Source organism: Enterobacter cloacae complex sp. IR5458 (genome assembly GCF_049238025.1).
In the GTDB taxonomy this organism is placed as follows: domain Bacteria; phylum Pseudomonadota; class Gammaproteobacteria; order Enterobacterales; family Enterobacteriaceae; genus Enterobacter; species Enterobacter kobei.
The window spans coordinates 1-57,671 of record NZ_JBMKIF010000003.1; the positions used below are offsets into that span (position 1 = coordinate 1).

The 57,671-nt window shown below is 57.2% G+C and carries 50 protein-coding genes and 5 tRNA genes (1 of these 55 running past the window's edge); 26 read left to right on the forward strand and 29 right to left on the reverse strand.

All coding sequences use genetic code 11. The features are described 5' to 3' along the window. Positions 1 to 701 precede the first annotated feature (701 nt). Together ACOTYN_RS02885 and ACOTYN_RS02890 are read left to right on the forward strand one after the other, a co-directional pair. Positions 702 to 1,058, forward strand: coding sequence for a hypothetical protein (locus ACOTYN_RS02885; protein ID WP_014884928.1), 357 nt, complete (start codon positions 702 to 704; stop codon positions 1,056 to 1,058). A 104-nt stretch (positions 1,059 to 1,162) separates the two neighbouring features. Further along, a complete protein-coding gene (locus tag ACOTYN_RS02890) occupies positions 1,163 to 1,723 on the forward strand; it encodes a YceI family protein (RefSeq protein WP_332956519.1) in 561 nt (186 codons plus the stop codon). Here ACOTYN_RS02890 and ACOTYN_RS02895 read toward each other — a convergent pair. From ACOTYN_RS02895 to ACOTYN_RS02905, 3 genes are read right to left on the reverse strand one after another with little or no spacing between them, the layout of a single operon-like run. Then, positions 1,715 to 2,506 (reverse strand): anti-sigma factor family protein, encoded by a 792-nt coding sequence (locus ACOTYN_RS02895; protein WP_023331123.1) that lies wholly within the window; start codon positions 2,504 to 2,506, stop codon positions 1,715 to 1,717. The genes ACOTYN_RS02890 and ACOTYN_RS02895 overlap by 9 nt on opposite strands. Further along, positions 2,503 to 3,033, reverse strand: coding sequence for a sigma-70 family RNA polymerase sigma factor (locus ACOTYN_RS02900; RefSeq protein WP_048996643.1), 531 nt, complete (start codon positions 3,031 to 3,033; stop codon positions 2,503 to 2,505). The genes ACOTYN_RS02895 and ACOTYN_RS02900 overlap by 4 nt, the downstream gene beginning before the upstream one ends. A 7-nt stretch (positions 3,034 to 3,040) precedes the next feature. Further along, on the reverse strand, positions 3,041 to 3,568 hold the full coding sequence (locus tag ACOTYN_RS02905) for a tetratricopeptide repeat protein (protein WP_014884932.1): 528 nt from the start codon (positions 3,566 to 3,568) through the stop codon (positions 3,041 to 3,043). A 764-nt stretch (positions 3,569 to 4,332) separates the two neighbouring features. On the opposite strand from ACOTYN_RS02905, the gene ACOTYN_RS02910 reads away from it, so the two are divergent. From ACOTYN_RS02910 to nudI, 5 genes are all read left to right on the forward strand, one after another. Beyond that, the gene (locus tag ACOTYN_RS02910; RefSeq protein WP_332956514.1) at positions 4,333 to 14,442 is read left to right on the forward strand and encodes a BapA/Bap/LapF family large adhesin; all 10,110 of its coding nucleotides are present in this window, start codon (positions 4,333 to 4,335) and stop codon (positions 14,440 to 14,442) included. A 77-nt stretch (positions 14,443 to 14,519) separates the two neighbouring features. Next, positions 14,520 to 15,923, forward strand: coding sequence for a TolC family outer membrane protein (locus ACOTYN_RS02915; protein ID WP_023331126.1), 1,404 nt, complete (start codon positions 14,520 to 14,522; stop codon positions 15,921 to 15,923). After that, on the forward strand, positions 15,920 to 18,118 hold the full coding sequence (locus ACOTYN_RS02920) for a type I secretion system permease/ATPase (protein WP_071922958.1): 2,199 nt from the start codon (positions 15,920 to 15,922) through the stop codon (positions 18,116 to 18,118). The genes ACOTYN_RS02915 and ACOTYN_RS02920 overlap by 4 nt, the downstream gene beginning before the upstream one ends. A 10-nt stretch (positions 18,119 to 18,128) precedes the next feature. Next, positions 18,129 to 19,298 carry an HlyD family type I secretion periplasmic adaptor subunit gene (locus ACOTYN_RS02925; protein ID WP_086527819.1) on the forward strand — a complete coding sequence of 390 codons (1,170 nt, stop codon included), beginning with the start codon at positions 18,129 to 18,131 and terminating at the stop codon, positions 19,296 to 19,298. A 281-nt stretch (positions 19,299 to 19,579) separates the two neighbouring features. Next, entirely contained in the window at positions 19,580 to 20,005 is a 426-nt protein-coding gene (gene nudI, locus ACOTYN_RS02930) for a nucleoside triphosphatase NudI (protein WP_071922957.1), read from the forward strand. Here the strand turns inward: nudI and ACOTYN_RS02935 are convergent. The 4 genes from ACOTYN_RS02935 to ACOTYN_RS02950 form a co-directional block, all read right to left on the reverse strand. After that, positions 19,968 to 20,174 carry a helix-turn-helix domain-containing protein gene (locus ACOTYN_RS02935; RefSeq protein ID WP_226856244.1) on the reverse strand — a complete coding sequence of 69 codons (207 nt, stop codon included), beginning with the start codon at positions 20,172 to 20,174 and terminating at the stop codon, positions 19,968 to 19,970. The two genes, nudI and ACOTYN_RS02935, sit on opposite strands and share 38 nt — an antisense overlap. Next, the gene (locus tag ACOTYN_RS02940) at positions 20,171 to 20,689 is read right to left on the reverse strand and encodes a DUF6622 family protein (protein ID WP_047624955.1); all 519 of its coding nucleotides are present in this window, start codon (positions 20,687 to 20,689) and stop codon (positions 20,171 to 20,173) included. The genes ACOTYN_RS02935 and ACOTYN_RS02940 overlap by 4 nt, the downstream gene beginning before the upstream one ends. Before the next feature lie 85 nt (positions 20,690 to 20,774). Next, a complete protein-coding gene (locus ACOTYN_RS02945) occupies positions 20,775 to 21,956 on the reverse strand; it encodes a PLP-dependent aminotransferase family protein (RefSeq protein ID WP_014884941.1) in 1,182 nt (393 codons plus the stop codon). Between the two features lie 20 nt (positions 21,957 to 21,976). After that, positions 21,977 to 22,864: a LysR family transcriptional regulator gene (locus tag ACOTYN_RS02950; RefSeq protein WP_071922956.1), complete on the reverse strand. Its 888-nt coding sequence runs from the start codon at positions 22,862 to 22,864 to the stop codon at positions 21,977 to 21,979. A gap of 96 nt (positions 22,865 to 22,960) precedes the next feature. On the opposite strand from ACOTYN_RS02950, the gene ACOTYN_RS02955 reads away from it, so the two are divergent. Continuing rightward, positions 22,961 to 23,563, forward strand: coding sequence for a short chain dehydrogenase (locus ACOTYN_RS02955; protein ID WP_332956509.1), 603 nt, complete (start codon positions 22,961 to 22,963; stop codon positions 23,561 to 23,563). On the opposite strand, the gene ACOTYN_RS02960 is transcribed toward ACOTYN_RS02955, so the two are convergent. The 7 genes from ACOTYN_RS02960 to ACOTYN_RS02990 all read right to left on the reverse strand — a co-directional run bounded on the left by ACOTYN_RS02960 (position 23,557) and on the right by ACOTYN_RS02990 (position 31,986). Next, positions 23,557 to 24,291, reverse strand: coding sequence for a class I SAM-dependent methyltransferase (locus tag ACOTYN_RS02960; protein ID WP_032635742.1), 735 nt, complete (start codon positions 24,289 to 24,291; stop codon positions 23,557 to 23,559). The two genes, ACOTYN_RS02955 and ACOTYN_RS02960, sit on opposite strands and share 7 nt — an antisense overlap. A 126-nt stretch (positions 24,292 to 24,417) precedes the next feature. Then, a complete protein-coding gene (locus tag ACOTYN_RS02965) occupies positions 24,418 to 25,797 on the reverse strand; it encodes an amidohydrolase family protein (RefSeq protein ID WP_071922954.1) in 1,380 nt (459 codons plus the stop codon). Position 25,798: 1 nt separating this feature from the next. After that, complete coding sequence (locus ACOTYN_RS02970) at positions 25,799 to 26,755, reverse strand: carbamate kinase family protein (RefSeq protein ID WP_023331135.1); 957 nt, start codon at positions 26,753 to 26,755, stop codon at positions 25,799 to 25,801. Then, complete coding sequence (locus tag ACOTYN_RS02975) at positions 26,752 to 28,305, reverse strand: hypothetical protein (RefSeq protein ID WP_014884947.1); 1,554 nt, start codon at positions 28,303 to 28,305, stop codon at positions 26,752 to 26,754. The genes ACOTYN_RS02970 and ACOTYN_RS02975 overlap by 4 nt, the downstream gene beginning before the upstream one ends. Positions 28,306 to 28,316: 11 nt before the next feature. Further along, a complete protein-coding gene (locus tag ACOTYN_RS02980; protein WP_071922953.1) occupies positions 28,317 to 29,732 on the reverse strand; it encodes a DUF1116 domain-containing protein in 1,416 nt (471 codons plus the stop codon). Beyond that, positions 29,732 to 31,273 (reverse strand): acyl-CoA synthetase FdrA, encoded by a 1,542-nt coding sequence (gene fdrA / locus ACOTYN_RS02985; RefSeq protein WP_045269192.1) that lies wholly within the window; start codon positions 31,271 to 31,273, stop codon positions 29,732 to 29,734. Before fdrA ends, ACOTYN_RS02980 begins: the two co-directional genes overlap by 1 nt. A 107-nt stretch (positions 31,274 to 31,380) precedes the next feature. After that, positions 31,381 to 31,986 carry an ankyrin repeat domain-containing protein gene (locus tag ACOTYN_RS02990; protein ID WP_014884950.1) on the reverse strand — a complete coding sequence of 202 codons (606 nt, stop codon included), beginning with the start codon at positions 31,984 to 31,986 and terminating at the stop codon, positions 31,381 to 31,383. Positions 31,987 to 32,306: 320 nt separating this feature from the next. On the opposite strand from ACOTYN_RS02990, the gene ACOTYN_RS02995 reads away from it, so the two are divergent. Beyond that, positions 32,307 to 33,236, forward strand: a complete 930-nt coding sequence (locus tag ACOTYN_RS02995) for a LysR substrate-binding domain-containing protein (protein ID WP_014884951.1) — start codon at positions 32,307 to 32,309, stop codon at positions 33,234 to 33,236. On the opposite strand, the gene ACOTYN_RS03000 is transcribed toward ACOTYN_RS02995, so the two are convergent. Continuing rightward, the gene (locus tag ACOTYN_RS03000) at positions 33,233 to 33,391 is read right to left on the reverse strand and encodes a YqaE/Pmp3 family membrane protein (RefSeq protein ID WP_014884952.1); all 159 of its coding nucleotides are present in this window, start codon (positions 33,389 to 33,391) and stop codon (positions 33,233 to 33,235) included. The two genes, ACOTYN_RS02995 and ACOTYN_RS03000, sit on opposite strands and share 4 nt — an antisense overlap. Positions 33,392 to 33,569: 178 nt before the next feature. Between ACOTYN_RS03000 and ACOTYN_RS03005 the strand changes: the two genes are divergently transcribed. From ACOTYN_RS03005 to ACOTYN_RS03015, 3 genes are all read left to right on the forward strand, one after another. Next, on the forward strand, positions 33,570 to 33,869 hold the full coding sequence (locus ACOTYN_RS03005; RefSeq protein ID WP_014884953.1) for an ArsR/SmtB family transcription factor: 300 nt from the start codon (positions 33,570 to 33,572) through the stop codon (positions 33,867 to 33,869). Positions 33,870 to 33,878: 9 nt separating this feature from the next. After that, complete coding sequence (locus ACOTYN_RS03010; protein WP_014884954.1) at positions 33,879 to 34,400, forward strand: rhodanese family protein; 522 nt, start codon at positions 33,879 to 33,881, stop codon at positions 34,398 to 34,400. Positions 34,401 to 34,479: 79 nt separating this feature from the next. Continuing rightward, positions 34,480 to 34,659: a hypothetical protein gene (locus ACOTYN_RS03015; protein WP_014884955.1), complete on the forward strand. Its 180-nt coding sequence runs from the start codon at positions 34,480 to 34,482 to the stop codon at positions 34,657 to 34,659. A 38-nt stretch (positions 34,660 to 34,697) separates the two neighbouring features. Here the strand turns inward: ACOTYN_RS03015 and stpA are convergent, their stop codons facing one another. Then, positions 34,698 to 35,102: a DNA-binding protein StpA gene (gene stpA / locus ACOTYN_RS03020; RefSeq protein WP_023337683.1), complete on the reverse strand. Its 405-nt coding sequence runs from the start codon at positions 35,100 to 35,102 to the stop codon at positions 34,698 to 34,700. A gap of 495 nt (positions 35,103 to 35,597) precedes the next feature. Between stpA and alaE the strand changes: the two genes are divergently transcribed. Further along, entirely contained in the window at positions 35,598 to 36,047 is a 450-nt protein-coding gene (alaE, locus tag ACOTYN_RS03025; RefSeq protein WP_023331140.1) for an L-alanine exporter AlaE, read from the forward strand. Positions 36,048 to 36,079: 32 nt separating this feature from the next. Here alaE and ACOTYN_RS03030 read toward each other — a convergent pair whose 3' ends face one another. Continuing rightward, positions 36,080 to 36,424, reverse strand: a complete 345-nt coding sequence (locus tag ACOTYN_RS03030; RefSeq protein ID WP_006811693.1) for a DUF2002 family protein — start codon at positions 36,422 to 36,424, stop codon at positions 36,080 to 36,082. A gap of 160 nt (positions 36,425 to 36,584) precedes the next feature. Here ACOTYN_RS03030 and ACOTYN_RS03035 point away from each other — a divergent pair, with 160 nt between their 5' ends. The 13 genes from ACOTYN_RS03035 (at position 36,585) to leuA (ending at position 51,379) form a co-directional block, all read left to right on the forward strand. Next, positions 36,585 to 36,911, forward strand: a complete 327-nt coding sequence (locus tag ACOTYN_RS03035; RefSeq protein ID WP_023308924.1) for a DUF883 domain-containing protein — start codon at positions 36,585 to 36,587, stop codon at positions 36,909 to 36,911. 246 nt (positions 36,912 to 37,157) lie between these two features. Continuing rightward, positions 37,158 to 37,397, forward strand: coding sequence for a glutaredoxin-like protein NrdH (nrdH, locus tag ACOTYN_RS03040; RefSeq protein ID WP_014884959.1), 240 nt, complete (start codon positions 37,158 to 37,160; stop codon positions 37,395 to 37,397). After that, positions 37,394 to 37,804: a class Ib ribonucleoside-diphosphate reductase assembly flavoprotein NrdI gene (nrdI, locus tag ACOTYN_RS03045; protein ID WP_014884960.1), complete on the forward strand. Its 411-nt coding sequence runs from the start codon at positions 37,394 to 37,396 to the stop codon at positions 37,802 to 37,804. Before nrdH ends, nrdI begins: the two co-directional genes overlap by 4 nt. Then, a complete protein-coding gene (gene nrdE / locus ACOTYN_RS03050) occupies positions 37,777 to 39,921 on the forward strand; it encodes a class 1b ribonucleoside-diphosphate reductase subunit alpha (protein ID WP_071922952.1) in 2,145 nt (714 codons plus the stop codon). The genes nrdI and nrdE overlap by 28 nt, the downstream gene beginning before the upstream one ends. A 9-nt stretch (positions 39,922 to 39,930) precedes the next feature. Continuing rightward, positions 39,931 to 40,890 (forward strand): class 1b ribonucleoside-diphosphate reductase subunit beta, encoded by a 960-nt coding sequence (nrdF, locus tag ACOTYN_RS03055; RefSeq protein WP_014884962.1) that lies wholly within the window; start codon positions 39,931 to 39,933, stop codon positions 40,888 to 40,890. Positions 40,891 to 41,223: 333 nt separating this feature from the next. Beyond that, positions 41,224 to 42,435, forward strand: a complete 1,212-nt coding sequence (gene proV / locus ACOTYN_RS03060) for a glycine betaine/L-proline ABC transporter ATP-binding protein ProV (RefSeq protein ID WP_014884963.1) — start codon at positions 41,224 to 41,226, stop codon at positions 42,433 to 42,435. Next, positions 42,419 to 43,489, forward strand: coding sequence for a glycine betaine/L-proline ABC transporter permease ProW (proW, locus tag ACOTYN_RS03065; RefSeq protein ID WP_014884964.1), 1,071 nt, complete (start codon positions 42,419 to 42,421; stop codon positions 43,487 to 43,489). The genes proV and proW overlap by 17 nt, the downstream gene beginning before the upstream one ends. Positions 43,490 to 43,498: 9 nt before the next feature. Then, on the forward strand, positions 43,499 to 44,494 hold the full coding sequence (gene proX, locus ACOTYN_RS03070; RefSeq protein ID WP_332956499.1) for a glycine betaine/L-proline ABC transporter substrate-binding protein ProX: 996 nt from the start codon (positions 43,499 to 43,501) through the stop codon (positions 44,492 to 44,494). A 186-nt stretch (positions 44,495 to 44,680) separates the two neighbouring features. Then, positions 44,681 to 45,865, forward strand: coding sequence for an MFS transporter (locus ACOTYN_RS03075; RefSeq protein WP_014884966.1), 1,185 nt, complete (start codon positions 44,681 to 44,683; stop codon positions 45,863 to 45,865). A gap of 314 nt (positions 45,866 to 46,179) precedes the next feature. Then, positions 46,180 to 46,710 carry a transcriptional repressor MprA gene (mprA, locus tag ACOTYN_RS03080; protein WP_014884967.1) on the forward strand — a complete coding sequence of 177 codons (531 nt, stop codon included), beginning with the start codon at positions 46,180 to 46,182 and terminating at the stop codon, positions 46,708 to 46,710. Positions 46,711 to 46,836: 126 nt separating this feature from the next. Beyond that, positions 46,837 to 48,009 (forward strand): multidrug efflux MFS transporter periplasmic adaptor subunit EmrA, encoded by a 1,173-nt coding sequence (gene emrA, locus ACOTYN_RS03085; RefSeq protein WP_014884968.1) that lies wholly within the window; start codon positions 46,837 to 46,839, stop codon positions 48,007 to 48,009. 16 nt (positions 48,010 to 48,025) lie between these two features. Beyond that, the gene (emrB, locus tag ACOTYN_RS03090) at positions 48,026 to 49,573 is read left to right on the forward strand and encodes a multidrug efflux MFS transporter permease subunit EmrB (protein WP_014884969.1); all 1,548 of its coding nucleotides are present in this window, start codon (positions 48,026 to 48,028) and stop codon (positions 49,571 to 49,573) included. 150 nt (positions 49,574 to 49,723) lie between these two features. After that, on the forward strand, positions 49,724 to 51,379 hold the full coding sequence (gene leuA / locus ACOTYN_RS03095; protein ID WP_014884970.1) for a 2-isopropylmalate synthase: 1,656 nt from the start codon (positions 49,724 to 49,726) through the stop codon (positions 51,377 to 51,379). Here the strand turns inward: leuA and ACOTYN_RS03100 are convergent. From ACOTYN_RS03100 to alaS, 12 genes are all read right to left on the reverse strand, one after another. Continuing rightward, entirely contained in the window at positions 51,366 to 52,130 is a 765-nt protein-coding gene (locus ACOTYN_RS03100; RefSeq protein WP_014884971.1) for an AraC family transcriptional regulator, read from the reverse strand. The genes leuA and ACOTYN_RS03100 overlap by 14 nt on opposite strands. A 53-nt stretch (positions 52,131 to 52,183) precedes the next feature. After that, complete coding sequence (gene luxS / locus ACOTYN_RS03105) at positions 52,184 to 52,699, reverse strand: S-ribosylhomocysteine lyase (RefSeq protein ID WP_014884972.1); 516 nt, start codon at positions 52,697 to 52,699, stop codon at positions 52,184 to 52,186. Between the two features lie 152 nt (positions 52,700 to 52,851). Continuing rightward, positions 52,852 to 54,396: a glutamate--cysteine ligase gene (gene gshA / locus ACOTYN_RS03110; protein WP_014884973.1), complete on the reverse strand. Its 1,545-nt coding sequence runs from the start codon at positions 54,394 to 54,396 to the stop codon at positions 52,852 to 52,854. An 83-nt stretch (positions 54,397 to 54,479) separates the two neighbouring features. Next, positions 54,480 to 54,908, reverse strand: a complete 429-nt coding sequence (locus tag ACOTYN_RS03115; protein ID WP_014884974.1) for a YqaA family protein — start codon at positions 54,906 to 54,908, stop codon at positions 54,480 to 54,482. Further along, a complete protein-coding gene (yqaB, locus tag ACOTYN_RS03120) occupies positions 54,905 to 55,471 on the reverse strand; it encodes a fructose-1-phosphate/6-phosphogluconate phosphatase (protein WP_071922950.1) in 567 nt (188 codons plus the stop codon). Before yqaB ends, ACOTYN_RS03115 begins: the two co-directional genes overlap by 4 nt. Positions 55,472 to 55,728: 257 nt before the next feature. Further along, positions 55,729 to 55,805, reverse strand: a tRNA-Arg gene (locus tag ACOTYN_RS03125). Between the two features lie 29 nt (positions 55,806 to 55,834). Further along, positions 55,835 to 55,911 (reverse strand) — tRNA-Arg (locus ACOTYN_RS03130). A 29-nt stretch (positions 55,912 to 55,940) separates the two neighbouring features. Then, positions 55,941 to 56,017: transfer RNA gene (locus ACOTYN_RS03135), tRNA-Arg, on the reverse strand. Positions 56,018 to 56,081: 64 nt separating this feature from the next. Next, a tRNA-Arg gene (locus ACOTYN_RS03140) sits at positions 56,082 to 56,158 on the reverse strand. A gap of 4 nt (positions 56,159 to 56,162) precedes the next feature. Further along, positions 56,163 to 56,255 (reverse strand) — tRNA-Ser (locus tag ACOTYN_RS03145). A 342-nt stretch (positions 56,256 to 56,597) separates the two neighbouring features. After that, positions 56,598 to 56,783, reverse strand: a complete 186-nt coding sequence (csrA, locus tag ACOTYN_RS03150) for a carbon storage regulator CsrA (protein WP_000906486.1) — start codon at positions 56,781 to 56,783, stop codon at positions 56,598 to 56,600. 241 nt (positions 56,784 to 57,024) lie between these two features. Further along, positions 57,025 to 57,671, reverse strand: the end of a protein-coding gene (gene alaS, locus ACOTYN_RS03155) for an alanine--tRNA ligase (protein WP_023331147.1). 1,981 nt of this gene lie beyond the right edge of the window; the window shows 647 of its 2,628 coding nt (coding positions 1,982-2,628); its start codon lies beyond the right edge, outside the window; the stop codon is at positions 57,025 to 57,027.

A 57,671-nucleotide genomic window follows, 5' to 3' on the forward strand; every position in this document is an offset into this window, starting at 1 on the left:
TGGCTTATGAAGACATTACTAACATCGGGGTGTACTAATCAACGGGGAGCAGGTCAGGTGATACCGTTGAGGCAACCTTTACTCTGACATTCTCACACGGTCTCAGTAGGACGGCATTAGTCCTTCAAAGGGTACGTGAAAGATACAAGACACTAAGAAAGAAATTTAAATAGTTATATTTCAACTAGATATAGAATTACGGGCGCGGGTTCAACTCCCGCCAGCTCCACCAAAATTCTCCATCGGTGATTACCAGAGTCATCCGATGAAGTCCTGAAAGCCCGCACGGCGCAAGCCCTGCGGGCTTTTTTGTACCTGTTTATTGTCTTCACTGCTGTATAGATTGAATCCACACAGTATCCACCGGCCAGTAGTTTATGTTGTACTCCTCTGGCATTGACAAGCATCAACACTCTCCCCTATCTCCTGTGGAAAATAACCTACACCACCCAGCGCTACGGATTAGCAACTCAGCCCGGAAGGAACCCCACCATGTACAGACCCATGACCGTCATACTTTTCATTCTCCTGACCCTCGCCGCCCTCGCAGAAATAGGCGTTTTATCCTTTGGATAATCCTCAGGCAAAATCCCCCGCGTCAGGATGCATTGATCTCATTACAGTTTTTTCCTAAAGCCATCCCGCTTCGCCTGTGCCAGGCTGAATCACGCTCATAACCGAAAACGTTAAATGAGGATATTATGAAAAAAACAATTATCGCATTATCTGCCGTTCTGCTGGCTTCCCCAGTATTTGCTGCGACCACACATGCAACTGATGATACCGTCGCGGCAGCGAACGCAAACGCCAATGAGGCGAAGCAAAAACTGCACGAAGAGCAGAACAAAGGTGAAGAGCTGAAGCTGAAACAGCAGCATGCTGCGGAAGGTAAAAGCGAGAGCCTGGGCAGTAAAGTCAGCGAAGATTCCCAGAAAGCCTGGCATAAAACCAAAGAAGGCACCGAGAAAGGGTGGGATGCCACCAAAGAAGGCGCTGAGAAAGGCTGGAATAAAACCAAAGAAGGTGCCAGCGAACTGGAAAAGAAAGTCACTGAGTAATCTTTACGCTCAAAAAAAGGCCGCGCTTGCGGCCTTTTTTATTTCTTCGAATACAATTAGCCCCTCAGGCGTTTACGCAGTGCGCGTTTATCGGAGAAACCACTATGTATCGCCTTTTTGCCATTCTAACCGCCCTGCTGTTATGCCCGTCCCTGTACGCCGCCCCAAAAAGCTATCTTATCGACAGCGATAACACCGCCATTCGGCTATCGTGGCATGCCTTCGGCGGCATTCTCTCCTGGGCGACGTTCAGCGGCGTGACGGGTGCCGTGACGCTCAACCCGGATAACGACGTCGACGACCATATTCACGTCACCATTCCCGTATCAACTCTGATGGCTTCTAACAAATTGCTCACCTGGCAGCTGAAAAGCGACATGTTTTTTGAATCCGAGCGCTACCCGACCATCGAGTTCATTAGCTCACGCGTGGTCGCTCTGAGCGCCGGGCGGTTCAGGGTATTCGGCACGCTGATCGTACGAAACATTGCCCGGCCGGTGATCCTGGAGGCCGTGTTGAAAGACCCGCATGCGCAGGCCCCCCGGCTTGATGCCACCACGGCGATCTCGCGCGCATCCTATGGAATGGATAAGTTTGCGCTGGTCGTGGACGATCGTATAGCCATTGCCATTGCAATCAAGACGAACGATGTGCCGTCATCCTGAGATGAGGCGCTGTAGCTGCTCCGCGTTTGCCCGCAGGTGAGACGGCGGATTGCGGCCAATCAGGACAAACTGATAGCCCGCATCCTGCCACCACGCCAGGTTCATGCTGTGCCGCTGCTCCTGGCGGAGCGAGGCCGTCGCCTTCTCATCGACAGGCGAGATACAGAGCGCCATTGGGCCGTAGTCGGCGTTGAGCCAGGCAATCTGCGCGATAGAGGTCGTTTCATAGCGCAGCATGCGCACCATTTTAAGCTCAGCCCCTCGCAGAATAAGCTGCGACATAGTTAGCTTCATGCCGATATCCTGCGCCGCCCGTTCGAGCCCGCGCTGCAGGACCGGCGCTGCGCTGTCCATATCCAGCAGCGTCTCGACGCTGTACAGGGACATATATTGCGCTTCGAGGTCGCGAATATGGGCGTTCTCATCCGCTGGCGCGGAAGCGGGCCGCAACAGGTAGCCCAGCCCGGAGCCGACCATCAAAAAGCTGACCGACGCGGCAATCAGCGCCCGCCTGCTGACGCCAACCGGCGTGGAGGGCCGTGGGTCAGGAAGCGCCGTCAGACGCGCCTGCATCGTCTCAAGAGGCGCATCATCCAGCAGGGAGGCAAACGCCCCGGCGTAATCCTGGCTGCTTTTCATCAGTTCGGCGGTTCGCCCGGAGAGGCGTTCGTCACTGTTTAAATGCTCTTCAAATTGCTGTGCGTCGGCGCGGCACATCTCGCCATCTATCCATGCCACGATAGCGTCGTCGTTATAGGGCGGTGCAAAACGGTGCGCGTTCAAGAACGTTTCTCCTTTACCGGAGGCAGTGCGTCGGCGGACCTGGCAAGCCGAGCCCGTGCCGTGGCCAGCCGGCTCATCACGGTACCGATCGGCACTGCCAGCGTGTCCGCCGCCTCCTGGTAGGTAAAGCCTTCGACATAAACCAAAAATACCGCGTTACGCTGGGCTTCGGGCAAGGCGTTAACGCGCTGCATCACCTTCAGATAATGCAGGCGCGTCTCATCCTGTTCGCGGGTATCCGGCGCGAGGAGTTCGTCGCTGGCCACAAATCCCTGCCCCTGACGCACGTATCGCGCCCGAAGTTCAGAGATCCAGATGGAGTGCAGGATCGCGAACAGCCACCTGTCGATGCGTGTGCCCGGCGTATACTGGCTGCTTTTTTCAAGCGCACGCACGCAGGTGGACTGAACCAGCTCTTCGGCGATATCCCTGTTGCGCGACAACACCAGCCCATAGCGCCAGAGACGCGACAGGTGTGCGGCTAACTGTTGACGAACCTCACTGGTTGCGATGAGTTTTCCCTCCACGAGAAAATCAGGATTCCGGATGTCCGTTGATGGCGGCCTGCAGGTCGCGATACTCCTCGCAGGACTGGCCACAAATACCGGCAATCACCTTCAGTTGTTCTTTCGCGAGATCGGGTCGTCCTTTTACCATCCACGCTTCACCGAGATACTCCCGGGCTTTGGCATAATCCGGTGCGATAGCCAGCGCGCGCTGGTAGTAACCAATGCCTTCGTCCGTACGGCCAAGTTTGCGCGTGGCGAACCCGCGATAGTTCCACGCTTCAGCCGTATTGCTATTTTTCAGTGAATCAAGCAGATTCAGCGCCGCCTGGTACTCCCCTTTCTTCGCGAGATGGTACGCATAGTTGGTTTTGTCCTGATCGCTGAGGCTGCTGCTCTTGTCCGGCACGCATTTCTGGGTGGCGCTGTCATACACCTGTCCGGAAGGACAGTCGGGCGTTTTGCTCTCGGTACTATTATCGCCCATTGCCAGCGCCAGCGGAGACAGCAGGGAAAAAATCAGCACCGGGATCAGGCGAAACGAGGTCGTGTTCATATAAAGCTCCTGGGTTAGAAGGGAGTGACGTCAGTAAACGCCCGACCGGCGGTTTTTATTCATTCTTCCGCGATTTTTTACCGTCCAGAAAATCATGCCTGCGACGTAATCACATTGAAAATAAATCAGGTTATTTTATATCTATCTTCCCATTATTATTATCCTGCAACCGCTAGCAGAGTTTTACCCCCCTACAAGAATATATTTTATTACGCCGGTGATATAATATATCTTATATCAAAAACGTTACCCTAACTTAAACACACATTAAGCACGATTAAATAATCACAATTTAAATTATATTTAAAACATCTCCCACCCATAATTACACTGCATCTTCAGGATGACTAAGTCACAACACACGGAAAATAAAAAGACATTAAAAACATAACGATAGAAAAACACATCAATAAACACCATCAATACATTAATGCCCTCTTCATTGTTTACCCCTTTATTTACGCAAGCTTAATTTGCACATTCAGAGTTTTCTGGCTATATCATTTTTATCTCCTCAAAACGAATTCCTCTATTAATTACAGGGTTTTAAAAGACGCAAAACACAAATAAAACGTATTTCTTTCATATGTAATTAGATTCGCTCTGATGTTGCCACTCTGAATTCTGGCGGGCATCGTTCGCTCTAAAAAAGACGGTGAGGACTGTTTAATTAACAGTCACTCCGCCGGGGGCGCCCTTTACCTTCTACAGAGATGGCTCGTCTTGCTCGCCGTTCACGGTAACTCTGCTGGAGTCATAACGAAATGAGCCAAATCTCTGTTATATCAAAACTTACTGGCGTGGAAACTACGACGGAAGGCACACAGGTTACGCTGAGCCATTCCTCTATCGTTGAGCTTCATGTAGAGCGAGCTGATGTCTCCCATTTCGCGCGAAGTGGTAACGATCTGGTGGTGACACTGCACTCAGGGGAAGTAATATCCCTTAAAAATTTCTACGTCACGGACGCGCAGGGCGTAAGCCAGCTGGTACTCCAGGACAGCGACGGTGCGTTATGGTGGATAGAAGATCCTGCCGGGGCCGCCACGTATGAATCTATCGCGTCGACAGACGTGCTGCTTGCGGCATCCGGAAGTGATACCGGTGGCGCGGCCATCTGGCCATGGGCGCTGGGTGGTATTGTTGCCGCCGGTGGCATCGCGGCGGCGGCAAGCTCCGGTGGTGGTGGCGGGGGGGGTGACGATGACAATAACGGTAACCCTAATCCTAATCCTGATCCCGGCACGCCAGGTGAACCTTCTACCCCGGATACAACGCCGCCGAATGCACCCTCGAGTCTTACGTTCTCGTCGGACGGGAAAACCGTCACCGGTACCGCTGAACCCGGCAGCACAATCACGCTGAAAGATGCAAACGGCAACGTTATCGGCACAGGGAAAACCGGCAGCGACGGCAACTTTACTGTTTCTCTCGGCACTCCGCTGATCAACGGTGAACATGTCACCGCAACTGCGACGGATGCGGCAGGTAATACCAGCCAGAGCGCAACGGTGACCGCGCCGGATCTCACCGCCCCCGATGCCCCAACGATTGGCAGCGTAACGGACGATGTCGGCCCTCAAACGGGGGCGCTGACTAACGGCAGCAGCACCAACGATCAGCGGCCCCAGCTCAGCGGCACCGCCGAGGCGGGCTCAACCGTGACGATCTATGACGGCGGGATCGCCATCGGCACGGCAGTCGTCTCCAGCAATGGCACCTGGACATTCACCCCGTCAGTTGATCTGAGCGAAAGTACCCACCAGATTACGGTGCGGGCAACTGACGCCGCCGGTAATACCGGCCCCGCTTCACCGGTCTTCACGCTGACCGTCGATCTCACCCCGCCGGCAACGCCGACGGCGATCGTACTGACTGACGACACGGGGACTATCAGAGGAACCATCACCTCTGGCACCGCCACCGATGCATCAAAACCGATCCTGGCGGGAACGGGCGAGCCGGGTGGAACCATTACCATTTACGATAATGGTGTGGTCGTGGGTACCACAACCGTACTGCCCAACGGCACCTGGAGCATCAGGCCAGACGGTCCGCTCCCGGACGGAGCACACTCGATAACCGTCGTGGAAACCGATGCCGCCGGAAACCAGAGTGCGGCATCAGCGCCTATCACCTTCACCGTTGACACTACCCCGCCGCTGGCCCCCGGAAACCTCGTCGTGTCAAATGATGGCGGTTCCATCAGCGGTACCGCAGAGCCGGGCAGCACGGTGACCATCCGGGATGGCAATGTCATCCTTGGCACGTCGGTGGCAGACAGTGAGGGTAACTTCACCCTGACGCTGACCCCGCCTAAGCTCAACGGCGAAACGCTGACCGCAAACGCCACCGATGCCGCAGGCAATACAGGCCCCGCAACCGCGGCGGCGGCACCGGATACGACCCCACCGCAGACCCCGGTTATCGTGTCGGTGATTGATGACGTGCAGGCCACAACCGGCCCCGTGGGCCAGAATGGGCTGACCAATGACCGGGCCCCGACCCTGAACGGCACGGGCGAACCCGGTTCGACCATCACGATATCCAACGGCAGCGATATCCTCGGCACGGTGAACGTCCCCTCATCCGGCCTGTGGAGCTTTACGCCGCCTGTACCACTGTCTAACGGTACCTATGTGCTCACGGCGACAGCAACAGATGCTGCCGGTAACCCGAGCGGCCAATCGAACGCGTGGACGATTACCGTTGACGGTACTGCACCAGACGCCCCGGTGATTACGCAGGTCGTGGACGATGCTCCCGGGGGGACGCTTGGCTCGCTCAACCTGAATGACACCACCAACGACGCCACCCCGACGCTGAGCGGCACCGCCGAGGCAAACGCCACGGTCACCATTCGTGCTGACGGGGTGGTGATAGGTACCACCGTCGCTGATGGCCTCGGTGCATGGAGCTTTACCCCTTCCACACCACTGGGTGAGGGTCCGCATGCCCTGACGGCAGTTGCAACCGACGCGGCAGGCAATACAAGCGGCGTGTCCAACAGTTGGGGGCTGATAATTGACAGCGTGGCGCCCTCTACGCCGGTCATTACTCAGGTGGTGGATGATGCCCCCGAGGGCCTCGGTGCGCTTAGCCCCAACGGCAGTACCAACGACACCACGCCAACGCTCAACGGCACGGCTGAACCGGGCTCAACGGTCACCATTCGTCTTGATGGTGCCGATCTTGTCACGGTCCCGGTCGGCAGCAACGGTACGTGGACCTATACCCCCACCGCACCGCTTGGCGAGGGACCTCATACTTTCACCGTTGTTGCCACCGATGCGGCAGGTAACACCAGCCTGCCGTCAACCGGCTTCAACATTATCGTCGATACCACGCCGCCAGTGGCCGCGACTATCGCCAGCGTGACGGATGATGTCGGCGGCGTTCAGGGGCCGCTCAACAGCGGCGATACCACCGATGACACCCAGCCGCTGCTGCAGGGTACTGCACCGCCTGACGCGGTCGTCACCGTCTATGACGGCACAACGCTGCTCGGCACCGCCACCCTTGACGGAAGCGGCGGCTGGAGCTTTACGCCTGTTACCCCGCTCACCGACGGCCCGCATTCGCTGACGGTCCATACCACGGATGCCGCAGGCAATACCACTGTCTCCAGCCCGTTTGTGCTGACGGTGGATACCGTGGCGCCTGCCACGCCGGATATCCCGGCCATCACCGTCAATCCTGACGGAACAGATACGCCGCTGAACCCGGGAGAAACCACCCGCGACACCACGCCGACCCTGAGCGGCACCGGTAAACCGGGCGATACGGTGACGATCTACAACGACGGCGTCAAACTTGATGATGTCGTGGTGGACGGTACTGGGAACTGGACCTGGACGCCCGCCACACCGCTGCCTAACGGCACCTATGACATTACCCTGACCGTGACCAACATGGACGGCACGGGCAACGAAAGCGCGCCGTCACAGCCGGTAACCATCACCATTGACACCGACCCGCCAGCGACACCTGCGGCACCGGTTATTACCGACAGCGTCAGCCAGGTCACCGGCCCCGTTCCCGATGGTGGAACCACCAACGATCCGCGCCCGGTTCTGAGCGGCACCGGAACGGCGAACGACGTTATCAACATCACCGACACCGTCAATGGCATACCGACCGTTGTTGGCACCGTCACGGTAGACAGCACCGGCAACTGGAGCTGGCGGCCTGACAGTAATATTGGCGAGGGCAGCCACGTCTATACCGCCACCGCTACCGATGAAGCGGGCAACGTCTCTGCCGCGTCACCGGCGATCACCATCACCGTGGATACCGTGGCACCGGATACGCCGGTAATTAGCGCCGTTGGCGGCGAGCCGAGCGGTGGCTTCATCACAGACGCCACGCCGACAGTCGGCGGCACTGGCGTGAACGGTGAAACCGTGATCGTCTACAACAACGGCGTCGAACTGGGACGTGTCGTCGTGGCTAATGGAGAATGGAATCTTGACCTGCCAGCCCAAACGGACGGCCCGCTGAATATCACCGTTGCGGGCGTCGACGCGGCAGGTAACGTCAGCGCGCCCAGCCCGGTATTTACCGTGACACTCGATACTGTTGCGCCTGAGATCCCGCAGATCAATGCCGTCTCAGATAGCCAGCTCACCAACAATGTGCTCTATACCCGCGACGGTATTCCAACGCTCACCGGCACCGGTGAACCGGGATCGACCGTTGTCGTCTCGGTGGATGGCACGCCATCCGCCGTACCGGTAACGGTTCAGCCAAACGGCTCCTGGACCTGGACAGCCGACAGTACGCTGGCGGATGGACAACATACCTTTACCGTATCGGCCAGCGATCCAGCCGGTAACACCTCAGCCAGCTCTGCGCCGCTTAACGTCACGGTTGATACTCTCGACCCAACCGCCCCTGACAATCTGAACCTGGCTGCAGAAGGGACGCCACTGACCGGTACCGCCGAAGCGGGAAGCATCATTACCGTGACGGACGGTAGCACCGTCATTGGGACTGGGGTTGTCGACAGCACCGGCAACTTCTCCATCGCGGTCAGCCCGGCACCGCAGGACGGCGCGTCTCTGACCGTGAGCGCCACCGATGCTTCGGGGCGCACCAGCCCTGATGCGACTTACAACGTCATCGGTACGTTGCCTAATCTTCCTGATATTCCCGTCATTACGGCAATTAACGATGACGCAGCGCCGCTCACGGGCGATGTAAAAGGCAAAACCACCAATGATATCACGCCTACGCTGACCGGTACGGCCGAAGCGGGCAGCCTGGTAACCATCTATCAGGACGGTGGCCTGACGCCGGTGGCGACGGTAACGGCCGACGGTAGCGGCAACTGGAGCTATACACCAGCCGCGCTTGGCGAAGGTCTGCACTCCTTTGAGGTAACCGCGACACTCAACGGTGCGACCAGCGGCCGCTCTCCTGCCGCCAGCGTCACCGTTGACTTCACCGCACCAGGCACACCGACCATCGGCGCGGTGATTGACGACGTGGGTCCAGGCACCGGTCCGTTAACCAACGGCCAGACTACCAACGACAACCAGCCGACGCTGACCGGCACCGGCGCGGTGGGGGATACCATCTCCGTCTACAACAACGGGACGTTGCTGGGCAGCGTGGTGGTCGGCAATACCGGCACCTGGAGCTTCACGCCACCTTCTTCGCTGGCGGAGGGCACTCACGTTCTCACCATCCGCGAGACCGATCCGGCGGGGAATCAGAGCGCGCCTTCTGCGGGCTTCACCGTTGTAGTGGATACCGTTTCCACCACGCCGGTCATCACTAACGTAACGGATGATGTCGGCAATACCGCCACAACCGTGGTCAGCGGCACACCAACCAACGACGCCACGCCAACCCTTTCAGGCACGGCGGAAGCGAACAGCGTAGTGACGATTTTCGACGGCGGCACGCAGATTGGCGTGGTCACGGCGGACGGCACCGGCGCATGGACGTTTACGCCAGAGACCGCGCTCGCCGAAGGCTCGCATAGCTTCACCGCCCAGGCAACGGATCCGCAGGGTAACGTCAGCGCAGTCTCAGGCGCCTGGAGCGTGGTGGTTGACCTGACAGCACCGACGGTGCCAACGCTGGATACGGTGAATGACAACGTCCCCGGCGGCATCACGGGCAACCTCACCAGCGGGCAGGTTACCAACGACAGCACACCAACGATCGGCGGTACCGGACAGGCGGGTAGCACCATCCACATCATGAACAACGGTACGCAGATCGGTACTGCAATCGTCGACGGAAGCGGAAACTGGTCCTTCACACCGACCACGCCGCTGGTCGACGGCAGCTACGCCCTGCGCGTGTACGCAACGGATGTCGCGGGCAACGCCTCGGCTAACTCCTCCGTCTTCACCTTTACCGTCGATACCGCAGGTCCGGTCGTGCCAGTAGTGACCAGCGTGATCGACGATATCGCACCAGTCACCGGGACGCTTACGTCAGGCAACACCACCAATGACGCGCGTCCGACCTTCAACGGCACGGGTGACGTGGGTTCTACAGTGCATGTGATCGTTGATGGTAACGAAATTGGCACCGCCGTCGTGAATGCCCAGGGTAACTGGACCTTCACCCCGGGGAGTGACCTGAGCGACGGGCCGCATGCCATCACCTTCAATGCCACCGACGCGGCAGGCAACACCGGCAGTACGACAGCGCCGTTTAACCTGACGGTAGATACTGGCGTACCGTCTGCGCCGGTTATCTCAACCGCAGCAGACAACGTGGGCAGCGTTCAAACCCCGCTCTCTTCCGGGCAGAGTACCGACGACACCACGCCGACGCTGAACGGCACCGCGACGGCCAACGCCACGGTCACCGTGTATGAAAACGGGCAGCCGATCGGCACCGCGCAAGCGGACGGTACCGGCGCATGGAGCTTTACCCCATCAACGCCGCTGTCCAGCGGCAGCCATACCTGGACCGCCACCGTCACCGATGCCGCGGGGAACGTCAGCCCGGCTTCGCCAGGCTTTACCCTGGTTGTCGATACCACGGCACCGAACGCGCCGGTTATCAGCCAGGCGATAGACGACGTAGGCAGCATCACCGGCCCACTCACGTCCGGACAGACCACGGACGACACCGTACCGCGCCTTGTCGGAACCAGTGAACCGTTTGCCACGGTGAATATCTATGAGGGAACCACGCTGGTCGGGACAGGGACTGCTGACGGCACCGGTAACTGGAGTATCTTGCTCAATACCACGCTGACAACGGGCGCACACAGCTTCACCGCCCAGGCGACGGACGCGGCAGGCAACACCAGCGTGTCGTCGGCAAGCTTCAGTCTGACGATAGACACCACGCCGCCTGCGCTGCCAGTGCTCACCAGCATTCTGGACGACGTGGGCAATGCGCCAACGCCCGTTGCTAACGGCGGGTTGACCAACGATGCCCAGCCAACCCTCAGCGGGACGGCGGAAGCCGGATCGACGGTGAAAATCTTTGATAACGGCGTGCAGATTGGCAGCGTGACGGCCACCGGCGGGGCATGGAGCTTTACCCCTTCCCCGGCGCTGGGCAACGGTTCGCACAATTTAACCTTTACCGCCACCGATGCGGCGGGCAACGCCAGTGCGCCAACCGCCGGGTATGTGATTAACGTTGATACCCTTGCCCCGGCAGCGCCCGTCATCAGCTCGGTGATTGATGATGTGGGCAGCGTCACCGGACCGATAACCGGCCCGACCAACGACACGCGCCCAACGCTAAGCGGGACCGCCGAAGCCAATGCGACGGTACGGATCTACGATGGCATCACGCTGGTGGGTACCGTCACCGCGGATGCCAGCGGCAACTGGACCCTGCCACAAACCACCACCACGTTGACGCAAGGCACGCATAACTTCACCGCCACGGCCACCGATGCGGCGGGCAACACCAGCGTGGCGTCCACCGTGACGACGATTATCGTCGATACGACCGCCCCAACGGCGCCGACCGGGACCTTCAACGCCGACGGTAGCGTGCTGACCGGGAATGCGGAAGCCGGCAGCACCGTCAGTATCCGCCTTGCGGACGGCTCAACGGTAACCGCCATTGCGGGCAGTAACGGCACCTACAGCTATACCTTTACGAATAAACAGACCGAAGGCCAGACGCTGCAGATCACCGCCACCGACGCGGCGGGCAACACCTCGCTGCCCGGCTCGGCGCTCGCGCCGGTGGTGCCGCTCTCCGCCAGCAATAACGTCGAAGAGTTGGATCTCAGTACCACGGCCACCGTCACCAACAGCCAGTACAGCGACTACGGCTTCCTGCTGGTCGGCGCCGTGGGCAACGTCCTGACGCTGCTCGGGAACGACACCGCGCAGGTGAACTTCACGGTGGGCAACGGCGGGAGCGCGGATATCGTGGTGAACGCCAACGCCACGGGGGCGGTGCTCTCTCTGCTTAACACCCTTGAGCTGGTGGTGCAGCACTACGTCAACGGCGCCTGGACCACCGTGGTGGATACCGGACAGCCGCAGTTTGCTGACCTGCTGACCCTCGGTGCCACCGGCGTATCGCTGAACCTGACCGGGCTGGCTGACGGCAACTACCGTGTGCTCAGCTATAACACCAACCTGCTGGCGACCGGCTCCTACACCAGCCTCGACGTGGCGGTGAAAGAGACCGGTCCGGGTACAGTCACGGGCGATACCAGCCTCAACGGGAACGTGATTCTGGATACAGACCCGACCGCTGGCAGCGACAACGCCCCGGCCGGAACCACGATCTCCGCCGTTACGAATGCGCAGGGTGTCACCACCAGCGTCAATGCAGACGGGACGGTGATCCAGGGTCAATACGGTACGCTGACCATTAACCGCGACGGCAGCTACTCCTACACCCTGACCGACACCAGCGCGGCAGTCATTGGCCGGACAGAGAGCTTCACCTACACCATCACCCATAACGGCGTCAGCGCCTCGGCACAGCTGGTGGTGTCGCTCGGAACGGGAACCGTCAGCAACGGCATTGTCGCCGTGGACGATACCAACGCCCTGACCTTCGACACCAGCGTGCACGAAATCAATAACGGCACCTCGTCTCAGGGCGGCTTTACCCTGGTGGGTATCAATCTCGGCAACACGCTGGGGCTTAACCTGCTGGACGATATGACCAACCCCATTATCTATAACGTGGAGGAAGGCACCACTCGCACCATGACCATCCAGGCCTCCGTGGGCGGCGTGGCGCTGGCGTCGGTGTTTGATTTGTACGTCTATAAATTTAACAACGCCACCCAGACTTTCGAGCAGGTACGCGTCGAGTCGGGCTGGCTGCGTGCCCCGCTGCTGGGCGGCACGTCACCGCAGCTGACGCTGCAATTGCCTGCCGGGGAGTACCTGTTCCTGCTGAATACCGCGTCCGGGATCACCGCCCTGACGGCCTACACGCTGAGCGTTCTGCAGGATCATGTCTACAGCGTATCGAGTATCAGCGAGACGACCACGGGCGACGTGCTGGCGAATGACCCGGTTCCAGCAGGCACGCTGGTTACCGAAGTGAACGGCGTGGCGGTCAACGGCACTGGCACCACCACCATTCAGGGGGAATACGGCACGCTGACCATTAATTCATCCGGTCAGTACACCTATACCCTGAGGAGTGGTGTCGGTGTGGACCATATCAGCACGCCGGATACCTTCGTCTATACCGTCACCGCGCCAGACGGCACGAAAGACACGGCATCGCTCAACATCACTCCAACCGCCCAGCCGATGAATGCGGTGAACGATGTTAGCGCCGTGATGGATGTAACGTCAGTACACCATACGTCAGCGTACTCCGATACCACCGTGGGTACGGCAAGCTGGACGACTGCCTTGCTCTCGTCAACCCAGGGTAGCGGCAGCGGAACTTTTGTGGTGGATCCAAACACCGCGCTGCATAACGCCTCGCTGCACTTTAACGTGGCCTCGCTGCTGTCGCTGGGCGGACTGACGGTGAACTGGACAATCAGCGACGGCTCGGGCGTGATCCGCAGCGGCTCCTTCGGCGGCATTTCGTTACTGAACGGCAGTATTGACGTTCCGCTGACCGGGCTGGATCTCAACGCCGGGACCTACACGCTGAGCTATACCGGTAGCGTACCGGGGCTGAGCGTCGGGAACATTACCATTACCCCAAGCGTCAACGGCACCACTTACTCGCTGACTGATTTTGACGCCACGGGCACTCACACCGTCAACGGCAATATCTTTGACGGCACCGACTCGGGCGGCGTGCTGGATCAGCTCCACTCGGTGGATACACGCGTCAGTATTACCGGCTACAACGGCGTGACCACCACGCTGGATCCGTACACCGGCAGCGCCACCGTCAATATCACCGGCCATTACGGCACCCTGGCGATTGCTGCTGACGGGCATTACACCTATACCCTCAACAGCGGGGTATCGCTCTCATCCATGACCTCGAAGGAGACTTTCAACTACACCCTGACCGATGCCTCCGGGAAGACGGACAGCGCCTCGCTGACCATCAACATGGCGCCGCAGTTCATCAGCTCTGAACACAACGACGTCATTACCGGCACCGCCTACGGCGACACGCTGATTTACCAGGTGCTGAACAATACGGTAGGGAATGCCACGGGGGGGAACGTCAGCAGCACCGCGGGCGACCACTGGACCGGCTTCTCGCTGGCGCAGGGGGATAAAATCGACATTAGCGACCTGCTGGTGGGCTGGAACGGTAGCGCCTCCACGCTCGGGAACTACCTCCATGTCACTAATAGTAATGGTAATACCGTGATCTCCATCGACCGTGACGGTGCAGGGAGCACCTACACTAATACCACGCTCGTGACGCTTGATGGCGTTCAAACCACCTACGACGAGCTCGTTAACCAGCAACACATCATTACCACATAACAGCTGTAGTACTAACCCGGGCGCACAGCGCCCGGGGATTAATAATAAAGCTGCACTTATTTTATTAGGGACATGACATGGGAATGAAGATGCCTTACTGGTGGCTCTCGTGCTGCCTGATATCTGTGCCCGCTCTGTGCGCGAATCCGGCGGCGACCATCAATACCGGACAACTGCGCGAAACGCAGGAACTCCCCTCACTGAATGGCCGTGTCGCCCCTGCGGCTGGCAACGCCGCGCCCGGCTCATTACAGCTTGGCGAGGCCGTCAACCGTGCCGTTACCTGGCATCCGGCGATCGGTGAAGCCGTGGGCAAACTCTACGAACAGAGCGAAGAAGTCGACGTCGCCAAATCGAAATACTATCCGCAAATTAACGCGGGCATGGACAACGGATACTCCCACGACGGCGATCAGAACGGCTTTACGCCGTCGCTGGTGCTCTCTCTTTCACAAATGCTCTACGACTTCGGCAAAGTGGCCAGCCAGGTACGAGCCGAAAATGCTGGGGTTGCCCAGCAGCAGGCCAACGTGCTGGTGAGCATCGACACCATTGCCCATGATACCGCCGTCGCCATGGTGCAGGTGCAAACCTGGCAGCAGATGGTCGACACCGCCAAAGAGCAGCTCGATGCCCTCTCCTCAATAGGCACACTGACCCGTCAGCGTAACGACGAAGGGGCGACCTCGCTTTCTGACGTGGTGCAGACCGACGCACGTATTGAAGGGGCGCGCGCGCAGCTGATGCAGTATCAGGCCAGCCTCGACAGCGCCCGTGCCACGCTGATGAGCTTTCTCGGCTGGAACAGCCTGAACGCGATCAGCAATGATTTTCCGCAAAAGCTGGCCCGCAGCTGTGACATCGCCGAGCCGGACGATCGTCTGGTTCCGTCGGTCCTTGCCGCCTGGGCCCAGGCCAACGTCGCCCAGGCCAACCTCGACTACGCCGACGCGCAAATGACGCCAACCGTCTCGCTGGAGCCGGAGGTCCGTCACTATCTGAACGATCGCTACGCGGGCAGCGAAACGCGGGATCGCACGCAATATTCCGCCTGGGTGAAGGTGCAGATGCCCCTCTATCAGGGCGGCGGCCTCACCGCCCGGCGTAACGCCGCCGGACACGCGGTGGAAGCGGCGCAGTCGACCATTCAGCGTACCCGTCTTGATGTCCGCCAGAAACTGCTGGAGGCCCGCAGCCAGGTGATGAGCCTGCAAAGCACGCTGCAAATTCAGGGCCGCCAGGAGGCGCTCAGCGCCCGTACCCGCGAGCTTTACCAGCAGCAGTATCTCGATCTCGGCTCGCGCCCGCTGCTGGACGTGCTCAACGCCGAGCAGGAGGTCTATCAGGCACGCTTCACCCAGCAACAGACCCTTGGTCAGTTGCACCAGTTACAGCTCAACTGCCTCTACAACACCGGACAATTGCGTCATGCGTTCGATCTTGATAACCGCACCATCCAGACCGTGGAGATCCAGCCATGAAGCAACGCGAAATTCCGCAAGAAGAAACAATGACGGATGAGGCGCTGGCGCAGTGGGCGCAGGCGTTTGGCTTTGTTGCCACGCGCTACCGCGTCGCCTGCTCGCCCGGAGCGCTGATTGCGGGCGCCCCCTGGCTGAAAGGCAAACCGATGGTACCTGCCCTGACGCAGCTTGCCCGGGAAGCCGGGTTGACGTTCCAGTTGCTCACGGCCGATCGGCAGTCGATCAACAGCTGGCGCCTGCCGGTGGTGGTGGCGCTGAACGACGGAAAAATTGGCGTGGTCGACAGCTTCGACGGGGAAGACACGCTGGACGTCAGCTTTTTCGACGACAAGATGCATACCAACCGTCTGTCGATGAGCGCGCTGCTGCCCACCATCCGCCACGTTATTGCCCTGCGCCCGCTGGCCGCGCTGAAGGACAGCCGCGTGGATGCCTACATCTCGAAATACCGCCCGGACTGGCTCTACCGGCTGGTGATGCGCGATCTGCGCCCGTACAGCTGGGTGATGCTGGCAGCCTTGTTCATCAACCTGCTCTCCCTCTCCGGCATTGTCTTTTCCATGCAGGTGTATGACCGGGTGATCCCTGCCCAGTCCTACCCGACGCTTTACGTCCTGACCATCGGCGTGCTGATCGCCACCCTGTTTGGTTTTGTGTTGCGCGTGGCGCGCGGTCACATTATGGATCTGCTGGGCAAACGCTCGGATCTGCGGGTCTCAGACCGCGTGTTCGGCCACGCCCTGCGGCTGCGCCACAGCGCCATTCCGCGCTCCACCGGCAGCTTTATCTCCCAGCTGCGCGAGCTGGAGCAGATCCGCGAGATGGTGACCTCCTCCACCATTTCGACCATTGTCGACCTGCCCTTTTTCTTCCTGTTTGTGGTGGTACTGGCGATCATCGCGCCGCAGCTGGCGTGGATCGCCCCGGTCGCGGCGGTGATCATGGTCCTGCCCGGCCTGCTGCTGCAGAAGAAACTGGCGGAGCTGGCGAAGCAGTCGGCGCATGAATCAACCCTGCGCAACGCGGTGCTGGTGGAGAGCGTGCAGGGGCTGGAGGACATCAAGCTGATGCAGGCGGAAAACCGCTTTTTGCAACAGTGGAACAGCTATATCCAGATCACCGCCGAATCCGGCCTGCGCACCCGCGAACTGACGCAGAACCTGATCAGCTGGGGGATGACCATCCAGAGCCTGGTTTATGCCACGGTGATTGTGGTCGGCGCGCCAATGGTGATCGACGGCACCCTGACCACCGGTTCGGTGGTTGCCGCGTCGATGCTGGCCTCCCGGATGATCGCGCCGATGGCGACGCTGTGCGGCGTGCTGGCCCGCTGGCAGCAGGTGAAGGCCGCCAAAGAGGGGCTGGACAGCATTATGCAGTTGCCGACCGAGAACCAGCGCGAAGAGACGCCGATCCGCCAGGACGTCCTGCGCGGACACTATCTTTTCGAACAGGCGCAGTTCCGCTATCAACCGGACGATCCGCGCATGGCGCTACGCATTAACCGTCTGGAGATCAAGCCGGGCGAGAAAGTGGCGATCCTCGGACGTAACGGCGCGGGCAAGTCGACACTGCTACAGGCCATGGCGGGCGGAATGGATCTGGCGGCGGGCGAATTGCGGCTTGATAACCTCAGCCTGCCACATCTCGACGTGGCGGACGTGCGGCGCAACGTCGGCTTTATGACCCAGAACGCGCGGCTGTTTTACGGCACCCTGCGCGAGAACATCACCCTTGGCATGCCACGCGCCACCGACGAAGAAATTTTCGAGGCGCTGGAGTTAACCGGCGCAGCGGGCTTTGTGCAGAAACTGCCCAAAGGGCTGGACTACCCGATCATGGAAAACGGCGTGGGGCTTTCCGGCGGGCAGCGGCAGTCCATTCTGCTGGCGAGGATGCTACTGCGCGATCCGAATATCGTGCTGATGGATGAACCGACCGCGTCGCTGGATGAGCACACTGAACGGGAGTTTATCCAGCGTCTGGGCGACTGGCTCGGCAACCGTACCTTGATTGTCGCCACCCACCGCGTGCCGGTGCTGGAGCTGGTGGAGCGCGTGGTCGTACTGAAAGAAGGGATGCTGGTGATGGACGCGCCAAAAGCGCAGGCGCTTAACAACAGCCGCATTCAGCAACAGCAGCAGCAGGCAGCAACCGGACGGGAGTGGAAAAATGAAAATCAGTCAGCGTGACGTTGCCGCAATGGACGATCTGGATAACGCGCTTGAATCCGAAAGTGGCTACACCGGCGCGCGTCGAATCGTCATCTTCTCGTTGCTGATGTTTGTGGCCCTGGGCGTCTGGGCATGGTTTGGCGTGCTGGATGAGGTCTCAACCGGCTCGGGGAAAGTCATCCCCAGCTCGCGCGAACAGGTATTACAGTCGCTCGACGGCGGGATCCTCACCGAGCTGAACGTTCATGAGGGCGATCAGGTGCAGGCCGGACAGGTGCTGGCGCGACTTGATCCGACGCGTTCCGAATCGAACGTCGGTGAAAGTGCAGCGCGCTACCGCGCGTCACTGGCTTCCAGCGCACGTCTGAATGCCGAGGTGAACGATCTCCCGCTAACCTTCCCGCCTTCGCTGGCAAAATGGCCGGATCTGATTGCCGCCGAAACGCGACTCTACAACTCCCGCCGTGCGCAACTGGATGATACCCAACGGGAGCTGCGCGCCGCGTTAGATCTCGCCAATAAAGAGCTGGCGATCACCCAAAGGCTGGTTAAAACCGGGGCCGCCAGCCATGTGGAGGTGCTGCGCCTGCAGCGACAGAAAAGTGACCTGGAGCTGAAGCTCACCGACGTGCGCTCGCAGTATTACGTTCAGGCGCGCGAAGCGTTATCCAAGGCTAACGCTGAAGTGGATATGGTTTCCGCGGTCCTTAAAGGCCGCCAGGATTCCGTCACCCGCCTGACGGTAAAATCCCCGGTGCGCGGGATCGTGAAAAACATCAAAGTCACCACCATCGGCGGCGTGATCCCGCCTAACGGTGAGCTGATGGAGATTGTGCCGGTGGACGATCACCTGCTGATTGAAACCCGCCTCTCACCGCGCGATATCGCCTTTATCCACCCGAACCAGGAGGCGCTGGTCAAAATCACCGCCTACGATTACGCCATCTACGGCGGTCTGCATGGGGTGGTAGAGACCATTTCACCGGACACCATCCAGGACGAAGCCAAGCCGGAAGTGTTCTATTACAGGGTGTTTATCCGCACCAGCCAGGATTACCTGGTCAATAAAGCGGGCAGGCACTTCTCGATTGTACCGGGCATGATTGCGACAGTGGACATCAAGACCGGCGAGAAAACGGTGCTGGATTATCTGATTAAGCCGTTTAACCGGGCGAAAGAGGCGCTGCGGGAGCGGTAGTCAATCGCCTTACCAGTCCTACACACTAAAGCTAAGGGGAATGCGGTTTTCTCCCTCTCCCTGTGGGAGAGGGTTGGGGTGAGGGCGTCAGACCGCAACACAGAAAAAATTCACCGCCGATAGGGCGTTAAAACGGGCGAAAGCATTCGATATCAGCGCTGAATTCTGGCTGAATCTGCAACAAAATGTGGAAAACCGAGGGATGAGAATCCCCCCCCCTAACATAACCTCCCCCGCCTTATCTGCTAAAGTAGCCCAAATTCATTTTTCAGGAAGAAATCATGCGCCAACGAACCATTGTCTGCCCCATCATCCAGAACGACGGTGCCTATCTGCTGTGTAAAATGGCCGACGATCGCGGCGTGTTTCCCGGTCAATGGGCCCTCTCCGGCGGCGGAATGGAACCGGGAGAAACCATGGAACAGGCGTTGCGCCGTGAGATCCGCGAAGAGCTGGGCGAAGCGCTGGAGATCGTCTCGGTCACGCCATGGGCTTTTCGCGATGACATCAGGGTAAAAACCTACGCCGATGGCACCAACGAGGAGATTTATATGATCTATCTGATCTTCGACTGCATGAGCGCCAACCGGGACGTCACGTTTAATGAGGAGTTTCAGGAGATCGCCTGGGTTAATCCGGAATCGTTAAAAGATCTGGATCTCAACGAAGCTACCCGCATGACCTTCGCGCAAAAGGGTCTTCTTTAATCGCCCACTGCCCCGGCGTTTTACCGGTCCATGTTCTGAAAACCTCAATGAATGCGCTGACGCTGCTGTAGCCGCAGGACAGCGCAATCCACCCTACCGGCTTCCCCGCCGCCAGCCACTCCATTGCCCGCATGACGCGAGTCAGCTGCCGCCAGTTAACGAAGTTCATTCCGCCCGGCGAAGTGCGGTACGATTATACACCCCAACATACCGCGCAAATTTCCCTAGAAATACGCCGGCAAACACGCCGCCGGAGACGATCGCCAGCGCGCTCATGGCAGGTTGTTGCATCGTCTGAGGCGAAACCGCGCTCATCACCCCCAGCACATACTTCACGCCAAACGCCAACATCATAAACGGCAGCGCGGTGTAGTCTGCCTGGCGGTAAAGCGTACGCGGCGCATCTGCCCGGGTGATAACCGCCCGCTTAATCAGGAGATACCCCAGCGCGGCACCGGCGAAGATCCCCGCCGTCCACAATGCGACAGTCGCAGGGGTCAACGTGCGATAGACCACCAGATCGTAAATATCCCACACCAGAAAGATCGCCGGGATAATGGCAAGCCTCTCCAGCGTAACGGTGGCGGGCCTGCGGGCTTTGATACCACGGGAGATGAGGAAGATAAACAACACCCACACCCAGGCGGGCGTGTGCGTAACAACACCGATCAGAAATTCAAACATGGAACTCACCATGAACGATCGCGGCCCGTGCCGCCCTGAACGCGTATTGCGCATAACGGCAGGAATGCCATTATGCGCAGGTCTTTTAAAGCGATTTCTTCAGGCGCTGCACCGCCTCTTTCAGCTGCTCATCTGTTGGTGTCACAAACGACATGCGCAGCGTGGTCTGGTCCGGCTCATTGCAGTAGAAAAACTCGCCCGGGACAAATACCACGCCGTTGCTTAACGTCTTTTCCAGCCAGCGGGTGGTATTCATACCGTTGTTCATTTTCGCCCACAGGAACATGCCGCCTTTAGGCTTGTGGAACGACATCACATCACCCAGCTCCGCTTCCAGTTCGGTGGCGAAGGTCTGGTATTTCTGGCGATAAGCTTCGCGGATCATCTTAATCTGCCCGGCCAGGCGACCGGTTTTCAGGTACTCATACGTCATTAACTGCGACAGCGTGCTGGTGTGCAGATCGGTGGTTTGCTTAAGGTTCACCACCGCACGCTTCAGCCACTCCGGCACCAGCACCCAGCCTACGCGGGTGCCTGGCGCGAGTATTTTAGAGAAGGTTGAGGTGTAGACCACGTTCTCTTCGTTGCCGATATCTTTGGCATGGGCAATTAACGGGCGGAAGACCTCATCGGTGTAGTTAATTTCGCTGTACGGGTCGTCTTCAATAATGACGAAATCATAGCGTTTCGATAATTCCACCAGCTGTTTACGACGCGCTTCAGAGAGCGTCACGCCGCCCGGGTTACCAAAGGTCGGGACGATATAAACCGCTTTGATGGTTTTCTTTGCCACCAGCGCCTCAAGTTCGTCGACCTTCATGCCGTCGCCGTCGGTGCCGACGGATTCAAAATTCGCCTGCGCCAGGCCGAAAACCTGCAGCGCGGCAAGATAGGTTGGACGCTCGACGACGACGGTATCGCCTGGGTTGATTAATGCACGCGCCAGCACGTCGAGAGACTGCTGCGAACCGGACGTCACCACCACGTCATCGGCTTTACAGGCAATGCCTCGTCCTTCACAGATGCGTTGGATCTCTTCCCGCAGTCCTGGAAAACCTTCGGTCAGACCATACTGAAACGCCTCGCCAAAATGTTGCGATAAGACGGCATCCGCGGCTATTTTAAGCCCTTCGTGATCGAACAAATCGGGGTTCGGAATCCCTCCGCCCAGCGAAATCACGCCAGCCATTTTGCTATGTTTTAATAATTCACGGATGGCAGATGATTGCAGGCCCTGCGCGCTGCTGGCGAGTTTGTTTGCAGACATTCTTTGATTACCTTCTTTTTTTATATTGTGCCCAATCTTAGCAGAATATGAGCGATAAATTCCGTTAGCTTCGGAAGAGGACGTAAATCCTGGCGCCACAATAAATGCACCGGCCTCGGCGCGGGGGTGAACGGCTCCAGTACCCGAATCAGCCTGCCGCTTGCCAGCTCTTCCGCCACCAGCACTTCCGGTTGTAGCAACAGCCCCGCCCCTGCGCGTGCCGCCATACGCAGGCCATAGCCGTCGTTACATCTTAAGATGGCATCACGCTTCCAGCGTACTTCCCCTTCCACGCCCGGTAGCCGCCACTCGTTACGCGCGGTCCATACCGTGTGCGAAAGACACAGATGATCCACCAGATCGGCAGGCGTTTGCGGCGTACCGTGTCGCGCTAAATAGTCCGGTGCGGCGCAGATCACCATGTTGTAGGGGCACAAATATTTCGCCACCAGATCGTCATTGCGAATATCACCAATGCGAATGGCCAAATCGACCCCCTCCTCCACCAGATCGACCATTCGGTTAGTCAGATCCAGTTCGATGCGCACCTGCGGGTAACGTTGTAAAAAGGTGGCGGTGAGTGGGGCGATCACGCAGCCGCCAAACGACGTAGGCGCCGTGACGCGCAGGGTTCCGGCCGGTGTGGCACGCAGGCGTTCAACCGCGTTTTCGGCGATTGAGACCTGCTCCAGCACCCGTCTGGCTTCTTCAAAATAGACGCGGCCCGCATCCGTCAGGCTCTGACGACGCGTGTTACGCTCAAGCAGGCGGGTGCCAAGCTGGGACTCCAGCAACGCAATATACTTTCCCACCATGACCGCCGACATCTCAAGGCGGGAGGCCGCGCCGGTAAAGCTGCCGCTTTCTACCACCTCGATAAACGTCTCCATGCCGCGAAGCTTATCCATATTCCGAACCTCTGGTTAGCAATCTTCTAACTTTAGCCCAGTTTATCTGACTTTTTATTTATTAAAGAATGAAGGCTCACACATAAGGAGTCTGCTATGAAAATCGTGATTATTGGTGCCAGTGGTACGGTCGGTCAGGCGGTAACAGAAGCGCTAAGCCGCAGTCATGAGGTGATCCGCGTGGGTCGTACCCAGGGCGACTATCAGGTGGATATCACCTCGCAGGAGAGCGTGCAGGCGCTGTTCGAGAAAATTGGCCGGGTGGATGCCATTGTCTCCGCCAGCGGTGGACTCTACTTTGGCCCGCTTGCGACCATGAAAGACAGCGACTTTAATCAGGGCCTGCAGGATAAACTTCTGGGGCAGGTGCGCCTTGCGCTAACCGGCCAGCACTATCTGAACGAAGGTGGCTCGATTACGCTGATAAGCGGCATTGTGGCACACGAGCCGATTGCCCAGGGAGTAAACGCCACCACCGTGAATGCCGCACTGGAAGGGTTTGTTCGCGCCGCAGCCTGTGAGCTGCCGCGCGGGATCCGCATTAACCTGATTAGCCCGACGGTCCTGACGGAATCCGCTGAAGCGTACGACGGTTTCTTCCCCGGCTTTGAGAGCGTCCCCGCTGCAACCGTGGCGCAGGCCTATCGCCGCAGCGTGGAAGGGGTACAGAGCGGTCGGGTGTATAAGGTTGGTTACTGAGCCTTACGGGCGGCGATCAGCACCAGCATCGGGCGCTCTGCCTCTTCGGCCAGCGCGGGCCAGGCCGCAATTTGCCCCTGCGTTGGCCCCCATTCGTTGACTTCGCTTATCGTTAATCCGGCCTTGATCAACGCGTTGAGCGTGGTGCCCAGCGTACGGTGATACTTGATGACCCCGTCCGCCAGCCAGTTGCTGACGCGCTGGCTCTCGTCCTGATAATGATTCACGCCCCAGAACCGCTCGCCGTTGTCGTCGGTCAGCCAGCCCTGGCGGGTGGCGCAGGTGTAAATGGGGTGCTCCATCGAGAAGACCAGGCTGCCACCGGGTTTAAGCGCGCGCTGAACGTTGGCGAATAACGTATCCAGTTCCGGCAGGTAGTGCAGTGCCAGCGAGCTGTAGACCAGGTCCAGGCTGTTATCTTTGAGCGCCAGCGACTCCAGATCGCTACGCTGATAATGAATCTGTGGGTCAGCGGTAAGCTCCGCAGCCCGGGCGAGCATCTTTTCTGAGATATCAACACCCGTGATGTCAGATGCACCCAGGTCGCGCGCAGCGCGACAAAACCAGCCGTAGCCGCAGCCGAGATCGATAACCGATTTGCCGGTTAAATCGGGCAGCATGCTTTTTAGCGCCGGCCACTCCGGCGCACCGTCCAGCCCCTGCACCGAGCGCGGAAGCTGGGCGTAGCCTTCGAAAAACGCCGGGTTGTCGTAGATATTTTGTGCCATGGCAGATCCCTCTTTAAGAATGTGACTCCCAGTATAAAACATTGCCGGGTGGCGCTGCGCTTACCCGGCCTATGATTTGAGGGTTTCAGTAGGCCGGGTAAGGCGAAGCCGTCATCCGGCTCGCCTCTAGCCCACAGTACCCCAGACCAGATTTCCCTTATGGAACGTCGCGGTACGCGGTGAAATCCGCGCCACGGCTTCGGCGGAGCACGAGGCATCCACCAGCACAAAGCTGGCATCGTCCTGCGCTTTCGGCCACACCCGTTCGCCTTTGTCGTTCAGCGGCAGAACGTCACCGGTCGCGATACCGAGCGCCCGGGAGAGCGTCTGCTCGTTCGGGCGAATGTACAGCTGCGCGTAAAGATTGGCTTTTTCCAGCATATCTCCCAGGCCGTACGGCGACCAGTGGTCGATCACGCTGTCGGTGCCGGTCATGACAAACACGCCCTTATCACGCAGCTGTTTCAGCGGCATATGGAGGGCACCAATCGGCACGGTAGAGGCGATGGTCACCTGCTGCGCCGCCATACGGGTCGCAATCGCATCCACCTCCTGCTCGTTAAGCGTCGACAGCGCGAAGGCGTGGCTGATAGTCAGCTTGCCCTTCAGCTCCGGCGTTTTCTCCACCGTTTCCACCATGTAATTCACCGCCGCCACGCCCGCCGGGCTGGTTTCATGCAGGTGAATATCCACCCCTTTGTCGTAATCCAGCGCTATCTGGAACATCAGATCGAGAGATTTCTCCATCGCGCCGTCGACGTTCGTCGGGTCCAGCCCGCCCACGTAGTGCGCACCGGCCTGCATCGCGTCGCGCATCAGTTTTTCAGAATGGGAAAGTAGCAGTCCGTGCTGTGGAAACGCGACAATTTCACAGTCAAAGCCAGGCTGGCGGCGCGATAACACCGCCTGCAGATTTTCCAGGTTTTTCAGGCCGGAAACCGGCTCAATGTTGCAGTGGCTGCGGGCGATGGTGGAACCTTTCGACTGGATCAGGTCGATAAGTGCCTCCGCGCGTTCCTGGGTGTAGGGCTGCAGTTCCGGCAGCAGCTTCTGCTCAAGGCGGATCATGTCCTGAATCGTGGTCCCCGCCGGGCGGTTCAGGGAGCGCCACGGACCGCCGTAGAAGGTTTTATCCAGATGGATGTGCATGTCGCGCATCGCCGGGAGCATCAGTTTTTTACCCGCGTCATAGTGAGGCAGAGACGCGTCGGCGTGGCTAATGTTATCGCGCAGGGCGACGATCTTGCCGTCTTTAATCTCCAGCGTTTTCAGCTCGGTGCGAGTGCTCGTCGCCACGCTGCCGTCGAAAGTAAACCCGGCTTCGAGCAGCACGTTGTCCAGATAGTAATGCTTCGCGGTGATGTTCATCGGTTTACCGGTCTCGCAGGCGGGCGCAGCGGTATCCGCAGCATACGCGACGGAGCCGGTGGCACCAAACAGCGCGCAGGCGGTGACCATTTTGCCGCTCTGGCTGATAAATTCGCGGCGGCTTTTATTATCATTCATCTTATTTTCCTTCATTCACAATATGGGTACCGGTTTCCCCGCGCAGTGCCGCGGGCAGACAGTCCGGGGAGGTGATAATCACTCGCCTGCCGCCGTGGTGTAAAAATTCCAGCGAGGCCACGATTTTGGGCAACATGCTCCCTGCCGGGAAATGGCCTTCCTCCATGTAGCGCGTCATCTGCGCCACGTTGACGGTATCCAGCGCCTGCTGGTTCGGCTTGCCGAAGTGAATGCACACCTTCTCCACGCCGGTGGTGATAACCAGCACGTCGGCGCGGATCTCCCGTGCCAGCAGCGCGGTGGAGAGATCTTTATCTATTACCGCGTCGACGCTGCGGTAGTCGCCCTGCTCCGAGCGCACGACGGGAATTCCTCCACCGCCCGCGCCGATCACCACAAAACCTTTTTGCGTCAGCGCCTTGATGGCATCTGCCTCTACGATGCGCAGCGGCTGTGGCGAGGCCACGACGCGGCGATAGCCGCGGCCTGAATCCTCGACAAAATGCCAGTCCGGGTGCGCCTGCTGCAGATCATTGCGCTGCGCCTCGCTGAAGAAAGCGCCAATCGGTTTCGTCGGGTGCGTAAAGCCGGGATCGTCTTTATCCACTTCGACCTGGGTGACGACCGTGACCGCTTTTTGCTCCCCGCGCCCCGCCAGACGGTTGTTAAGTGCCTGCTGGATCAGGTAGCCGATTCCGCCCTGGGTATCCGCGACGCAGTTTGCCAGCGGCGTCAGCGGGAGCCCTTCCCGTTCGTGAGCGATTTCGGCCCGGCGCAGATCCAGCCCCACCTGGGGGCCGTTGCCGTGGGTGAGTACGATGTCATAGTCGGAGGCCAGCATCTCGAGCACGGACTCTGCCACCGCTTTGACCGCTTGCGCCTGATGCTCAACCGACTGGCTGGCGTTGTCTTTGATAATGCTGTTGCCGCCGATGGCGACGACCATAAGCTCTTTCATACGTTTTCCTTCGCAACGGTACCAGTCGCAGCGCTCGCCGCTTCGCGGCTATCCAGCACATGCTTCACCACAAACATGCCGCCCATCATCAGGTAGGCCGTAACGAACATCAGCGAACTGCCTTCGGCAAAGCCCACCACCGGGGCGTGGATCACCCCAAACAGTGCTAGCAGCGCCCCACCCGCGGCCGCAACGGCCCCGCGCAGCGGCTTGTTGATGATGGCGAAGATAGCGATACAGCCCCACAGCATGCTGGCAAGCGGCGCGCCGTTGCCGAGATGCATCAACCCTTCGTAGTAAATCCCTTTGCTGTGCAGCACGTCGGTGCCGATTTTCGCTGCGCTGGTCCCTGCCGCATTCATCACGCTGTTCATCATGGTGAGCGCCCAGTTGGCGATCCACGGGAACAGGCAGATGAAGATGACGGGCACCTCCACTTTCGGCGTTTCCCGCACCACCTGGTTAGCGGTAACGACGCCGATAAACACCAGAATGGGCACGATGGCAGTCATCGGAATGATGGCGAGCATAAATGCCCCCAGCCCGAACAGCGGCACGATGAACATGGTCACCCCGGAAGCCAGCGTGTAGCCAATGCTGGCCCCCATCGCTTTCCAGCCCGGGTGGCCGACGTAGACCGTGACCGGGAACGGGTTACCCATCAGGCAGCCCAGCATCGACGCCAGACCGTTCGCCAGCATCACCTTACGGGTCGGGTACTCATCCCCCGCCGCGTGGGCGCTTTCGATGTTCTCCAGGTCAAAGATATAGTTCGCCAGCCCCAGCGGCACGGCGGATGCCAGATACGGTAGCGCGTGCGGCAGCCCCTGCATAAAGCTGTCGACGTGCACTTCCGGCGGGTTAAAGCCGAAGGATGACATAGACGCCTTAATGGCTTCCGGGCTTTGCAGCCCCGAGATCCACGCTAATGCCGTACCGGCAATCAGCAACAGCAGACCGGTCGGGATTTTGGCGAAAATCGGCTTTTTGCCGAACCAGTTGATAAAAATCAGCAGCAGTACGATGAATGACACGGTCGGCGCTTCAAACGCCTGGAGCATCGGGTTCATCGCCAGCAGCAGCAGGCCTAAACCGGAGAGACACGAGAGCAGCACGGTGCGCGGGATCATCTTGCGGATGGTCTCCCCGAGGAACGAACCGCCCGCGAGGATCATTGCTTCCACAAAGCACCACACCAGACCGATCTGAATCGCGAAATCCGCATCCCCGGTCTGCTGGTAGACCGGCATGAGGACCAGGAAGGTCACGGTAAAAATCGACGGCGCGCTCGGGCCGGACGGCAGCGCCGTCACGTCCGTGCGCCCGGTGGCGCGCGCCATCTGCAGGCCAAACCAGGCATAACAGATGCTCGCCACCAGCACCGCCAGCCCGAAGGCTGGCGCGATGCGTCCATAAACAATCTCCTTCGGGATGCCGACGACAAAAATGAGCAGCCCCATCATGGTCAGCAAATTGGTCAGGTTGTTGGTCATCAACCCGAAATAAGCCGCCCAGTCACCTCTTTTCCACTCCAGTTTCATGTTTTTCATGGATGCATGCCTTATAAAACGTAGCGATCGCGGAAGGTCAACAGCGCCTTTTCAAAACAGCTGAACGGCGGGTGAACGATGCCCGCCCCAATCATGCCGATACCGGCGTCCTTGTGGGCAATGGCGGTATTAATGACCGGCAAAATGCCGCTGCCTGCCACTTTGGTGATGTCGATGGCAGTCGGGATGCCCATAAAAGAGAGCAGCGGAATAGTGACGTTCGGGTTTTCGCCGAGGGTGATTTCGCGCATCTGGCGGGAGAAGTCGATGGCTTCTTCCACCGTGCCGCCCACCAGCGCCACAATCGCCGGCGCCGTCGCCATGGCAAAACCGCCGATGCCGTAGGTTTCCGTAATTGCGCTGTCGCCGATATCCAGCCCGGAGTCTTCCGGCTTATAGCCCGCAAACATCGGGCCAATGACCTGCTGCGCCGGGCCGGTGAACCATTGCCCCGGCAGGCCGGAGACGCGCAGACCGAACTCGTAGCCGTTGCGCGCCATGGTGGTGACAACGGTGCTGTACTCAATGCCGTGGGCGGCGTCCAGCGCGGCTTTGCACATTGCCATCCACGTCGGGCCGGAGAAGTAGTCGCTGCTGGCGACAAACTCGAACACCTCACGCTGCTGCTCAACAGGATAACCCGCCTGGATCAGACCCGGCGTCAGGGCCTGGATCAGCAGCGTGGTGCCCGCGTTGTTGCGGTTGTGGCACTCGTCGCCCATGTGCAGCGCCTGGGCCAGCATCAGACGAAGATCGATTTCACCGACGATCTTCATCGCGTCGCGCAGCATCGGGCCGAGCACGTCGCGCATCCAGTTCAGGCGGTCAATCACGCTCTGGTCGTTGGCGCCCATGCGCAGGATCTTCGCCATCTGCTCGCTGAGGTTGGTGAACGCGCGGTTGCCGTAGGTTTTGTTCTCAACGATGTGCATAAACATCGACGCCGAGGTGACGCCCGCCATCGAGCCCACGCAGTCGTGCTCGTGGCACGGCGAGAAGGTGATTTCCCCTGAAGCGGCGAGCCTTGCAGCCTCCTCCAGATCCGCCGCCAGCCCCTCGAACACCAGCGCGCCGGTGACCGCCCCTTTCATCGCCCCGCACATGTTTTCCCACGAGACAGGCGGACCGGCGTGCAGGATGGTGGTGCGGGTCATGCCCGGCACGACGTTAATCGCCTGGTCATAGCCCACCAGCACCGGGTGGGACTGAATAATGCGCTCAAGCGCGATGTGGTTAGCGGCGGCAATTTTCTCCGCCAGCGATTTTTCGGCCAGTTGATCGAGCGCCTCCACGATCTGCATGTTGCCCTGCCCTGGCGGCGTCCAGTCGAGCTGGGTCACGGGAACGTGCTGTTTTTTGAGGTCGTCGCTGAACATCGCGATACCGACGTTAATCACGTTCAGCGGCTGGTTAAATAAGGTGGTCATTATGCGTTCTCCCCTTTGCAGACAAATTCGCGAGCCAGTAATCCGGTATTGGTGCTGCTGCTGGCCCAGATGACGCCCGCATCGGTCAGGAGCTGGCACTGCTGAGCAAGCTTCTGCGGATCCTGGTCGGTACCGAGCACATAGCCTAAGATCGCCAGCGGACGGCTGTCGGCCTTCGCGATCGCCTGCGCCTCTTTGATCGCGTCGAGCATCACGCCAACCGGATCTTCATGCGCGCCAAAGCCGAGCACAAAATCCATCACGATGACCCCCACCTGCGGATCGCGCGCCTCCTGCAGCAGTCGGCTGATGCGGTTGGTCGGGTCGATCATCGGGTGCGGTTTGCCGTTGGTGAAATCATCATCGCCAAAGTCGAGGAAGGTATGGGCCTGGCTGACGTTGATGTCGCTCAGACGCTTCGCCGGATCCGGCTGGATGTTGCTGTAGACGTCGTCGTACTTCTCGAGCGCCGCAAACATCGCTTCGTCGCACAGGGTCCCACCGCAGAAGAGCCCACGAATGTATTTTTGCTGCGGGGTCAGGCGGGCGCGCACCTCTTCAATCAGCGGCCAGTTGAGCGGGTGCAAATCCAGAGACGCTTTGTCGATGCCGGTAAGGAGTACCGCTTTCAGGGCTGCCTCTTTGGTGGCTCGGGCAAACTGCAGGCCGTCTTCATCAGCGGGCGGTACGTTGCGGCCGAGGAAACACACGACGACGGGCTTGCGGCAGGCGCGGGCGCGGGCGAGGACTTTTTCAGCCACCGCGGGTGCGGGTGGCTTGGAGATGAGGGCAATCACCTGGGTGCCTTCATCGGCCTCCAGCATGTCGATGGCGTCGAGCATCATCAGGCCGCCGATTTTCTCGCTGAGATCGCGCCCGCCGGTGCCAATCAGCTGCGACACACCGCCGCCGAATTCATGAATGCGCACGCTGAGTTCCTGGCTGCCGGTCCCGGATGCGCCGACAATCCCAATCGTCCCGCGACGTACCGCGTTAGCGAAGCACAGCCCCGCGCCGTTGATAATGGCGGTGCCGCAGTCCGGCCCCATCATCAGCAGCCCTTTCTGGTGGGCCAGCTGCTTCAGCGCCAGCTCGTCATCGAGCGACACGTTATCGGAAAAGAGCATGACGTTAAGATCGTTTTCCAGCGCCTGACGTGCTTCGCGGGCGGCAAAAGTGCCGTTGACGGAGATCACCGCAAGGTTGCTGTCCGGGCGATGGGTTTTGGCGCTGGCAATCGTGGCGTAGCGCGCTTCGTGGGAGCCTGCACGCTCTTTGCGCGTAAATAACGCTTCGATGGCCGCCAGCGTTTCATCATTCGCCGCATCGCCTTTAATAACGATCATCAGATCGCCGTTTTTCGCGTTTTCTAATTCTGGCGTCAGCAGTCCAAGGTTTTTTAATACGCCTTTATTCATCTCCGTCGCCATCGCCACAAAGGCCTGTTCAACCCCCGGCAATTTATTGGCTTTAGTGGAAACGGACATTAATGAGACGGAGTCAAAATAAGTGTTCTTTTTAATCACGATTTTCGTTGGCATTATTTGCACCTGTTTTCGGATAAAAGGGGGCCGCCGTCGTGCAAAATGCACGTCGGTAAAAATGCTTTTTTATTAAGCGGCCAGCCGGAACAGGCTGACCGTCGTTTTTACGCGCCGGCCGCCAGCAGCAGGTCGGCGATCGCGTGGTAGCCTTTTTCCCGCGCCAGCTCGAGCGGGGTTTTACCGTATTTATCGGTCATGTGCGGGTTCGCGCCGTTATCCAGTAACAGCTTCACAATTTCCTGCTGTTTCTCGCCGCCGTCATTCAACACGATGGCCTCCAGCAGCGGCGTCCAGCCGACAAAGTTGGTGTGGTTGACGTTAATATCGGTTTTTGCCAACAGCTCGCGCACAATTTCAACGTGGCCTTTCTCACTGGCCGGGGTAATCCCCACGCCACCGAAGCGCGTCAGGCGATCCAGGTCCGGATTTGCCGGAAGAACGATGCGCAGTAACGTTAAATCATTGGTCAGGCAGCTAATCAGGAAGGGGTTAAAACAGGTCTGGTCCTGTTTATCAATATCCGCACCGGCTGCAATTAAAAATTCCACACAGGCATAATGCTTTTTCAGGCTGGCAATAATAATGGCGGTTCTTTTCTGGCGGTTGGTGGCGTTAATATCGACGCCTTTCTCCAGACAGGCTTTTAGCGCGTCGACGTTCCCCTCTTCTGCCGCCAGCAGAAATTCCGTCACCAGTGCAGTTGCAGACATATTCAGACTCCCTATGTTTCATTTCTGATGACCTGAGAATAGCAACAGCCTGGTGATAAAAGAATCCGCTTAAAATTCATTCATCGACAGGCAATTCATTGTTGAGTTAAATTCAACGGTTCAGCTAAAACGTGCGTCTGTGCAACCTTTTTCTTATGTTTTACCGCTTTTTAGCGCCTCAGGCTGCATTATCCTTATGGCTGAAAAAGCCTTGTACCGCGCGGCCCTGAGCAAATAGTCAGAACTGTGACCGGCTTCAAATGTGATGTAACAGCGCTGTTAAAATATGTTCAAAACTGATGGCAACCAGGAGCCGTAATATGAATTCCATCTTTACCGAAGAGAACCTGCTGGCCTTCACCACTGCGGCACGTTTTGGCAGTTTCAGCAAAGCCGCCGCCGAGCTGGGCGTGACCACCTCGGCCATCAGTTACACCATTAAACGCATGGAGACCGGGCTGGACGTGGTGCTGTTTGTGCGTAACACGCGCAGCATTGAGCTGACCGAATCTGGCTTTTACTTTTACCGCAAGGCAACCGACCTGCTGAACGACTTTCACGCCATCAAGCGCGGAATTGATACCATTTCGCAGGGCATTGAGGCGCGGGTGCGTATCTGTATCAATCAGCTTTTGTATACTCCACGCCATACTGCACGCCTGCTGCAGGTGCTGAAAAAGCAGTTTCCCACCTGCCAGATCACGGTGACCACCGAGGTGTATAACGGCGTCTGGGATTCCATCATCAACAACCAGGCTAATATCGCGATTGGTGCGCCGGACACCCTGCTCGACGGCGGCGGCATTGATTACACCGAGATTGGCGCCATCCGCTGGGTATTTGCTATCGCACCGGAACATCCGCTGGCCTTTGTCCCCGAGCCGATTGCGGAGAGCCAGCTGCGGCTATATCCCAACATCATGGTGGAAGATACCGCGCACACCATTAATAAGAAGGTCGGCTGGCTGCTGCACGGCCAGGAGGCGATACTGGTGCCGGATTTCAACACCAAGTGCCAGTGTCAGATTCTGGGAGAAGGGATTGGTTTTTTGCCGGAATACATGGCCCGCGAGGCGGTAGAAGACGGGCTACTGGTCACCCGACGCATCAACAATCCGCGTCAGGATTCCCGCATGCTGCTTGCCACACAACATGCGGCGACCGGCCAGGTCACTCGCTGGATCAAACAACAGTTTGGTCCAGCGGGCGTGCTGACGAACATCTATAGCGATTTACTCTGGCGGGCTTAGCTTTTGGTTTGTACCCAAAACGCGTGGATAAGACCGGGAATGTAACCCAGCAAGGTCAAAAGAATATTCAGGATAAACGCCCAGCCAAACCCCTTACCGAGCAGCACGCCCAGCGGAGGAAGAATAATCGTAAAGACAATACGCCAAAAACCCATAAGCACTCCGTACAAGCTAACCAGTTGAAAATAAATAAGAGTATGACTCTAAGCGTAGCCAGTTTATCGGCTTCTGCCATCCAGACCCGTCCCATTTACCCTCTTTTACGCTTTTGGCAGTGGTGTAACGCACCGTAATAGTTTAGAATTTACTTAATTAAGGAAATGCTAAACTAAAATGACTGAACTTGAACAACTCCAGGCCAGCGCTGAGCAGGCCGCCGCACTGCTGAAAGCGATGAGTAATCCACGTCGGCTGCTGATCCTCTGCACATTATGCGGAGCTCCCGGCACCCGTGCGGGCGACCTGGCGCGTGCCACCGGGCTGAGCCCTTCCGCCACGTCGCAGCATCTGGCGCGTATGCGTGAGGAAGGACTTATCGACAGCACCCGTGAGGCGCAGCGCATTCTTTATTTCATTAAAAACGATGCGGTGCTTCAGCTCATCAGCACCCTGAAAACCCTTTATTGTCCGTAAGGAGTCGCCATGTCACTTCCGCTGATTACACCGCAACAGGCCAAAGCCCGCGTAGCCGAGGGCGCCAGACTCATAGATATTCGTGATACCGACGAATATGCCCGCGAGCATATTTCCGGGGCAGAGTCAGTACCGCTAGCCACCTTACCCGGCGGACTTAACGCACGGGCGGGTGAAATAGTGCTTTTTCACTGTCAGTCCGGTGCCAGGACGTCCGGGAATGCTGACCGCCTGGCCCAGGCGGCGTCACCCGCTCAGGCATTTGTGGTCGAGGGGGGCATTCAGGGCTGGAAGCAGGCCGGGCTGCTGACCGTTGAAGATAAATCCCAGCCTCTCCCGCTGATGCGTCAGGTGCAAATCGCGGCCGGGCTGTTGATTCTCTGCGGCGTGGTGCTGGGCTATAGCGTCTCCAGCGGCTTTTTCCTGCTCAGCGGTTTTGTGGGCGCCGGGCTGCTGTTCGCCGGTGTAACGGGATTTTGCGGTATGGCGAGACTGCTCAAGGTGATGCCATGGAACCGGCGTACCTCATAAGCAGTAATCTGTGAAAGTCACTGTACCCGGCGTCATACGTGGGCTAAGGTGAAGATCGCTTAAACGATGAGGAGGTAATATGTTTTCTGTCGGTGATTATGTGCAACCGCGTAAAGGCGGCCCGAAGCTGAAAGTGCTCGAAGTGAATGGTGAAAGCGTTGTGGCGGTTCAGGCCAGTAATGAACAAGGCGAAAAATATACCCTGAAAGCGGCCGATCTGGCGCCGTATAGTGAAGAAGGTGATTTCGGCGTCTGCTGAACAAACAACCGGGCGGCGATTACCGCCCGGCTCACGCATTAGATCAGAAAATCATCCAGCGTTTTACCCTCTGCCAGCGCGCTGGCAATAGGCTTCGGCGTGCGGCCCTGGCCGGTCCACGTTTTCTCTTCACCGTTCTGATCAATAAAGCGATATTTCGCTTCACGCGGTTTACGCTTTTTAGTCGGTTTACCCGTCTGCGCCAGCTCGGAACCCAGCAGATCGGTCGGTGAAATACCATCGGCTTTCATCAGCTCCAGCAGGGCATTAATTTTCTCCTGCTGCTCAGCACGCTGCTGCTCTAATTCCGCCAGCTCACTGCGTTTCTCTTCAGTAACGACCCTGACCTTTTCCAGCATTTCCTCAAGAACGTCCAGGGATAATTCACGCGCCATCGCGCGCAGGGTTCGGATATTATTAAGATTCTGTAACGTCAAAGACATATTATTTGAAAACCTTTTCTTTGGGGTAAATAGATAAATCACCCACAGAATAATTCATTTCGGCCAGAATATCTACCCAAGGGTCCGCAGGGGCATCAGTGTAAATATATTTAAATATTAACGTTAATAATAACGCAGGATGCCGGCGAGCCTGGTGCGAATCTAATCACCACATCAATATAAATGGTCAACTTTAATTCAAATTACAGCATACTGCGCCGCCATCCAGACAAGGATGACTCACCCTGGCCGCCTCGAAAATCAAGTCTTTGTTTTTTATGAAAAATAACCATAACAAGACAGATTATAACGAGCAGAACAAAAAACACTCAATTTTAGAGAATTTTGTGGACAAAAGGTGATTAAATAAAAATTAATCACTAGTTGTTAGTTTAAACGCAGAGAGATACGCTATACGCGTCAAACAAAGCAACCTAAAGCACTAATCGCCGAAGGGAAATCGTTTCCACTGTGTTCTTCTCAAGGAGTTCAGACATGTTCTCGCCGCAATCTCGCCTGCGCCATGCTGTGGCGGATACTTTTGCGATGGTTGTTTACTGTTCCGTCGTGAACATGCTGATTGAAATATTCCTCTCAGGAATGACCTTTGAGCAGTCACTTTCTTCGCGTCTGGTGGCCATCCCGGTCAACATTATTATCGCATGGCCATACGGGTTATACCGCGATGCGGTCATGCGTTTCGCTCGTCGTATCAGCCCCGCAGGCTGGGTAAAAAACCTGGCGGACGTGCTGGCTTATGTGACGTTCCAGTCTCCGGTATATGTGGCTATTCTGTTAACCGTGGGCGCAGACTGGCACCAGATCGTCGCGGCGGTCAGTTCGAATATCGTTATTTCGATGTTGATGGGCGCCGTATACGGCTATTTCCTCGACTACTGCCGCCGTCTGTTCAAAGTCAGTCAGTACAGCCAGGCGAAAGCGTGATGTGAAGCGACTGGCGAATGCCAGTCGCCAGTTTACTGTACGTCGCCAAACAGTCCCTTCAGAAACCGCTCCAGCGCCATGCGCGAACTGAAGCCATGCGGAATACCATAATGCTCATGCGTTTCTCCGCCTAAATAGAGCGGGAATTGCTGATAATGATCGCAGGTTTTAATATCCGAGGCAGGCTCAGCAAATGACAGACTTCTGTCTTTCAGCGTCGGGTGAATAATGAGAGCAGTACGTCCCATTCTGGCTTCACGATTAACATACACATAATTCTCACCGCGGCGATATCCATACGCTTTTGACGTCACCTCATCCATGGTGAATCCCTCTTTTTCAAGAACGCGTGCCACCTCGTCAGGTCGTAAATACATATCTTTTCCTCGTTATCTTTTCCTGCCCGGCAACCTTACAGTATTCAGCATTAGCAGGGCTTTCAGAATAGTCCATAAACTGCCGGATAACGCGTGACGCGCTTCAGATATTAAATTTCTGAACTAAACTGATCGGGAACGCAAATTTACGGAGGATCGTATGTTTAACAGACCGAACCGAAACGATATTAACGACGACGCGCAGGATATTCGTAATGATGTCAGCCAATTAGCGGACACGCTGGAAGAGGTGCTGAAGTCCTGGGGATCTGACGCGAAGGACGAAGCGGATGCCGCAAAACGTAAGGCTCAGTCTCTGCTCCGTGAAACCCGCGCCAGAATGAACGGACGTTCACGCGCCACGCAGGCTGCCTGCGACATGGCAAGCTGTGCAACGACCTTTGTACGTGAAAAGCCACTGTGTACGCTGGGAACGGTCGCAGCGGTCGGCATCTTTGTCGGCGCCCTGCTCAGCCTGCGAAAATAAGTGCGGCTTCTCATCAGCCCCGGTGGCCTCAGGCGCCGGGGCTTTTCTTTGCCTTATCCTTTGAAAAACCCGTGCAGCCCGCCCTTCCCCGCTGAGCTCATCACCAGGGCAACATCAATCTGAATTTCCCATATCTTGTATGGTTGAAACTTAAGATAACTACATCTAGTATCCCCTTTAGCAAGACACACACAACCTGACGCGATGACTCGCGCCGCTCTCTCATTTTAAATGGAAATGCGAATCATGAGCATTATTATTTACACTCGTAACAATTGTGTTCAGTGCCACGCCACCAAACGGGCGATGGAAAGCCGTGGAATGGTTTTTGAGATGGTGAATATCGACCAGCAGCCTGAGGCCGCTGAGACCCTTCGGGCGCAGGGATTCCGTCAGCTCCCGGTGGTCATTGCCGGTGAAACCCGGTGGTCCGGCTTTCGCCCGGACATGATTAACCGTCTGAGCGCCCAGGCCGCCAGCGCATGAGTGGGCTGGTCTACTTCTCCAGCAGCTCGGAAAACACGCTTCGCTTTATCGAGCGCGTCGGGCTGCCTGCGGTGCGTATTCCGCTTAATGAGCGGGAACGTATTCAGGTAGACGAACCTTACATTCTGGTGGTGCCCAGCTATGGCGGTGGCGGTACGGCAGGCGCCGTGCCTCGCCAGGTGATCCGCTTTCTTAACGATCCGCATAACCGCAGGCTTATCCGTGGCGTGATCGCGGCAGGCAATCGCAATTTCGGCGATGCCTTTGGCCGCGCCGGGGATGTCATCTCTCAAAAATGCGGCGTGCCGTATCTCTATCGCTTCGAACTGATGGGGACACAGCAGGACGTAGAAAATGTGCGAAAAGGAGTGAACGAATTTTGGCAACGACAACCGCAGAACGGATAATCCAGGCAACACCTGATTACCACGCATTAAACGCGATGCTTAACCTCTATGATCGGGGGGGGCGCATTCAGTTTGGCAAAGATCATGAGGCGGTGGAGGCCTTTTTTGCCGCCCACGTCCGTCCAAACAGCGTCGTTTTTGGCAACCAGCAGGAACGCCTCGACTTTCTGGTTAAAGAGGGCTATTACGAGGAGCGCGTGCTGACCCGCTACGACCGCGCCTTCGTGGTGAAGCTTTTCGAGCGCGCGCATGCGAGCGGTTTTCGTTTCCAGACCTTCCTCGGCGCGTGGAAGTATTACACCAGCTACACCCTGAAAACCTTCGACGGTAAACGTTACCTGGAGCATTTTGAAGATCGCGTCGTGATGGTGGCGCTGACCCTTGCCCAGGGCGATGAAGCGTTGGCTGAACGGCTGATGGAGGAGATCCTCGCCGGGCGCTTCCAGCCCGCCACGCCAACGTTTCTCAACTGCGGTAAGGCCCAGCGCGGCGAGCTGGTCTCCTGCTTCCTGCTGCGCATCGAAGACAATATGGAGTCGATTGGCCGTGCGGTAAACTCGGCGCTTCAGCTTTCCAAACGCGGCGGCGGCGTGGCGTTTCTGCTCTCGAACCTGCGTGAAGCGGGCGCGCCGATCAAGCGCATTGAAAACCAGTCTTCCGGCGTGATCCCGGTGATGAAGATGCTGGAAGATGCATTCTCCTACGCCAACCAGCTTGGCGCACGCCAGGGCGCCGGGGCGGTTTACCTGCACGCGCATCATCCCGATATTCTGCGTTTTCTGGATACCAAACGCGAAAATGCCGACGAAAAAATCCGTATCAAAACCCTGTCGCTGGGGGTGGTGATCCCGGATATCACCTTTAAACTGGCCAAAGAGAATGCCGAGATGGCGCTCTTTTCGCCGTATGACGTTGAGCGTATTTACGGCAAACCTTTTGGCGACGTAGCCATCAGCGAGCGCTACGAGGAACTGGTAGCCGACGAGCGCATCCGCAAAAAAACCATCAACGCCCGCGATTTCTTCCAGACGCTGGCAGAAATCCAGTTTGAGTCTGGCTATCCGTACATCATGTACGAGGATACGGTAAACCGCGCGAACCCGATTGCCGGGCGCATCAACATGAGCAACCTGTGCTCGGAGATTTTGCAGGTCAACAGCGCGTCAGCCTACGACGAGAACCTGGACTACGCTGACATCGGCAAGGATATCTCCTGCAACCTCGGGTCGCTGAATATTGCCCACACCATGGATTCCCCCGACTTTGGCCGCACGGTGGAGACCGCCATCCGCGGGCTGACAGCGGTATCGGACATGAGCCACATCCGCAGCGTGCCGTCTATTGAAGTGGGTAACGCCGCATCGCACGCTATCGGCCTGGGGCAGATGAACCTTCACGGCTACCTGGCACGCGAAGGCATCGCCTACGGCAGTCCGGAAGGGCTGGATTTTACTAACCTCTATTTCTATACCATCACCTGGCATGCGCTGCACACCTCAATGATGCTGGCGCGCGAGCGCAACCAGCGGTTCGCGGGATTTGAACAGTCGCGCTACGCCAGCGGGGAATATTTTAACCAGTATCTTGAAGGTGAGTGGCAGCCGAAAACCGCAAAAGTGCGCGATCTCTTTGCCCGCGCGGGGATAACCCTGCCGACGCGCGAGATGTGGCAGCAGCTGCGTGATGACGTGATGCGCCACGGTATCTATAACCAGAACCTCCAGGCCGTGCCGCCCACCGGGTCTATCTCGTATATCAACCATGCCACGTCGAGCATTCATCCGATTGTGTCGAAAATTGAAATTCGCAAGGAAGGCAAGACCGGACGCGTTTACTACCCTGCCCCGTTTATGACCAACGACAACCTGGCGCTGTATCAGGATGCGTATGAAATCGGCCCGGAAAAAATCATCGATACCTACGCCGAAGCGACAAAACACGTGGATCAGGGGCTGTCGCTGACGCTCTTCTTCCCGGATACCGCCACCACGCGGGATATCAACAAAGCGCAGATCTACGCCTGGAAGAAAGGCATCAAAACGCTTTACTACATTCGCCTGCGCCAGCTTGCGCTGGAAGGCACCGAAATCGAAGGCTGCGTGTCCTGCGCGCTGTAAGGAGAAAGGATGAAACTGTCACGCGTGAATGCCGTTAACTGGAACAAAATCCAGGACGATAAAGATCTGGAGGTATGGAACCGCCTGACCAGCAACTTCTGGCTGCCGGAAAAAGTCCCGCTCTCCAATGATATTCCGGCCTGGCAAACCCTGAGCCATGCCGAGCAACAATTGACGATCCGAGTCTTTACCGGCCTGACGCTCCTGGACACCATCCAGAACACCGTTGGTGCCCCGGCGTTGATGGCTGACGCGCTGACACCGCATGAAGAGGCGGTGATGTCGAACATCAGCTTTATGGAGGCGGTGCACGCCCGCTCTTACAGCTCGATTTTTTCCACGCTGTGCCAGACCAAAGACGTGGATGCGGCTTACGCCTGGAGTGAAGAGAGCGCGTCATTGCAGCGCAAGGCTGCGCTGGTGCTTGAGTATTATCGGGCCGACGAGCCGCTGAAAAAGAAGGTCGCCAGCGTGTTTCTGGAATCCTTCCTCTTCTACTCCGGCTTCTGGCTGCCAATGTACTGGTCGAGCCGGGGCAAGCTCACCAACACCGCCGACCTGATTCGGCTCATCATTCGGGATGAAGCGGTGCACGGGTATTACATCGGCTATAAATACCAGAAAGGTCTGGAGAAAATCAGTACGGAAAAACGCGATGAACTAAAAGGGTTTGCGCTCGATTTGCTGATGGATCTGTACGATAACGAGCTGAGCTATACCGAAGAACTGTACGCCGGAACGGGCTGGGAAGAAGACGTCAAAGCGTTCCTCTGCTACAACGCCAACAAGGCGCTGATGAACCTTGGTTACGAGGCGCTGTTCCCACCGGAGATGGCGGAAGTGAACCCGGCCATTCTAGCGGCGCTGTCGCCTAATGCCGACGAAAACCACGATTTCTTCTCCGGGTCCGGTTCATCGTATGTGATGGGCAAAGCGGTGGAGACGAAAGACGAAGACTGGGATTTTTAATGAGTGAATTAACGTTCATTAATTAAATATAAATCCCTTTATTTCTACCAGAATATTTCCCTGGGAACTACACTGTAATTCCTCCGTCATATTCGCCTGAATCACACCGATTCAGGCGAAATTCCCCGATGCAGCAGCAAAAATTTAAGAAAAACTCAAATGACGCTCAGCCCTTTACTCATGGGAAATTCAGCCGTTTCGCTTACCTGAAAATCCCCACCATAAGCAAACGCAGGGTTGTCTCAGATTCTCAGTATGTTAGGGTTATGCCCGTTAACAATTTACCATGGTAATCATATTGGCATAAACAAATAACAGGACACTCTCTATTGCATGGCAATTAAATTAGAAGTGAAAAATCTTTATAAAGTATTTGGCGAGCATCCACAGCGCGCATTCAAATATATTGAAAAAGGCCTTACGAAAGAGCAAATTCTGGAAAAAACCGGGCTATCGCTTGGCGTTAAAGACGCCAGTCTGGCCATTGAAGAAGGCGAGATTTTTGTCATCATGGGGTTATCCGGTTCGGGTAAATCCACTATGGTTCGCCTTCTCAATCGCCTGATTGAACCCACCCGCGGACAGGTGCTGATTGACGGCGTGGATATCGCCAGAATATCAGACGCAGAGCTCCGCGAGGTGCGCAGAAAGAAGATTGCAATGGTGTTCCAGTCATTCGCGCTAATGCCGCATATGACGGTGCTGGATAATGCCGCTTTCGGTATGGAATTAGCGGGCGTTGCTGCGCAAGAACGTCAGGAAAAAGCGCTTGATGCGCTGCGTCAGGTTGGGCTCGAAAATTATGCTCACGCCTACCCGGATGAACTTTCCGGCGGGATGCGTCAGCGTGTGGGCTTAGCCCGCGCATTAGCCATTAATCCAGACATATTATTAATGGATGAAGCCTTCTCCGCGCTCGACCCGTTAATTCGCACCGAGATGCAGGATGAGCTGGTAAAATTACAGGCAAAACATCAGCGAACCATTGTCTTTATTTCCCATGATTTAGATGAAGCCATGCGTATTGGCGACCGAATCGCCATTATGCAAAATGGTGAGGTGGTGCAGGTCGGCACGCCGGATGAAATACTGAATAATCCGGCAAATGATTACGTGCGTACCTTCTTCCGCGGCGTGGATATTAGCCATGTGTTTAGCGCGAAAGATATTGCCCGTCGAACGCCAAACGGCATTATCCGTAAAACGCCAGGTTTCGGTCCACGCTCCGCGCTTAAGCTTCTGCAGGACGAAGACCGTGAATATGGTTATCTGGTTGAACGCGGCAATAAATTTGTCGGCATTGTCTCCATCGACTCCCTGAAAACCGCCCTTAGCGAAAATCAGGGAATCGATGCGGCGTTAATTGACGCTCCCCTTGCCGTGGACGCCGAAACGCCGCTCAGCGAGTTGCTCTCCCACGTCGGCCAGGCACCGTGTGCCGTTCCGGTCGTCGGGGAAGAACAACAGTACGTCGGCATCATCTCAAAACGCATGTTGCTGCAGGCTTTAGATCGCGAGGGAGCAAACAATGACCGATCAATCTAACCCATGGGGCACCACTGAAGCAGCGGACAGCGCTGCGCAATCTGCCGATGCGTGGGGCTCCACGCCAGCACCTGCCGATGGCGGTGGCGCGGCGGACTGGCTCAACAGCGCACCTGCGCCTGCGCCAGAACACTTCAACATTATGGATCCGTTCCATAAAACGCTGATCCCACTCGATAGCTGGGTCACGGAGGGGATCGACTGGGTAGTAACGCATTTTCGTCCGCTCTTTCAGGGGATCCGCGTCCCGGTGGATTACATCCTCAACGGCTTCCAGCAGCTGATGCTCGGTATGCCAGCGCCGGTCGCGATCGTTTTGTTCTCGCTGATCGCCTGGCAGTTCGGTAGCGCAGGAATGGGGATCGCCACGCTGATTTCGCTGATTGCCATTGGCGCCATTGGCGCCTGGTCGCAGGCGATGATCACCCTGGCACTGGTGCTGACCGCCCTGCTCTTCTGTATTGTCATCGGCCTGCCGATGGGGATCTGGCTGGCACGTAGCCCGCGGGCGGCGAAGATCATTCGTCCGCTGCTGGATGCGATGCAGACCACACCGGCATTCGTCTATCTGGTGCCTATCGTAATGCTGTTCGGTATCGGTAACGTGCCGGGCGTGGTGGTAACCATTATCTTTGCCCTGCCGCCGATTATTCGTCTGACCATCCTGGGCATTAACCAGGTGCCGGCCGATCTGATCGAAGCGTCACGCTCGTTTGGTGCCAGCCCGCGTCAGATGCTGTTTAAGGTTCAGCTCCCGCTGGCGATGCCGACCATCATGGCAGGCGTTAACCAGACGCTGATGCTGGCGCTGTCGATGGTGGTCATTGCCTCAATGATCGCCGTGGGCGGTCTGGGCCAGATGGTGCTGCGCGGTATTGGCCGTCTCGACATGGGGCTGGCTACCGTCGGCGGCGTGGGCATTGTGATCCTCGCCATTATTCTTGACCGCCTGACACAGGCTGTCGGTCGTGATTCACGCAGTCGCGGCAACCGTCGCTGGTATACCACCGGCCCTGTCGGGTTATTCACCCGCCCTTTCACGAAATCAAAATAAGGAACAACGATGCGACATAACGTACTTTTTGCCACAGCGTTTGCCACCCTTGTCTCCACCAGCACGTTTGCAGCTGACCTGCCGGGTAAAGGCATCACCGTGCAGCCGGTGCAGAGCACCATTTCGGAAGAGAGCTTCCAGACGCTCATCGTCAGCCGAGCCCTGGAAAAACTGGGCTACACGGTCAACACGCCGAGCGAAGTGGATTACAACGTGGGCTATACCTCGATTGCCTCCGGTGATGCCACCTTTACCGCGGTGAACTGGCAGCCGCTGCACGACGATATGTATGCCGCCGCCGGTGGCGACAAGAAATTCTATCGTGAAGGCACCTTCGTAACCGGTGCAGCGCAGGGTTATCTGATCGACAAGAAAACCGCCGATAAGTACCACATCACCAATATTGAACAGCTGAAAGATCCGAAGATCGCCAAACTGTTCGACACCAACGGTGACGGTAAAGCCGACATGATGGGTTGCTCACCGGGCTGGGGCTGTGAAGCGGTGATTAATCACCAGAACAAAGCCTATGACCTGGCGAAGACGGTTGATGTCAGCCACGGCAACTATTCGGCGATGATGGCCGACACCATTGCCCGCTTCAAAGAGGGTAAACCGGTGATCTACTACACCTGGACGCCGTACTGGGTGAGCGACGTGCTGAAGCCGGGTAAAGACGTGGTGTGGCTGAAGGTGCCATTCTCCTCCCTGCCGGGCGAGCAGAAGGATATCGACACCAAACTGCCGAACGGCATGAACTATGGCTTCCCGGTGAATACCATGCACATTGTGGCGAACAAAGCCTGGGCCGAGAAAAACCCGGCGGCAGCAAAATTGTTCTCGGTAATGAAACTGCCGCTGGCGGATATCAATGCTCAGAACGCTATGATGCATGCGGGCAAATCGTCTGAAGCGGATGTCAAAGGTCACGTCGACGGCTGGATCAAAGCCCACCAGCAGCAGTTTGACGGCTGGGTGAAAGAGGCGCTTGCGGCGCAGAAGTAAACACAAAGCCTTACCCCTCACCCTAACCCTCTCCCCTTTGGGGAGGGGACCGGGGTGAGGGGGCACCAGACCGCACGATCCCCCTAAACCGCACAATCCATCACCCAACAATCCCCCCACCTTAACAATCATTCGCTATTATGGTTTCCGGAAAAATAATCACTTAACGAACGATTCCTGAAACTCATGACAAAAACAACTCCAGGGCTTAGCCCCGCACTTATCCTTTTAATGTCCGTGGCAACGGGTCTGGCCGTCGCCAGCAACTATTACGCGCAACCCCTTCTCGACACCATCGCCCGCGCGTTCAACCTTTCTGCCAGTTCCGCTGGCTTCATCGTGACGGCGGCACAGCTCGGCTACGCCGCCGGGTTGCTGTTCCTGGTGCCGCTTGGCGATATGTTTGAACGCCGGATGCTGATTGTTTCGATGACGCTGCTGGCGGCAGGTGGCATGCTGATCACCGCCAGCAGCCAGTCGCTGACGATGATGATCGTCGGTACCGCGCTGACAGGGCTGTTCTCCGTCGTCGCGCAAATCCTGGTACCCCTCGCCGCGACGCTGGCCTCCCCGGACAAACGTGGCAAGGTAGTGGGCACCATCATGAGCGGCCTGCTGCTGGGGATTTTGCTGGCGCGTACCGTGGCAGGACTACTGGCAAGCCTCGGCGGCTGGCGCACCGTTTACTGGGTGGCGAGCGTGTTAATGGTGGTGATGGCGCTGGCGCTGTGGCGCGGCCTGCCGAAGGTGAAGCAAGAGAACCATCTTAACTATCCGCAGCTTCTGGCCTCCGTGTTCAGCCTGTTCACTCAGGATAAACTCCTGCGCACCCGCGCCCTGCTGGGATGTTTGACCTTCGCCAACTTCAGTATTCTCTGGACCTCAATGGCGTTTCTGCTCGCGGCACCGCCGTTTAACTATTCTGAAGGCGTCATTGGTCTGTTCGGCCTGGCCGGTGCTGCGGGCGCGCTGGGCGCGCGTCCGGCGGGTGGGCTGGCCGACAAAGGCAAATCACATTTGACCACCACCGCCGGGCTGGTTTTGCTCCTGCTCTCCTGGGCGGCGATCTGGTATGGACACGTCTCGGTGCTGGCGCTGATCGTCGGTATTCTGGTACTCGACCTCACCGTACAGGGTGTCCACATTACTAATCAGACCGTGATTTATCGCGTGAAACCCGAAGCGCGTAATCGCCTCACCGCCGGATACATGACCAGCTACTTCATTGGTGGTGCTGCCGGTTCATTAATTTCAGCGTCGGCGTGGCAGCATGCCGGCTGGTCGGGCGTGTGTGGGATTGGGGCCATCGTTGCCGCGCTCAACCTTCTTGTATGGTGGCGCGGCTACCATCGCCAGGAGGCGATTCACTAAGTTTTACATTGCTTTGGGCCTCTTAGGGTATAAAGGGGCCCTGCAGTCTGTTAATGTAAACGTAATCATTTATCCCAGAAATTTTAATGTGGGTGACATATCTACAATTGGCATGAATAGTTCAGACCCCCGTCCTCACATCCTCTCTTCTACGGGTTCACACCCTACTCTTTCTGTGCTCACCGGGTCACGGACTTACCCGGCGCTTTCTGACGGTGACATTCATTTGGCGGATATAACCGCACAAATAATTCATTTACATTATTTGTCACTGTCGTTACTATATCGGCTGTAATTAATGAGGTTATGCCCAAATGGATAGTTCGTTTACGCCCATTGAACAAATGCTTAAATTCCGCGCCAGTCGCCATGAGGACTTCCCGTATCAGGAAATCCTGCTGACTCGCCTGTGCATGCACATGCAGGGTAAGCTTCTGGAAAACCGTAATAAGATGCTGAAAGCTCAAGGGATTAACGAGACGTTGTTTATGGCGTTGATTACGCTGGAGTCTCAGGAAAACCACAGTATTCAGCCTTCTGAGCTGAGCTGCGCGCTGGGCTCTTCCCGTACCAACGCAACCCGTATTGCCGATGAGCTGGAAAAGCGCGGCTGGATTGAACGCCGTGAAAGCGACAACGATCGTCGTTGCCTGCATCTGCAACTGACCGACAAAGGTCACGAATTCCTGCGTGAGGTACTGCCACCTCAGCACAATTGCCTGCACAAACTCTGGTCTGCCCTCAGCACCGCCGAGCGCGACCAGCTTGAGCACATCACGCGCAAGCTGCTCACCCGTCTGGATCAGATGGATGAAGATGGCGCCATTCTTGAGGCGCTGCGCTAACGCGACGACACGCTCAACAATCCAGATTCATAAGAAAACCGACAGGCCAGCACGTCACACTGCTGGCCTTTCTGACAACAGGTCGGCTCAGCCGATGTGAAAATAAGAAGATCGTGGAGAACAACAATGAGCGCAAATGCGGAGAGCACTAACCCGCAGCAACCGGCCAACAAGAAAGGCAAACGTAAAAGTGCCCTTCTTCTGTTGACCTTGCTCTTTATTATTATTGCCGTGGCATATGGGATCTATTGGTTTTTAGTATTGCGTCATGCTGAAGAGACAGACGACGCCTACGTGGCAGGGAACCAGGTACAGATTATGGCGCAGGTGTCGGGCAGCGTGACGAAAGTCTGGGCTGACAATACCGACTTTGTGCAAAAAGGCGATGTGTTGGTCACCCTCGATCCGACTGACGCGCAGCAGGCATTTGAGAAAGCCCAGACCGCGCTGGCCTCCAGCGTTCGTCAGACCCGCCAGCTGATGATCAACAGCAAACAGCTGCAGGCCAATATCGACGTGCAGAAAACGGCACTCGCACAGGCGCAGAGCGACCTCAACCGCCGCGTACCGCTCGGCACCGCCAACCTGATTGGCCGTGAAGAGCTGCAACACGCCCGCGATGCCGTTGCCAGCGCTCAGGCGCAGCTGGATGTGGCGATTCAACAGTACAATGCCAACCAGGCAATGGTGCTGGGCACCAGCCTTGAAAACCAGCCCGCCGTGCAGCAGGCGGCAACTGAAGTGCGTAACGCATGGCTAGCCCTACAGCGAACCAAAATCGTCAGCCCGATGACCGGCTATGTCTCCCGCCGTTCCGTTCAGCCAGGGGCGCAGATCAGCCCGACCACGCCGCTGATGGCGGTCGTTCCGGCAGACAATCTGTGGGTAGACGCTAACTTTAAAGAGACGCAACTTGCCCATATGCGTATCGGCCAGACCGCGACGGTTGTCAGCGACATCTACGGCGATGACGTGAAGTACACCGGGAAAGTGGTTGGCCTGGACATGGGTACCGGCAGCGCCTTCTCCCTTCTGCCTGCGCAGAACGCCACCGGTAACTGGATCAAAGTGGTTCAGCGTCTGCCTGTGCGTATTGAACTGGATGCAAAACAGCTGGCGGATCACCCGCTGCGTATCGGCCTCTCAACGCTTGTGACGGTTGACACCGCGAACCGCGACGGTCAGATCCTGGCAAGCCAGGTGCGTAGCAGCCCGGCTTATGAAAGTAACGCCCGTGAAATTAGCCTCGATCCGGTCAACAAGCTGATCGATGACATCGTGAAGGCAAACGCCGGTTAATCCGAAGGTGAGCGTTATGCAACAGCAAAAGCCGCAAAAACCGCTGGAAGGCGCGCAGCTGGTCATTATGACCATTGCGCTGTCGCTGGCGACATTCATGCAGGTGCTGGACTCCACCATCGCAAACGTGGCGATCCCGACCATCGCCGGTAACCTTGGCTCGTCGCTGAGCCAGGGGACCTGGGTCATTACCTCATTCGGGGTGGCAAACGCCATCTCCATTCCGATCACCGGCTGGCTGGCAAAGCGCGTCGGTGAGGTGAAGCTGTTCCTGTGGTCTACGGTGGCGTTTGTGCTGGCCTCCTGGGCATGCGGCATGTCAAACAGCCTGACGATGTTGATTTTCTTCCGCGTCATTCAGGGGATTGTCGCCGGGCCGCTGATCCCGCTTTCCCAGAGTTTGCTGCTGAGCAACTATCCCCCTGCGAAACGCTCCGTCGCGCTGGCGCTCTGGTCAATGACCGTGATCGTCGCGCCTATCTGCGGACCCATTCTCGGCGGATACATCAGCGATAACTATCACTGGGGCTGGATCTTCTTCATCAACGTACCGATTGGGGCCGTCGTGGTATTAATGACGCTGCAATCGCTGCGGGGACGAGAGACGCGCACCGAACAGCGGCGTATCGACAGCATCGGGCTGGCGCTGCTGATCCTGGGTATCGGTAGCCTGCAGATCATGCTCGACCGGGGTAAAGAGCTCGACTGGTTCAACTCGCAGGAGATCGTCATCCTGACCATTGTCGCGGTGGTGTCGCTCAGCTTCCTGATTGTCTGGGAGCTGACGGACGACAACCCGATAGTCGATCTCTCGCTGTTTAAGTCGCGAAACTTCACCATCGGCTGTCTGTGTATCAGCCTCGCCTATATGCTCTATTTCGGCGCGATTGTTCTGCTGCCACAGCTGTTGCAGGAGGTGTATGGCTATACCGCAACCTGGGCGGGGCTGGCGTCTGCACCTGTTGGAGTGATCCCGGTTCTGCTGTCGCCGATCATTGGCCGCTTCGCCCATAAGCTCGACATGCGTCGTCTGGTGACGTTCAGCTTCATCATGTACGCGGTGTGCTTCTACTGGCGTGCGTATACCTTCGAGCCAGGAATGGACTTTGGCGCCTCGGCGTGGCCGCAGTTTATTCAGGGCTTCGCGGTCGCGTGCTTCTTTATGCCGCTAACCACCATCACGCTCTCCGGCTTACCCCCTGAGCGTCTGGCGGCGGCGTCGAGCCTGTCGAACTTCACCCGAACGCTGGCGGGCTCCATCGGGACGTCGATCACCACCACCCTGTGGACGAACCGTGAATCGATGCACCATGCCCAACTGACCGAAGCGGTGAATCCGTACAACCCGAATGCCCAGCAGATGTACAGCCAGCTGCAGGGCATGGGGATGACGGAGCAGCAGGCATCCGGCTGGATTGCCCAGCAGATCACCAGCCAGGGACTGATTATCTCGGCTAACGAGATTTTCTGGATTTCGGCAGGGATCTTCATCGTCCTGCTGGGGCTGGTGTGGTTTGCCAGACCACCGTTTGGTGCCGGTGGCGGGGGCGGTGGCGCGCACTAGTCCTCTGCGGCGGTTGCCGGGTGGCGGCTACGATAACCGGGCCGCCATCCGCAGGCCCGGTTGTCCAAAACGCGATAGCAATTGTCATTTCCGATAAAGCAGCGCGCCTGAAATCTCGTCACGATAGTGAAAAGACAACAGGAGCGCACCATGCTGAACACACCCGCAGACAAATACACGCCTTACCCTACTCTCTCTCTGCCCGATCGCCGCTGGCCGGAGCAGCGCATCACCCGCGCGCCGCGCTGGCTCTCAACCGACTTACGCGACGGCAACCAGGCGCTGGCCGAGCCGATGGACAGCGCCCGCAAGCTCCAGTTTTGGGATCTTCTGCTGAGTTGCGGCTTTAAGGAGATTGAGGTCGCCTTTCCTTCCGCCTCACAGACGGACTTCAACTTTGTTCGCCAGCTGATTGAAGAGAACCGCATCCCGGATGACGTCACCATTCAGGTGCTCACGCAGGCGCGGGAAGATCTGATCGTCCGCACCTTTGAGTCCCTGCGCGGCGCAAAGCAGGCCACGGTACATCTTTATAACGCCACCGCCCCGCTGTTCCGTCGTCTGGTGTTTGGCATGGAGAAGGCGCAAATCGTCGAGCTGGCTACGCGCTCCACCCGCCTTATTCGTCAGCTGTGTGAAGAGAACCCGGATACCCACTGGCAGTATGAATATTCACCGGAAACCTTCTGTTTTACCGAGCCGGAGTTTGCGCTGGAAATTTGTGAGGCCGTGGCAGAGATCTGGCAGCCGTGCGATGCGCGTCCGATGATCATCAACTTACCGGCCACCGTTGAAGTCAGTACGCCAAACGTCTATGCCGATCAGATTGAATATTTCTGCCGTCACTTCAGCCGCCGCGCCGACGTCTGCATCAGCGTGCATCCGCATAACGACCGCGGCACCGGCGTCGCCAGCGCGGAGCTGGCCGTCATGGCCGGGGCTGACCGCGTCGAGGGCTGTCTGTTTGGTAACGGCGAGCGGACGGGCAACGTCTGCCTGGTGACGCTGGCGATGAACCTCTACAGCCAGGGCGTTAGCCCCGACCTGGACTTTAGCGATATGAACCGGGTGGTGGAGGTGGTGGAAACCTGCAACCAGCTGCCGGTACACCCGCGCCATCCGTGGGCAGGACGGCTGGCCTATACCGCCTTCTCCGGTTCGCACCAGGACGCGATCAAAAAAGGCTTTGATGCCCGCAAGCCTGGCGAGCGCTGGGAGATGCCCTACCTGCCTGTTGACCCTCAGGATATCGGCTGCACCTATGAAGCGGTGATCCGCGTGAACAGCCAGTCAGGGAAAAGCGGTAGCGCGTGGCTTATCGAGCAAAATCATGGGCTGAAACTGCCCCGCGCCCTGCAGCAGGATTTCAGCCAGCACGTGCAGCAGGAAACCGACCGCCACGGAAAAGAGATGACGCAAAATGCACTGTGGCAGCTGTTCCGCACCCGCTACGGTCTGGTGGAAACACCGCAGTTTGCGCTGCAATCGTACCGCAGCGACAGTCAGCAGGATGGCCAGCTGCGTTTAACGGCAAGCGTCGCAACGCAGGGGGGGACGCGTCAGCTTGAGGGACACGGGAATGGCTTGCTGTCCGCTGCCGCTCATGGCCTGAGCCGCTGGATTAACGCGCCGTTTGTAATTAAGGATTATCACGAACACACGCTGGGTGAACGCAGCGACAGCCGCTCGGTGGCATACATTCGCTGTCTGTTCCAGGACGGTACCAGCCGCTGGGGCGTAGGCATTGATAGCGACGTTGCACGCGCATCGCTTCAGGCGCTCTTTAATGCGGTCAGTCGTTCTTAAAATAATCGCTGGGTGAGATACCCATCACCCGGCGGAACATGGCCGTAAAGGCGCTGTGGCTGCCGTAACCCAGATCCAGCGCCACACCTAATACCGGCTGGCCCTGCGCCAGCCGCACTAAGGCTTCCAGCAGCCGCGCCCTTCTCACCCACTCGCTGTAGCGTAATCCCGTCTGCTGCTGAAAATGACGATTCAGCGTGCGCTCGCTCATGCCAAGCGCGCTCGCGCTCTGTTGACTGTTCCAGCTCTCTCCTGGCGACTGACGGATCTGTCGGCACAGCTGGCGTAACGGTTCACTTTCCGGCTCCGGCAGATGAAACGGCAGCACCGGCATGATGCGAAGCTCATCCAGAATGAGTTCATACACGCGCTCGTCACGGCTTCCCGGTGAGTACGATTCAGGCAGTGAGAGGGCGGAGAGGATCAGCTCGCGCAACAGGGGCGAGATCTGCACGATCTGGCACGTGGCCGGGAGATCGGCTCGCGCCAGTGGATCGATAAACAGCGTTCGCGCCGCTACGCTACCGGTGATGCGCAGGGCGTGTTGTGTCCCCGCAGGAAGCCAGACGCCGCGTCCGGGGGGTACCACCCAACAGCCAGATGCCGTTTCAACCCGCACGACGCCCGTCAGGCTGTGCAGCAACTGCGCGCAGTCGTGCTGGTGCCATGGCTCACTGTCGCCATGAACGTAATCATGGGCAAACGGAACAAGGGGACGATGGGTAAAGGAGAACGTTGAGGTTGTGGTCATGGGCTAAACAACCCTCACCCTACCCTCTCCCGGAGGGAGAGGGAAAAGGTGCACTAGATGTGCAGTTCCTGCAGTTTTTCTTTCGGCAGGGCCAGCTCTTCGTTGCTGTTCACGCGAACATCACGCTCGATGATGTGACGAGCGATGTCCTGCGCTTCTTCCAGAGAGTGCATCTGGTAAGTCCCGCACTGGTAAACGTTCAGCTCTGGGATCTGGTTCTGCTCTTTCACCTTCAGCACGTCTTCCATGGCTGCTTTCCACGCGTCTGCAACGCGTTTCTCTTCCGGCTGACCGATCAGGCTCATGTAGAAACCGGTACGGCAGCCCATCGGAGAGATATCGATAATCTCAACGCCGTTACCGTTCAGGTGGTCGCGCATAAATCCGGCGAACAGGTGCTCCAGCGTGTGAATGCCTTTCTCTGGCATCACTTCTTTGTTCGGCACGCAGAAGCGCAGATCGAAGACGGTGATCGTGTCGCCGTGCGGGGTGTGCATGGTCTTTGCCACGCGGACTGCAGGTGCTTCCATACGGGTATGGTCGACAGTAAAGCTATCTAATAACGGCATACGTCACCTCCGATAGTGATTTTTTTTAAAATAAACTGAACTCTTCTACACAATGCGCGTCTGAGTATATGAAAGACGCGCATTTGTTATCATCATCCCTGAATTCAGAGATGTATATTTTGGCCACAGCGATGTGGCCTTTTTCTTTTGGTTCAAGCCTGTTTCGCCAGAAACGCTTCAAACGACTCCGTATCCGCCGCTTCAACTTCTTTCTGACGCACCACGGACGCATCGCGTTCTGCTTCAAAATCCGCTTCGCGCAGGATCTCTAATGGCTCCTGCATCAGCATCTCACGGTACTCCGCGGAGAGTGCACGCCCGGTACCACCAATGCCCTGATCAATCATAGAACGCAGAATGCGTGCTGAGAATGTCAGTTCCGGGTTATCGAAGCACTCTACCAACTGGTCGCAGATCTGTTGGTAGGCGTCGCCGCCGTCAATGCTGTCCAGAGTCCGGGCAACACGCTTCAGGTCACGGAACAGATCTTTACCCACTTTGGTCAGCGGGAACTGTGCCGTTTCGCAGCCAATACCCAGCGTCAGACCCGGCTTACGCCCTTCCAGAATCACGCGATTCCAGTTTGTACGGGTGCAAAGCAGTTCGTCTGCACTCATTTCCGGCGCATCCGCCAGCGCACACCAGACCATAAACAGATCCAGGAAGCGAACCTGCTGCTCATCAACGCCAATCGGTGAGAACGGGTTGATATCCAGCGAACGTACTTCAATGTATTCAATGCCGCCGCGCTGTAGCGCATCCGACGGGGTTTCACCGCTGCGCGTTACGCGCTTAGGACGAATCGGCGCATACAGTTCGTTTTCAATCTGCAACACGTTGCTGTTGATTTGCAGGCGTTTGCCGTCTTTTTCGAGGCCGATTTTCGCGTACTCTTCCGACGGGGTTTTGATCGCCCGCTTCAATCCTGCCACATATTCGTGCAATTCGTTAAACGTAATACCGAGATTGCTTTGCGATTTATTGGTATAGCCCAGATCGCTCATGCGAAGAGACGTCGCGTACGGGAGATAGTACATGCCGCACTCAGTCTTTTCGAACGGCAGCGTGGTGGGTTTCCCCTGCAGGAACGAAGAGCAAATGGCAGGTGACGCGCCAAAGAGATACGGGATCACCCAGCCGAAACGGTAATAGTTGCGGATCAGACGGAAATACCCGGCTGAGATCGCTTCTTTGTCCGTTTCTCCCCCTTTCGCCTGCCAGAACGCCATCGGCAGCGAGAAATTGTAGTGCACGCCAGATATGGTCTGCATCAATGCGCCGTAGCGATTTTTCAGACCTTCACGATAGAGCGTTTTCAGCCGACCGATATTTGACGTGCCGTACTGCGCCAGCTCAATCTCCTGGCCCTGTTCGATATAGCACGGCATGCTGAGCGGCCACATACGCTCGTCACCAAGATTGCGCGCCGTATAGCGATGAATATCGCGCAGGATTGTCAGCATGTGATCAATATCGCCGTCCACCGGCGTGATGAACTCCAGCAGCGCTTCAGCGAAATCGGTTGTGATCCATTTATGTGTCAGCGCCGAGCCTAACGCCTTCGGGTGACCCGTCGTCGCTAAGCTACCGTCCGCGTTAACGCGCAGCGTTTCACGCTCAAGACCACGCTGAATACCCTTCAGAGCCTGAGGGTGGTTTTCCAGCCAGGCCAGCGCCTGAGATACGTCCGGGATCAAATTGACCTCCCGCCTGTCAAAGTAATGTTACTCAGCATAATTGTAATGGTTGACGATTGAAGGTCGCGTATTCATTCCACCAATTAGTGCCACCACGTCATACCCTGTAGTGTTGCCCACGCCACGAGAACATAGCGCAACGCCTTGCCAAGGCACAAAAAAAAGAGCACCGGTCCCCAGGAGATGCGCATCCATCCCGCCAGCAGACACAGTAAATCGCCTATTACAGGCATCCAGCTTAATAACAGCGTGGCAGCGCCATAGCGTTTTAGCCAGCCAACTGCCTTTTCCTGCCAGCGCGACGTTTTGCGCAGCGGAAAGAAACGCCCAAGAATAACGTTAGTCAGCCCTCCAAGGCTATTACCCATTGTTGCTATTAATACAAGTAGCCAGGGCTGACTGACGCCGGACAACAACATCGCCACCAGCACCACTTCCGAATTTCCCGGTAACAGCGTGGCGCTTAAAAAACTGCTGGCGAATAATGAGGCAAGTGACAATGCGTCACTCACAGTAAGCGCACATCCACCGCATCCATTCCGGCATCACGTGCGGCCTGGATACCAAAATCGGCATCCTCAAACACGACGCATTTTGCCGCCGGTACGCCCATTAATTCTGCGCAGAGCAGGAAGGTGTCCGGTGCTGGCTTGTGACGCTTAACATGATCGGCAGCGACGACAGCTGAAAAATAGTGGCGCAGGCCAAGATGGTTGAGCAAGGCTTCTGCAATCGCGCTCTCGCTGCCCGTGCCGACAGACATAGGGCGACGTCCGTGCCACGCTTTAACCACGTCGATAAGGGGTAAAGGTTGTACGGTGTCTAACAGTATGGCTTTAACCGCATCGGTTTTTTCGCGCGCGAGCAGGTAGGGGTCGAGATCGGCCTGATTCAGTTCAATCACGGCCTGCGCAATACGCCAGGTTGGGGATCCGTTGAGGGCTATCATCGTCTGCAGGTCGAAACGCATACCGTAGCGGCCCAGGACCTCGGTCCAGGCTTGACGATGCGTGGGTTCGGTATCCAGCAGGGTGCCATCCATATCGAAGATCAAACCGTCATACTGTGCGTACATCGTGCTCTCGCTAAACGATTAACAAAGCATTACTTTATCGTAAATGGTGGTTTTTGTCGCTGATTGCGAAGTGATAACAATGAGAGTGATTAAGAACTAAACATCGAAGGGGACGATAAGAAGAGATGGTGCATCCGGGAGGATTACTCGGCTACGCCTCGCCCTACGGGCCGTTGCTGAAGCACGTTATCCTCCCTGGTGCTTGCGTTTAACTCGCAGACCTTGAAACAACAGTATGGCTGTTATCTCGGAGAATATGGTGCATCCGGGAGGATTCGAACCTCCGACCGCTCGGTTCGTAGCCGAGTACTCTATCCAGCTGAGCTACGGATGCATCAGGGAAATGCTTTTAGAAACAGTAAATGGTGCATCCGGGAGGATTCGAACCTCCGACCGCTCGGTTCGTAGCCGAGTACTCTATCCAGCTGAGCTACGGATGCATCAGGGAACTGCTTTCAGAAATAGTAACTGGTGCAGCCGGGAGGATTCGAACCTCCGACCGCTCGGTTCGTAGCCGAGTACTCTATCCAGCTGAGCTACGGATGCATCGGGATTTACTACTGTACTGCTCGATATTCATATCACTTCGAAAGCAATATGAAGTAATAGATGGTGCATCCGGGAGGATTCGAACCTCCGACCGCTCGGTTCGTAGCCGAGTACTCTATCCAGCTGAGCTACGGATGCAAAATGGCGGTGAGGCGGGGATTCGAACCCCGGATGCAGCTTTTGACCGCATACTCCCTTAGCAGGGGAGCGCCTTCAGCCTCTCGGCCACCTCACCACACAACGCCTCTTTCGAGTGCTCCGAGTAACTCGTTAAGAGCTTCTCGTCGCTGCGTGGCGCATATATTACTTTCTGGGACTTATAAGTCAAACAATTTTCCAAAAGCTTTTATCGTTTGCACAAATCACACGCAATTCGCATGTAAAACCCGCAAAGAGGGTGTTTTATAAGCGGATTTTGCATCGAACTTCTCAAAAAAGGTTTGTAGAAAGGGTGGGGTTGGGGCGCGTTAAGAATAGTAGAGTGGTTAAAAAGAGAGCGGTTGAAATGAAACGGTAACGTTGAGCAGGAAAAATGACAGGAGGGTTGCGTCTCGCCCGACAGCGAGACGCGACAATATCAGTAACTGGACTGCTGGGATTTTTCAGCCTGGATACGCTGGTAGATCTCTTCACGGTGGACAGATACTTCTTTAGGAGCGTTAACACCAATACGTACCTGGTTACCCTTTACCCCTAAAACTGTCACGGTGACCTCATCCCCAATCATGAGGGTCTCACCAACTCGACGAGTCAGAATCAGCATTCTTTGCTCCTTGAAAGATTAAAAGAGTCGGGTCTCTTGTATCCCGGCATTATCCATCATATAACGCCAAAAAGTAAGCGATGACAAACACGTAAAGTGTAAGCAGTCACGGCATCACATTCTGTTAAACGTAAGTTTAGCCGATATACACAAACTCAACCTGACTTTATCGTTATCGATAGCACAGTGAACAAGACGCCATAACGTTGCCGCTATGGCGTCTGATTGTGCTTTGTAGTTATTACAGTTTCGCGCTCACCCAGCTTTCTACGCTGGCCAAAGCTTGCGGAAGTGCCGCCGCATCCGTACCACCGGCTTGCGCCATGTCCGGACGACCGCCTCCCTTGCCACCCACCTGCTGGGCGACCATACCAATCAGTTCCCCTGCTTTTACGCGGTCGGTCACATCCTTAGAGACGCCCGCAATCAGAGAAACCTTACCTTCTGCCACTGTCGCCAGCACGATAACGGTAGAACCAAGCTGGTTCTTGAGATCGTCGACCATAGTACGCAGCATCTTAGGCTCAACGCCCGCCAGATCGCTGACCAGCAGTTTGACGCCCTTAATGTCTACCGCTTTGCTGGAGAGGTTTGCACTCTCCTGCGCCGCAGCCTGTTCTTTCAGCTGCTGGAGCTCTTTTTCCAGCTGACGGGTTCGCTCCAGCGCAACACGCACTTTCTCGCCCAGATTCTGGCTATCGCCTTTCAGCAGCTGCGCGATGTCGTGAAGCTGATCGCTCTGCGCATGCAGGCTGGCAATTGCGCCTTCACCGGTTACCGCTTCAATACGACGCACGCCAGCCGCCGTACCCGACTCGGAAACGATTCGGAACAGGCCGATGTCACCGGTGCGCGATGCGTGAGTACCACCGCACAGTTCGGTCGAGA

Excerpts from the sequence above, each read along its gene's own strand:
- fdrA (WP_045269192.1), bottom strand. The coding sequence starts at position 31,273 with ATGCCAACGAAAATCGTGATTAAAAAGAACACTTATTTTGACTCCGTC.
- ACOTYN_RS02890 (WP_332956519.1), top strand. The coding sequence starts at position 1,163 with ATGTATCGCCTTTTTGCCATTCTAACCGCCCTGCTGTTATGCCCGTCC.
- ACOTYN_RS03100 (WP_014884971.1), bottom strand. The coding sequence starts at position 52,130 with ATGACCACAACCTCAACGTTCTCCTTTACCCATCGTCCCCTTGTTCCG.
- proW (WP_014884964.1), top strand. The coding sequence starts at position 42,419 with ATGACCGATCAATCTAACCCATGGGGCACCACTGAAGCAGCGGACAGC.
- ACOTYN_RS03035 (WP_023308924.1), top strand. The coding sequence starts at position 36,585 with ATGTTTAACAGACCGAACCGAAACGATATTAACGACGACGCGCAGGAT.
- alaE (WP_023331140.1), top strand. The coding sequence starts at position 35,598 with ATGTTCTCGCCGCAATCTCGCCTGCGCCATGCTGTGGCGGATACTTTT.
- stpA (WP_023337683.1), bottom strand. The coding sequence starts at position 35,102 with ATGTCTTTGACGTTACAGAATCTTAATAATATCCGAACCCTGCGCGCG.
- ACOTYN_RS02950 (WP_071922956.1), bottom strand. The coding sequence starts at position 22,864 with ATGGATAAGCTTCGCGGCATGGAGACGTTTATCGAGGTGGTAGAAAGC.
- ACOTYN_RS03010 (WP_014884954.1), top strand. The coding sequence starts at position 33,879 with ATGTCACTTCCGCTGATTACACCGCAACAGGCCAAAGCCCGCGTAGCC.
- ACOTYN_RS02955 (WP_332956509.1), top strand. The coding sequence starts at position 22,961 with ATGAAAATCGTGATTATTGGTGCCAGTGGTACGGTCGGTCAGGCGGTA.
- ACOTYN_RS03000 (WP_014884952.1), bottom strand. The coding sequence starts at position 33,391 with ATGGGTTTTTGGCGTATTGTCTTTACGATTATTCTTCCTCCGCTGGGC.
- emrA (WP_014884968.1), top strand. The coding sequence starts at position 46,837 with ATGAGCGCAAATGCGGAGAGCACTAACCCGCAGCAACCGGCCAACAAG.
- nudI (WP_071922957.1), top strand. The coding sequence starts at position 19,580 with ATGCGCCAACGAACCATTGTCTGCCCCATCATCCAGAACGACGGTGCC.
- ACOTYN_RS02975 (WP_014884947.1), bottom strand. The coding sequence starts at position 28,305 with ATGAAAAACATGAAACTGGAGTGGAAAAGAGGTGACTGGGCGGCTTAT.
- csrA (WP_000906486.1), bottom strand. The coding sequence starts at position 56,783 with ATGCTGATTCTGACTCGTCGAGTTGGTGAGACCCTCATGATTGGGGAT.
- ACOTYN_RS03005 (WP_014884953.1), top strand. The coding sequence starts at position 33,570 with ATGACTGAACTTGAACAACTCCAGGCCAGCGCTGAGCAGGCCGCCGCA.
- ACOTYN_RS02960 (WP_032635742.1), bottom strand. The coding sequence starts at position 24,291 with ATGGCACAAAATATCTACGACAACCCGGCGTTTTTCGAAGGCTACGCC.
- proX (WP_332956499.1), top strand. The coding sequence starts at position 43,499 with ATGCGACATAACGTACTTTTTGCCACAGCGTTTGCCACCCTTGTCTCC.
- ACOTYN_RS03030 (WP_006811693.1), bottom strand. The coding sequence starts at position 36,424 with ATGTATTTACGACCTGACGAGGTGGCACGCGTTCTTGAAAAAGAGGGA.
- ACOTYN_RS02915 (WP_023331126.1), top strand. The coding sequence starts at position 14,520 with ATGGGAATGAAGATGCCTTACTGGTGGCTCTCGTGCTGCCTGATATCT.
- ACOTYN_RS02940 (WP_047624955.1), bottom strand. The coding sequence starts at position 20,689 with ATGTTTGAATTTCTGATCGGTGTTGTTACGCACACGCCCGCCTGGGTG.
- ACOTYN_RS02965 (WP_071922954.1), bottom strand. The coding sequence starts at position 25,797 with ATGAATGATAATAAAAGCCGCCGCGAATTTATCAGCCAGAGCGGCAAA.
- nrdI (WP_014884960.1), top strand. The coding sequence starts at position 37,394 with ATGAGTGGGCTGGTCTACTTCTCCAGCAGCTCGGAAAACACGCTTCGC.
- ACOTYN_RS02990 (WP_014884950.1), bottom strand. The coding sequence starts at position 31,986 with ATGTCTGCAACTGCACTGGTGACGGAATTTCTGCTGGCGGCAGAAGAG.
- ACOTYN_RS02980 (WP_071922953.1), bottom strand. The coding sequence starts at position 29,732 with ATGACCACCTTATTTAACCAGCCGCTGAACGTGATTAACGTCGGTATC.
- nrdF (WP_014884962.1), top strand. The coding sequence starts at position 39,931 with ATGAAACTGTCACGCGTGAATGCCGTTAACTGGAACAAAATCCAGGAC.
- proV (WP_014884963.1), top strand. The coding sequence starts at position 41,224 with ATGGCAATTAAATTAGAAGTGAAAAATCTTTATAAAGTATTTGGCGAG.
- ACOTYN_RS02910 (WP_332956514.1), top strand. The coding sequence starts at position 4,333 with ATGAGCCAAATCTCTGTTATATCAAAACTTACTGGCGTGGAAACTACG.
- luxS (WP_014884972.1), bottom strand. The coding sequence starts at position 52,699 with ATGCCGTTATTAGATAGCTTTACTGTCGACCATACCCGTATGGAAGCA.
- ACOTYN_RS03075 (WP_014884966.1), top strand. The coding sequence starts at position 44,681 with ATGACAAAAACAACTCCAGGGCTTAGCCCCGCACTTATCCTTTTAATG.
- ACOTYN_RS02920 (WP_071922958.1), top strand. The coding sequence starts at position 15,920 with ATGAAGCAACGCGAAATTCCGCAAGAAGAAACAATGACGGATGAGGCG.
- ACOTYN_RS02995 (WP_014884951.1), top strand. The coding sequence starts at position 32,307 with ATGAATTCCATCTTTACCGAAGAGAACCTGCTGGCCTTCACCACTGCG.
- nrdH (WP_014884959.1), top strand. The coding sequence starts at position 37,158 with ATGAGCATTATTATTTACACTCGTAACAATTGTGTTCAGTGCCACGCC.
- ACOTYN_RS02935 (WP_226856244.1), bottom strand. The coding sequence starts at position 20,174 with ATGAACTTCGTTAACTGGCGGCAGCTGACTCGCGTCATGCGGGCAATG.
- ACOTYN_RS02945 (WP_014884941.1), bottom strand. The coding sequence starts at position 21,956 with ATGTCTGCAAACAAACTCGCCAGCAGCGCGCAGGGCCTGCAATCATCT.
- ACOTYN_RS02970 (WP_023331135.1), bottom strand. The coding sequence starts at position 26,755 with ATGAAAGAGCTTATGGTCGTCGCCATCGGCGGCAACAGCATTATCAAA.
- ACOTYN_RS02905 (WP_014884932.1), bottom strand. The coding sequence starts at position 3,568 with ATGAACACGACCTCGTTTCGCCTGATCCCGGTGCTGATTTTTTCCCTG.
- ACOTYN_RS02925 (WP_086527819.1), top strand. The coding sequence starts at position 18,129 with ATGGACGATCTGGATAACGCGCTTGAATCCGAAAGTGGCTACACCGGC.
- yqaB (WP_071922950.1), bottom strand. The coding sequence starts at position 55,471 with ATGTACGCACAGTATGACGGTTTGATCTTCGATATGGATGGCACCCTG.
- ACOTYN_RS02885 (WP_014884928.1), top strand. The coding sequence starts at position 702 with ATGAAAAAAACAATTATCGCATTATCTGCCGTTCTGCTGGCTTCCCCA.
- ACOTYN_RS03015 (WP_014884955.1), top strand. The coding sequence starts at position 34,480 with ATGTTTTCTGTCGGTGATTATGTGCAACCGCGTAAAGGCGGCCCGAAG.
- emrB (WP_014884969.1), top strand. The coding sequence starts at position 48,026 with ATGCAACAGCAAAAGCCGCAAAAACCGCTGGAAGGCGCGCAGCTGGTC.
- leuA (WP_014884970.1), top strand. The coding sequence starts at position 49,724 with ATGCTGAACACACCCGCAGACAAATACACGCCTTACCCTACTCTCTCT.
- mprA (WP_014884967.1), top strand. The coding sequence starts at position 46,180 with ATGGATAGTTCGTTTACGCCCATTGAACAAATGCTTAAATTCCGCGCC.